General features: G+C 68.0%; 46 protein-coding genes and 16 pseudogenes. 32 read left to right on the top strand and 30 right to left on the bottom strand.

The window, feature by feature from the left end; translation table 11 throughout:
- Positions 1–211: 211 nt before the first annotated feature.
- Positions 212–766, top strand: coding sequence for a precorrin-3B C(17)-methyltransferase (locus ACGFU7_RS38825; protein WP_393702525.1), 555 nt, complete (start codon positions 212–214; stop codon positions 764–766).
- 329 nt (positions 767–1095) lie between these two features.
- Here ACGFU7_RS38825 and ACGFU7_RS38830 read toward each other — a convergent pair whose 3' ends face one another.
- Positions 1096–1710 (bottom strand): RICIN domain-containing protein, encoded by a 615-nt coding sequence (locus tag ACGFU7_RS38830; protein WP_393702527.1) that lies wholly within the window; start codon positions 1708–1710, stop codon positions 1096–1098.
- A gap of 195 nt (positions 1711–1905) precedes the next feature.
- On the opposite strand from ACGFU7_RS38830, the gene ACGFU7_RS38835 reads away from it, so the two are divergent.
- The 3 genes from ACGFU7_RS38835 to ACGFU7_RS38845 all read left to right on the top strand — a co-directional run bounded on the left by ACGFU7_RS38835 (position 1906) and on the right by ACGFU7_RS38845 (position 3743).
- A complete protein-coding gene (locus ACGFU7_RS38835) occupies positions 1906–2400 on the top strand; it encodes a hypothetical protein (protein ID WP_393702529.1) in 495 nt (164 codons plus the stop codon).
- On the top strand, positions 2397–3101 hold the full coding sequence (locus tag ACGFU7_RS38840) for a hypothetical protein (RefSeq protein ID WP_393702531.1): 705 nt from the start codon (positions 2397–2399) through the stop codon (positions 3099–3101). The genes ACGFU7_RS38835 and ACGFU7_RS38840 overlap by 4 nt, the downstream gene beginning before the upstream one ends.
- A 240-nt stretch (positions 3102–3341) precedes the next feature.
- Positions 3342–3743, top strand: coding sequence for a PPOX class F420-dependent oxidoreductase (locus ACGFU7_RS38845; RefSeq protein ID WP_393702532.1), 402 nt, complete (start codon positions 3342–3344; stop codon positions 3741–3743).
- A gap of 89 nt (positions 3744–3832) precedes the next feature.
- Here the strand turns inward: ACGFU7_RS38845 and ACGFU7_RS38850 are convergent, their stop codons facing one another.
- From ACGFU7_RS38850 to ACGFU7_RS38860, 3 genes and pseudogenes are all read right to left on the bottom strand, one after another.
- Positions 3833–4261, bottom strand: coding sequence for a transposase (locus tag ACGFU7_RS38850; protein WP_393702533.1), 429 nt, complete (start codon positions 4259–4261; stop codon positions 3833–3835).
- A 277-nt stretch (positions 4262–4538) separates the two neighbouring features.
- Positions 4539–4895 (bottom strand): transposase, encoded by a 357-nt coding sequence (locus ACGFU7_RS38855; protein WP_393702534.1) that lies wholly within the window; start codon positions 4893–4895, stop codon positions 4539–4541.
- A gap of 367 nt (positions 4896–5262) precedes the next feature.
- A pseudogene (locus tag ACGFU7_RS38860) lies at positions 5263–5481 on the bottom strand (hypothetical protein); the annotation flags it as partial.
- Between the two features lie 479 nt (positions 5482–5960).
- Here ACGFU7_RS38860 and ACGFU7_RS38865 point away from each other — a divergent pair.
- A pseudogene (locus ACGFU7_RS38865) lies at positions 5961–6569 on the top strand (transposase); the annotation flags it as partial.
- Positions 6570–6722: 153 nt separating this feature from the next.
- On the opposite strand, the pseudogene ACGFU7_RS38870 reads toward ACGFU7_RS38865, so the two are convergent.
- The 4 genes and pseudogenes from ACGFU7_RS38870 to ACGFU7_RS38885 form a co-directional block, all read right to left on the bottom strand.
- Positions 6723–7634: pseudogene (locus tag ACGFU7_RS38870) on the bottom strand (transposase family protein); the annotation flags it as partial.
- Positions 7635–7664: 30 nt separating this feature from the next.
- Positions 7665–8132 (bottom strand): GNAT family N-acetyltransferase, encoded by a 468-nt coding sequence (locus tag ACGFU7_RS38875; protein WP_393702535.1) that lies wholly within the window; start codon positions 8130–8132, stop codon positions 7665–7667.
- A gap of 67 nt (positions 8133–8199) precedes the next feature.
- The gene (locus ACGFU7_RS38880) at positions 8200–9153 is read right to left on the bottom strand and encodes a GNAT family N-acetyltransferase (protein WP_393702536.1); all 954 of its coding nucleotides are present in this window, start codon (positions 9151–9153) and stop codon (positions 8200–8202) included.
- 393 nt (positions 9154–9546) lie between these two features.
- Positions 9547–10772: pseudogene (locus ACGFU7_RS38885) on the bottom strand (IS701 family transposase).
- 235 nt (positions 10773–11007) lie between these two features.
- On the opposite strand from ACGFU7_RS38885, the pseudogene ACGFU7_RS38890 reads away from it, so the two are divergent.
- Both ACGFU7_RS38890 and ACGFU7_RS38895 read left to right on the top strand, forming a co-directional pair.
- Positions 11008–11932, top strand: a pseudogene (locus ACGFU7_RS38890) (aminoglycoside phosphotransferase family protein).
- 137 nt (positions 11933–12069) lie between these two features.
- Positions 12070–12671 (top strand): annotated as a pseudogene (locus ACGFU7_RS38895) (IS701 family transposase); the annotation flags it as partial.
- Here ACGFU7_RS38895 and ACGFU7_RS38900 read toward each other — a convergent pair.
- A complete protein-coding gene (locus ACGFU7_RS38900; protein ID WP_393702597.1) occupies positions 12626–12994 on the bottom strand; it encodes a hypothetical protein in 369 nt (122 codons plus the stop codon). The pseudogene ACGFU7_RS38895 and the gene ACGFU7_RS38900 sit on opposite strands and share 46 nt — an antisense overlap.
- Before the next feature lie 133 nt (positions 12995–13127).
- Here ACGFU7_RS38900 and ACGFU7_RS38905 point away from each other — a divergent pair, with 133 nt between their 5' ends.
- From ACGFU7_RS38905 to ACGFU7_RS38915, 3 genes and pseudogenes are all read left to right on the top strand, one after another.
- Positions 13128–13535 carry an ester cyclase gene (locus ACGFU7_RS38905; RefSeq protein ID WP_393702592.1) on the top strand — a complete coding sequence of 136 codons (408 nt, stop codon included), beginning with the start codon at positions 13128–13130 and terminating at the stop codon, positions 13533–13535.
- 18 nt (positions 13536–13553) lie between these two features.
- Positions 13554–13799: pseudogene (locus tag ACGFU7_RS38910) on the top strand (DUF6420 family protein); the annotation flags it as partial.
- Between the two features lie 417 nt (positions 13800–14216).
- Positions 14217–14444, top strand: a pseudogene (locus tag ACGFU7_RS38915) (VOC family protein); the annotation flags it as partial.
- Here ACGFU7_RS38915 and ACGFU7_RS38920 read toward each other — a convergent pair.
- Positions 14420–15582 (bottom strand): IS3 family transposase gene (locus tag ACGFU7_RS38920; protein WP_393702538.1). Its coding sequence is split into 2 segments (ribosomal slippage): positions 14420–15295 and positions 15298–15582, totalling 1161 coding nucleotides; the frame shifts between segments, so codons are not numbered across the junction. The pseudogene ACGFU7_RS38915 and the gene ACGFU7_RS38920 overlap by 25 nt on opposite strands.
- Before the next feature lie 261 nt (positions 15583–15843).
- Here ACGFU7_RS38920 and ACGFU7_RS38925 point away from each other — a divergent pair.
- Complete coding sequence (locus tag ACGFU7_RS38925; RefSeq protein ID WP_393702540.1) at positions 15844–16320, top strand: hypothetical protein; 477 nt, start codon at positions 15844–15846, stop codon at positions 16318–16320.
- A 249-nt stretch (positions 16321–16569) separates the two neighbouring features.
- Here ACGFU7_RS38925 and ACGFU7_RS38930 read toward each other — a convergent pair.
- The 4 genes and pseudogenes from ACGFU7_RS38930 to ACGFU7_RS38945 all read right to left on the bottom strand — a co-directional run.
- Positions 16570–17306: pseudogene (locus ACGFU7_RS38930) on the bottom strand (IS5 family transposase); the annotation flags it as partial.
- A 147-nt stretch (positions 17307–17453) separates the two neighbouring features.
- Complete coding sequence (locus tag ACGFU7_RS38935; RefSeq protein ID WP_393702542.1) at positions 17454–17684, bottom strand: hypothetical protein; 231 nt, start codon at positions 17682–17684, stop codon at positions 17454–17456.
- Between the two features lie 409 nt (positions 17685–18093).
- A pseudogene (locus tag ACGFU7_RS38940) lies at positions 18094–18189 on the bottom strand (VOC family protein); the annotation flags it as partial.
- 703 nt (positions 18190–18892) lie between these two features.
- The gene (locus tag ACGFU7_RS38945) at positions 18893–19825 is read right to left on the bottom strand and encodes a group II intron maturase-specific domain-containing protein (protein ID WP_393702544.1); all 933 of its coding nucleotides are present in this window, start codon (positions 19823–19825) and stop codon (positions 18893–18895) included.
- A 78-nt stretch (positions 19826–19903) separates the two neighbouring features.
- On the opposite strand from ACGFU7_RS38945, the gene ACGFU7_RS38950 reads away from it, so the two are divergent.
- Positions 19904–20914 carry an alpha/beta hydrolase gene (locus ACGFU7_RS38950; protein WP_393702546.1) on the top strand — a complete coding sequence of 337 codons (1011 nt, stop codon included), beginning with the start codon at positions 19904–19906 and terminating at the stop codon, positions 20912–20914.
- Between the two features lie 527 nt (positions 20915–21441).
- Here the strand turns inward: ACGFU7_RS38950 and ACGFU7_RS38955 are convergent.
- From ACGFU7_RS38955 to ACGFU7_RS38965, 3 genes are all read right to left on the bottom strand, one after another.
- On the bottom strand, positions 21442–22059 hold the full coding sequence (locus ACGFU7_RS38955) for a hypothetical protein (protein ID WP_393702547.1): 618 nt from the start codon (positions 22057–22059) through the stop codon (positions 21442–21444).
- Positions 22060–22184: 125 nt separating this feature from the next.
- Positions 22185–22823, bottom strand: coding sequence for a hypothetical protein (locus ACGFU7_RS38960; protein ID WP_393702549.1), 639 nt, complete (start codon positions 22821–22823; stop codon positions 22185–22187).
- Between the two features lie 101 nt (positions 22824–22924).
- Positions 22925–23260 (bottom strand): DUF6000 family protein, encoded by a 336-nt coding sequence (locus tag ACGFU7_RS38965; RefSeq protein ID WP_393702551.1) that lies wholly within the window; start codon positions 23258–23260, stop codon positions 22925–22927.
- 163 nt (positions 23261–23423) lie between these two features.
- On the opposite strand from ACGFU7_RS38965, the gene ACGFU7_RS38970 reads away from it, so the two are divergent.
- From ACGFU7_RS38970 to ACGFU7_RS38980, 3 genes are all read left to right on the top strand, one after another.
- A complete protein-coding gene (locus ACGFU7_RS38970; protein ID WP_393702552.1) occupies positions 23424–23918 on the top strand; it encodes a hypothetical protein in 495 nt (164 codons plus the stop codon).
- A 184-nt stretch (positions 23919–24102) separates the two neighbouring features.
- Positions 24103–24456 carry a hypothetical protein gene (locus ACGFU7_RS38975; RefSeq protein ID WP_393702554.1) on the top strand — a complete coding sequence of 118 codons (354 nt, stop codon included), beginning with the start codon at positions 24103–24105 and terminating at the stop codon, positions 24454–24456.
- A 227-nt stretch (positions 24457–24683) separates the two neighbouring features.
- Positions 24684–24992 carry a Tn3 family transposase gene (locus ACGFU7_RS38980; protein WP_393702556.1) on the top strand — a complete coding sequence of 103 codons (309 nt, stop codon included), beginning with the start codon at positions 24684–24686 and terminating at the stop codon, positions 24990–24992.
- A gap of 165 nt (positions 24993–25157) precedes the next feature.
- On the opposite strand, the gene ACGFU7_RS38985 is transcribed toward ACGFU7_RS38980, so the two are convergent.
- Together ACGFU7_RS38985 and ACGFU7_RS38990 are read right to left on the bottom strand one after the other, a co-directional pair.
- Positions 25158–25562 carry a cupin gene (locus tag ACGFU7_RS38985; RefSeq protein WP_393702558.1) on the bottom strand — a complete coding sequence of 135 codons (405 nt, stop codon included), beginning with the start codon at positions 25560–25562 and terminating at the stop codon, positions 25158–25160.
- A pseudogene (locus ACGFU7_RS38990) lies at positions 25559–26743 on the bottom strand (MFS transporter). The gene ACGFU7_RS38985 and the pseudogene ACGFU7_RS38990 overlap by 4 nt, the downstream one beginning before the upstream one ends.
- A gap of 87 nt (positions 26744–26830) precedes the next feature.
- On the opposite strand from ACGFU7_RS38990, the pseudogene ACGFU7_RS38995 reads away from it, so the two are divergent.
- From ACGFU7_RS38995 to mdlC, 6 genes and pseudogenes are all read left to right on the top strand, one after another.
- Positions 26831–27013, top strand: a pseudogene (locus tag ACGFU7_RS38995) (TetR/AcrR family transcriptional regulator); the annotation flags it as partial.
- Between the two features lie 50 nt (positions 27014–27063).
- Positions 27064–27697 (top strand): annotated as a pseudogene (locus tag ACGFU7_RS39000) (transposase); the annotation flags it as partial.
- A gap of 541 nt (positions 27698–28238) precedes the next feature.
- Entirely contained in the window at positions 28239–29516 is a 1278-nt protein-coding gene (locus tag ACGFU7_RS39005) for an acyl-CoA dehydrogenase family protein (RefSeq protein WP_393702560.1), read from the top strand.
- Between the two features lie 36 nt (positions 29517–29552).
- The gene (locus tag ACGFU7_RS39010) at positions 29553–30770 is read left to right on the top strand and encodes a CaiB/BaiF CoA transferase family protein (RefSeq protein WP_393702562.1); all 1218 of its coding nucleotides are present in this window, start codon (positions 29553–29555) and stop codon (positions 30768–30770) included.
- A gap of 42 nt (positions 30771–30812) precedes the next feature.
- Positions 30813–31592 (top strand): crotonase/enoyl-CoA hydratase family protein, encoded by a 780-nt coding sequence (locus tag ACGFU7_RS39015; RefSeq protein ID WP_393702563.1) that lies wholly within the window; start codon positions 30813–30815, stop codon positions 31590–31592.
- Positions 31593–31716: 124 nt separating this feature from the next.
- Positions 31717–33300: a benzoylformate decarboxylase gene (gene mdlC, locus ACGFU7_RS39020; protein WP_393702565.1), complete on the top strand. Its 1584-nt coding sequence runs from the start codon at positions 31717–31719 to the stop codon at positions 33298–33300.
- Between the two features lie 63 nt (positions 33301–33363).
- Here mdlC and ACGFU7_RS39025 read toward each other — a convergent pair whose 3' ends face one another.
- Positions 33364–34626 carry a PucR family transcriptional regulator gene (locus tag ACGFU7_RS39025; protein ID WP_393702567.1) on the bottom strand — a complete coding sequence of 421 codons (1263 nt, stop codon included), beginning with the start codon at positions 34624–34626 and terminating at the stop codon, positions 33364–33366.
- A gap of 1518 nt (positions 34627–36144) precedes the next feature.
- Between ACGFU7_RS39025 and ACGFU7_RS39030 the strand changes: the two genes are divergently transcribed.
- The 6 genes from ACGFU7_RS39030 (at position 36145) to ACGFU7_RS39055 (ending at position 39880) form a co-directional block, all read left to right on the top strand.
- Positions 36145–36318: a CsbD family protein gene (locus ACGFU7_RS39030; protein WP_393702568.1), complete on the top strand. Its 174-nt coding sequence runs from the start codon at positions 36145–36147 to the stop codon at positions 36316–36318.
- Positions 36319–36632: 314 nt separating this feature from the next.
- Positions 36633–37037: a DUF5133 domain-containing protein gene (locus tag ACGFU7_RS39035; protein ID WP_393702569.1), complete on the top strand. Its 405-nt coding sequence runs from the start codon at positions 36633–36635 to the stop codon at positions 37035–37037.
- Entirely contained in the window at positions 36988–37953 is a 966-nt protein-coding gene (locus tag ACGFU7_RS39040; RefSeq protein WP_393702570.1) for an LLM class F420-dependent oxidoreductase, read from the top strand. The genes ACGFU7_RS39035 and ACGFU7_RS39040 overlap by 50 nt, the downstream gene beginning before the upstream one ends.
- 15 nt (positions 37954–37968) lie before the next feature.
- Entirely contained in the window at positions 37969–38427 is a 459-nt protein-coding gene (locus ACGFU7_RS39045) for a methyltransferase (RefSeq protein WP_393702572.1), read from the top strand.
- Positions 38428–38599: 172 nt separating this feature from the next.
- Complete coding sequence (locus ACGFU7_RS39050) at positions 38600–39004, top strand: SH3 domain-containing protein (RefSeq protein ID WP_393702594.1); 405 nt, start codon at positions 38600–38602, stop codon at positions 39002–39004.
- Between the two features lie 417 nt (positions 39005–39421).
- On the top strand, positions 39422–39880 hold the full coding sequence (locus tag ACGFU7_RS39055) for a hypothetical protein (RefSeq protein ID WP_393702573.1): 459 nt from the start codon (positions 39422–39424) through the stop codon (positions 39878–39880).
- 245 nt (positions 39881–40125) lie between these two features.
- Here the strand turns inward: ACGFU7_RS39055 and ACGFU7_RS39060 are convergent, their stop codons facing one another.
- The 3 genes from ACGFU7_RS39060 to ACGFU7_RS39070 all read right to left on the bottom strand — a co-directional run bounded on the left by ACGFU7_RS39060 (position 40126) and on the right by ACGFU7_RS39070 (position 45824).
- Positions 40126–42141: a SpoIIE family protein phosphatase gene (locus ACGFU7_RS39060; protein ID WP_393702596.1), complete on the bottom strand. Its 2016-nt coding sequence runs from the start codon at positions 42139–42141 to the stop codon at positions 40126–40128.
- A gap of 842 nt (positions 42142–42983) precedes the next feature.
- Positions 42984–45500, bottom strand: coding sequence for a SpoIIE family protein phosphatase (locus ACGFU7_RS39065; RefSeq protein ID WP_393702575.1), 2517 nt, complete (start codon positions 45498–45500; stop codon positions 42984–42986).
- A 141-nt stretch (positions 45501–45641) separates the two neighbouring features.
- Positions 45642–45824 (bottom strand): hypothetical protein, encoded by a 183-nt coding sequence (locus tag ACGFU7_RS39070; RefSeq protein ID WP_393702599.1) that lies wholly within the window; start codon positions 45822–45824, stop codon positions 45642–45644.
- Between ACGFU7_RS39070 and ACGFU7_RS39075 the strand changes: the two are divergent.
- Positions 45738–46007: pseudogene (locus ACGFU7_RS39075) on the top strand (transposase family protein); the annotation flags it as partial. The gene ACGFU7_RS39070 and the pseudogene ACGFU7_RS39075 overlap by 87 nt on opposite strands.
- An 83-nt stretch (positions 46008–46090) precedes the next feature.
- Positions 46091–46295: pseudogene (locus ACGFU7_RS39080) on the top strand (ISAzo13 family transposase); the annotation flags it as partial.
- Between the two features lie 396 nt (positions 46296–46691).
- On the opposite strand, the pseudogene ACGFU7_RS39085 reads toward ACGFU7_RS39080, so the two are convergent.
- From ACGFU7_RS39085 to ACGFU7_RS39095, 3 genes and pseudogenes are all read right to left on the bottom strand, one after another.
- Positions 46692–46991 (bottom strand): annotated as a pseudogene (locus ACGFU7_RS39085) (ATP-binding protein); the annotation flags it as partial.
- A gap of 8 nt (positions 46992–46999) precedes the next feature.
- On the bottom strand, positions 47000–48229 hold the full coding sequence (locus ACGFU7_RS39090) for a PP2C family protein-serine/threonine phosphatase (protein ID WP_393702577.1): 1230 nt from the start codon (positions 48227–48229) through the stop codon (positions 47000–47002).
- A 507-nt stretch (positions 48230–48736) separates the two neighbouring features.
- Positions 48737–49063: a hypothetical protein gene (locus tag ACGFU7_RS39095; protein ID WP_393702579.1), complete on the bottom strand. Its 327-nt coding sequence runs from the start codon at positions 49061–49063 to the stop codon at positions 48737–48739.
- Here ACGFU7_RS39095 and ACGFU7_RS39100 point away from each other — a divergent pair.
- Genes ACGFU7_RS39100 through ACGFU7_RS39110 form a run of 3 tightly spaced genes read left to right on the top strand, consistent with a single transcriptional unit; the run spans position 49049 to position 50285 of the window.
- A complete protein-coding gene (locus ACGFU7_RS39100) occupies positions 49049–49378 on the top strand; it encodes a transposase (RefSeq protein WP_393702581.1) in 330 nt (109 codons plus the stop codon). The two genes, ACGFU7_RS39095 and ACGFU7_RS39100, sit on opposite strands and share 15 nt — an antisense overlap.
- Positions 49375–49551, top strand: coding sequence for a hypothetical protein (locus tag ACGFU7_RS39105; RefSeq protein ID WP_393702582.1), 177 nt, complete (start codon positions 49375–49377; stop codon positions 49549–49551). Before ACGFU7_RS39100 ends, ACGFU7_RS39105 begins: the two co-directional genes overlap by 4 nt.
- Positions 49548–50285, top strand: coding sequence for an IS3 family transposase (locus ACGFU7_RS39110; protein ID WP_393702584.1), 738 nt, complete (start codon positions 49548–49550; stop codon positions 50283–50285). The genes ACGFU7_RS39105 and ACGFU7_RS39110 overlap by 4 nt, the downstream gene beginning before the upstream one ends.
- Here ACGFU7_RS39110 and ACGFU7_RS39115 read toward each other — a convergent pair.
- The 4 genes from ACGFU7_RS39115 to ACGFU7_RS39130 all read right to left on the bottom strand — a co-directional run bounded on the left by ACGFU7_RS39115 (position 50202) and on the right by ACGFU7_RS39130 (position 53078).
- Entirely contained in the window at positions 50202–50762 is a 561-nt protein-coding gene (locus ACGFU7_RS39115; protein WP_393702586.1) for a hypothetical protein, read from the bottom strand. The two genes, ACGFU7_RS39110 and ACGFU7_RS39115, sit on opposite strands and share 84 nt — an antisense overlap.
- On the bottom strand, positions 50759–51052 hold the full coding sequence (locus ACGFU7_RS39120) for a transposase (protein ID WP_393702587.1): 294 nt from the start codon (positions 51050–51052) through the stop codon (positions 50759–50761). The genes ACGFU7_RS39115 and ACGFU7_RS39120 overlap by 4 nt, the downstream gene beginning before the upstream one ends.
- A gap of 338 nt (positions 51053–51390) precedes the next feature.
- The gene (locus ACGFU7_RS39125; protein ID WP_393702589.1) at positions 51391–51531 is read right to left on the bottom strand and encodes a BBE domain-containing protein; all 141 of its coding nucleotides are present in this window, start codon (positions 51529–51531) and stop codon (positions 51391–51393) included.
- Positions 51532–51536: 5 nt separating this feature from the next.
- Positions 51537–53078, bottom strand: a complete 1542-nt coding sequence (locus ACGFU7_RS39130) for an FAD-binding oxidoreductase (protein WP_393702591.1) — start codon at positions 53076–53078, stop codon at positions 51537–51539.
- Positions 53079–53354: the final 276 nt, after the last annotated feature.

Genomic DNA, 53354 nt, shown 5'->3' on the forward strand with positions numbered 1-53354 from the left:
CGTCCGATCCGAGAGCGTCACCCTTCACCCCTACCAAACCTGACCGGACCACCACCAGGTTCTCGGCCTCCCTTGACTACCAATAGGAGCATCAGACGATCCACTTTCGCAACAGGCCCTAGCTGGGGCTGACGAGGGCCGTGCACGTCGGCGCAGCACCCTTGTCCCGAAGCATGAGGTGCAGAGACCATGAACCTGCCATGATCTGGCCATGCCATTGACGCGACCCCGGCTCATCGCCGCCCTGCCCCTGGTTCTGCTCGCCGTCATGGCTGCAGGGTGCGCCGATCCAGCGGCCGATCCCCGTGTGGGCGGTCCGGGCATGGCGAAGTCCTCGGCCGAACCCAAGGGCTACTGCCCGCTTCCCGAGGAGCGGCGGGCGACGCCGTCCCCGTGCATCACGCTCGACTGGAACCAGCGTGTGGCGGAGAACCACGCCTACCGCAGTCCGCTGCCGATCACCACCGAGCAGAAGCAGCAGGCTGCACCGCGGGCGAAGGCGCTGGCCGCAGCCCTGAGGAAGCTCGAGGACACCGGGACCACGGAAGCCGGCCTGCGCGCCGCAGCCGGCGATGCCCTGGGGCTGCGGCCGGAACAGATCGAGATACAGGGACACCGCTTCGCCCCACTGCGCGAGGTGCTGGTTGGCGGGGGCGAAGGCCGGGTGTGTGTCAACGGCACAGTCGACAGCATCGGGCAAGCCGAGGCGGAAGCCGTCGGCCGCACCGCCGACGGCACCTGCCTGCCGGGCCTGGGCGGACACTGACAGCTGAAACCGGCGGGGCGGATACCGAGGGCCGGGGCCGGCCCTCACGAGACTTGTTGGCCCATCTGCGGCGGGAACGGGTGGTCCCACTCCGGGGGCACCCGAGCAAGATTCGCTGTCACAGGACGACATGACACTGCGTGACCGACCGACAAGAATTGGATCAGAGCCGTATCTACTGGCCGCCGTCACTGCCACGGCACTGCCGTCATTTCTCCTCACATTCGCGGGCCAGTTGATCACCAACTGCACGCACGGTTTGAAGCGGCGGGGACTGGAGACGGAGCATCAGCCACCGCGCCGGTCGCGACCCTACTCAGGGGCAAGTGCTAGGGGGTCTCTGCTCGCGGCGGGTGTGCCTGGCCACTCAGGGGCGGCACGGTGTAGCTGAAGAACCGGAACTGCTGGTTGTACAGGCCGTGGCAACGCCATTGCCAGACGTCGGCGCCGTCGTCGACGGAGTACTCGGCGACGTCCACGCACTTCTCGCTGTTCTGGTTCTGCAGGGAGAACCAGCCATCGCCGCGGTCGATGAAGCGCCAGCGCTGGTTGCTTGTCGGACCGCACTGCCACTGCCAGATGTTGCCGCCATCGGCGGTGGAGAACTCGGCGACGTCGAGGCACAGGCGGCTGCCCTCGTTGACGACGATCCACCAGCCGTCGCCGACGTCCTGGAACTGCCAGAGCTGGTTGTCGTTGCCGTCCAGGCGGCAGGCCCACTGGTGGACGTCGGCGCCGTTGGCGTGGGAGCGCCCTTCAACGTCGACGCACTTCTTGGAACGCCTGTTGATCAGCTGGACGTAGCCGTCGGGCGGCACCACCGCACCTGCTGCGGGGGCTGTCCTGGCCGGTGCTGCGGCCGACGCCTGCGGCGCCGCGACGGCGCCCGCCAGGGTCAGGACGGCGGTGGCCGCCAGTGTCGTGAGCTTGCGCGTACGGTACATGTGGTCACTCGCCCGTCGTCCGCAGGACCTCGGTGTCGGTTGCTATGTCAAGATCCATCGGCCTTCGAACGCCCGTTTAAACCGGGCGAATCGGGTGAGTCGCGGCGAGCGGCTCTGACACGTTGGTACGCGCTGCCGCGTTCGGCGGTTGCGGCAGCCGCGGCTACGTCGTCGGCTGGGGGACGCTGTGGGTGGTTGCGCCTGATCACCTGCGGCAACACCGCACCCGACGGAAGCAGCGTCCGCCGCCCGCCCGCCGGCAGCCCGTACGCCACAGAGGAGACGCGCTACCTCCGCGTGCCCTGGATGTGGAAGTCCCACCACCGCATCCCCCGCGAGCTCACCGCCCTCCAGGTCCTCCACCTCGAATCCGACGATCCCGTCCCCCTGCCCGGGTACGCCGCCCCGCTCGTCGTCGCCCACCTCGCCTACCGCCGCAGCCAGGGCGCCACCGACACCGACCCGCTGTTCATCCACGACAAGCCCCCCGGCCACAGAAGCACCGAGCCCCACCTGCGCGAAGCCGTCATCCGGACCTGCCACCGCATCCACTTCAACCCGGCCTGGCTCCACCGCTCCCACTGCCCCCACGGCGACGAGACCGCCCACGACGCCGCGGCCGCCGGGAGGATGCACTACCGCGGCCTCGACCTCATCGCCCTCAGCGATGACGTACGCAGCCGCCTGTGAGTAGGCGGCAGTGGTCCACGCCGTGGCCGCGCGAGTTCAAAAGCGAAGGCCCCCGCCGACGCCGGGACGCAACCCAGACTTCCCACCTGATCAAGCGGCGCCTCCTGGCCGCCGGGATGACCGGCTGGCAGCTCGCCGACCTCCTCGGCGTCCAGGAGCACCAGATCGACCTCGAAGAACTCCCCGACCTGCCCGTCCGCGTCCTGCTCGAACTCGCCCGCCGCCTCGACATCCACCCAGCCGACCTGATGCCCGGCTCCGACGAACTCTTCGAGCGCCCCCGCCGGCGTCAGGTCAGCGACCGCCGCCCGGCCGGCGCCGAACACGACGCCCTCACCGTCATTACCGCACTCGCGTACGCGGACGGGCCCCTCATCACCGACGACCTCGCGCTCGCCCTCTCCTGGTCCCGGCCCCGGCCCGACGCCGCCCTCGCCTACGTCCGTACCCACCCCGGCACCGGCGGTGCGTTCGTCCTGCGGCACGTCCCGCCCGAGGCGTACACCGTCACCCCGAGCCCGGACGTCCTTGCCCCGCATCAGGGCGAGGCCGTCGCCGAGCGGAAGAACCCCTGGGCTGGTGTTGATGAGTTTGGGAGGCACCGGGCCTCTTGCCGGGGCAGCATCGGGCTGCTTTTGGTGAAAGGTGCTGGTCATGCCGCAGATGCCGAAGGTCGGGCTGTACGCGGCGATCGGGCGTGACCATCGAGGCGGCATGTCGATGCGGGAGCTTGAGCGCAAGCACGAAGTGATGTGGCGGACAGTGCGGAAGGCACGGGATTCGGCCTGGCCGGAGCCACGCGAGAAGCTGCCGCCCCGGGCTACCGCTCTGGATCCGTACAAGCTGGTGATCGACGGTTTCAGGGGGCGGGGGAGGGCCGGGTCCCCTGCCGTGGCTACCGTTGCCCCAGCACCCCACCGAACCGACCCCGGAGAATGCCCATGTCCATACCCCTCGGCGAGGACGTGGTGGCGCTGCTGCGCCGCCCCAGCACCTGCTACATCGCTACAACGATGCCCGACGGCTCGCCCCAGCTCACCCAGACATGGGTCGACACCGACGGCGAGCACATCCTGATCAACAGCGTTGAGTCGCATCAAAAGACCCGAAACATCGCGCGCGACCCGCGGGTAGCCATCGCGGTCGCCGACCCCTCGGAACCGGCCTCCTACGTCCAGATCCGCGGCCGTGTGGTGCGTGTGACCACCGAGGGAGCGGTCGACCACATCGAGGCGCTCGCGCAGAAGTATCTCGGCGGGCCCTACCCATGGTTCGGCGGCCGCGACCAAGTCCGGGTGATCTATGTCATCCAACCCGAACGGATCAGCAGTCCCCGCGGCTAATGATCGTGATGTCTAGGTCTTCCATCCCCGCCCCACACCTTTGAACAGGCAACGAAATGTTCGACGGGACAACCTACCGATCGGCAGGTTCAGCGACATCGATCAGCCCTCATTGAGACCGGACACGTGCCTTCTCCTCGTACATTCACGAGCCGGTTGATCACCAACTGCCTCTTGGGCGTTTTGACCCGGTTGACGTGGCCTTCGACGATGCCTGAGCTCCAGTGAAGGGTGAGTCCGGCGGCAACGGCGTCGAGGTCCTGGCGGAGGAAGCCAGCAGACCCGCTCATTGGTCTGGGGGCGTCCTTCTCGGCCTGTCGGATCCAGTCGAGCAGGAAGGGACCGCGACGGTTGCGGACCAGGTCGGTGAAGGCTCGGGCCAGGTCGCAGGCTCGGGTGATGTCCGGGCAGGCGAGACGGACTTCGAGGAGCCGTTCCTGGTGCTGGTCCCTGAGGGTTTCGCCGGGCCTCATGATCCAGCCGGTGATCTTGCGGGGGCTGGGGATGTCAGCTCGCACGGGTTCGGCGTTGCCGGTGCGGAGGGCGGCGAGGTGTCTGCGGACGACCTGGCGGCTGCCACGGTAGCCGCGTTCTCGGATTTCGAGGAAGAGGCGGCTGCCGCTGACTTGGCCGAGGGCCTCGGTGAACCGGGTGTTGAGGTAGGGCTTGAACGGCTCCAGTACGCCTGCCGGGCGGCGTTCGTGGGAGGAGGCGAGACTGGTCGAGGTCGGTGTCGCGGAAGTGCCTCACGGTCTTGCGATCGAGGTTCAGGCGCCGGGCGATGGCACTGATGGTTCAGCCGGCTGCCACGAGGCGGTGGACGTCCGCGTGCCGGTAACGGGTCCGCTCGATGATCTGCGTCCGGGGCAGTTCATACAGGGGAAGCTCCACCAGCGGTGGCGCGGCAGGTATGCGGGCGGTGTCCTCGTCGGCGTGTTTGCGCAGGCAGGCGCGGTGCTGGTGGCAGGTCTTCTCCACCGCTGCGGCCAGGTTTTGGAGCAGGTGCCAGCGGTCCGCGACTTCGAGGGCGTGCGGTGCGGCTTCTTTGACCGCGCGGGTGTAGGCGCTGGCCCGGTCGCGGCAGATGATCTCGGCGCCGGGATGGTCGCGCAGCCAGTCGGCGAAGGTCTCCGAGGTGCGGTCGGGGGACATCGACGACTTGGCCGGCTTCCACGTCGACGAGGAGGGTTCCGTAGGTGCGGCCCTTGCGGAAGGCGAACTCGTCGACGCCGAGGACTCGCGGGGATCGTTCCGGCACCGGTGGAGATTGCAGCAGTTCAAGGAGCCGGCTGCGGCCCGCGGTGAGAGACATCTTGCGGCACAGCCGATCACCGGGGCGGCCGCCGAGCTCGACTGCAACCGCGTGAAGCCACTGCTTCAAGCCGAGGCTGGAGCGGCGATAGCGTTCGCTCAGCCCACCGACCTGCTCGACGAACGTCTTCCTCCGACAGGAGGAGCGGTTGCAGAAGAATCGCCGCACTCGCAGTCTGACCTGCAACTTCTTCCCCGTCAGCGGCCGCCCGGCCAGGCCGCGTTCATGCGAAGAGTGCACGCGGTGGGTGCGAGCTCGGCAGCTGGGACATCCCGGTGCCGGCCCGCATGCCACCGCCACCACGACCAGAGTCTCCGCGGTGAAGTCCACCCGCTCCAACCGCACATCGATTTCCGGGAACAGCACATCTTCCAGCGAACAGACCCCCACAGCTGAGAGATCCCCCGACGAAACGTTCCTGCACACATCTCGCTGACCTGGGGATTCACGGAACTCCGGACAGAACCAATTTCAAAGAGTCTCATCAGGGACCGTGCTGGACGGGCGCTACCCGGCTCGTTGAGCCGATAGGAGCGGGCGGGTTCGGCCAGGTCTGGAAGGCGCACGATCCCAAGGTCGACCGCCTGGCCGCGGTCAAGGTCCTCGCCGTCGACGGCAGCGCGGATACCAGTCGTCAGGTCGCCCGGTTCGCGCGCGAGGCCGCGGTCGCCGTCGGCCTGTCCCACCCCCGTGTTGTCACCGTCCACGACTTCGGCTCCACAACGCACGACGGGCAGCTACTCGCCTACTTGGTGATGGAACTCTTGCCCTGGCAGACCGCTGAGCGCCGCGGTGGAAGAGGGCCGGCTGGCTCTGCCCAGAGCCTTGTACATCGCGGCCTGTGTCACGGACGCCCTGGAGGCTGCGCACGACGCGGGGTTGACGCACCGGGACATCAAGCCGTCCACACGGTCAAGAAGGCCCGCGTCGAGCACCTCTACGCCATCGCCGACGACGAGGTCCTGCCAGAGCCCGGCGAACCCGAGGTCGTGTTCTGCCTCGACGAGTTCGGCCCGCTCAACCTCCAGCCCCACCCCGGCCGTCAGTGGGCCGAATGCGGCGGCAAGGGCAAGGACCCCGACCGCGAACCGCGCCCGCGCCGCCGCGCGACCTACACCCGCCCGCACGGGGTCCGGCACCTGTTCGCCGCCTACGACCTGGGCAAGGACCAGCCCTACGGCCACATCAAGAAGACCAAGAACCGCTCCCAGTTCCTGGAGTTCGGCCGCTACCTGCGCTCCCTCCACCCCGCCGACAAGCGCATCGCGATCGTCTGCGACAACTACTCCCCGTACCTGGCCACCAAGCGCTGCCGCCGGGGCGCGGACTGGGCCGAGGCCAACAACGTCGAGATCGTCTACACCCCGACCAACAGCTCCTGGCTCAACCGGATCAAAGCCCAGTTCACCGCCCTGCGCTACTTCACCCTCGACGGCACCGACCACGCCAGCCACAAGGAGCAGGGCAGCATGATCCGCCGCTACATCATCGGGCGAAACCGCCACGCCGACGACACCCTCCCCCAAGCTCTCGGCTTCGCTCGAGCAGGGGGTGCCCCCTTCGTCGGGTCGTCGCCCGCGCCGGCGTGGCTTGACCAGCGACTGCCCGAACGACCAGCCCTTACGACGTGGTCCGCGATTGAGGCCCCGACGTGTTGGCCGGTGAGCGGAGCGGTCCGATACCAGCGAGGCGATCGCGCGGTGGGTTTCGGCGTAGTCCTCGCGTCGGGTGGTGTAGCGCTGGAGCGGGCGCCACTGCCGCAGTTCGGCGTTGGTGTGCTCGACGCAGATCCGGGCCGAGGACTGCCGGCGGCGCATTTCTTGCCATGCGTAGTGCTCGCCGGGCGGCGCGTCGTCTTTCGGCTTCTTCGGTGGGGCGCTGACCTGATCGGGGAATGCGTTGGCCAGGCCCCGATAGCCCTCGTCGACCTCGGCTTTCACCACCGGGTGGAGCCGGAACTGCTCCGTGATGCCCTCGGTGCGCGCGGCAGTCTGGTCGTGCATGCGACCGGGCCGGTTCGCGCCCGACCACAGCAGACGGCCCTGTCCATCGCTGACGGTGGTGGTCTTGATTGTGTTCTGTTTCCTCTTGCCTGATACGAAGGCTCGTCGTCCTTGCTGACCGGCCTTCGGGCGGCGAACCTGGGTCTCGGCGCCGTCGATTCGTAGACGGATCCCCTCGGCCTCGGCGTAGGCGAATGCATCCGCCAGGGTGCGCAGCCTGACGCCGGGGCGGTCGGGGACGGCGAAGCCACGTGCGGCCAGCAGCGGGCGGATCTCGCTGATGGCCCGGGAGATCGTGGAGCGGGCTGTGCCGTACAGCTCGGCCAGCGCGACGTGCGGGAGCCCGGTGCGCAGATGCACCAGCGTGACCAGCACGCGGTCGGTGAAGACCAGGTCGTGCTTCGGTCCGGCACCAGCGTCCCGCTGCCTCTCGGCACCACGTCGCTCACGTAGTGCAGACTCACACCGGGCGAGCCACGGGCCTGCCAACTCCTCAATCAAATCCCCGAGATGCGCACGGGAGACGCCGCTGAAGGCAGGATGAGACAAGGCCGCACGAACCCATGGAGACGACACATTCGATGAACTCGTACGGTCCGTTTCAGGTCACGGGTGCGTCCGCCCGGTCTTCGGTCGGCAGAGGTAGAACAGCTCGGGATCACCCTCATCGAGGCCGTGGAGAAGGCCGGCCGGGCTCCATCCGGCTCTTTGGAGCAGTCGCTGCATCGGCTGGTTGGAGATGTTGGCCGAGGTGAAGAGCTTCGAGGTCGTGCACGAGGCAGCCACGGCGTCCAACAACCGATGACCAACGCCTCTGCCGCGGGCCGATGGGGCCACCATGAGCATTGTGACGAAGCCCTGCTCGAAGAACGTGTACTCAACCACGCAGTAGCCAAGCAGGCCAGACACGTCCTCTGCTACGACCACCAGGCCCTGCTGGCACCATCTTCGGATGCTCGCCTTTCGCCCGACGTCACCTTCGACCGCGACCGAGTCGATCTCAACCAGCGCGTCCGACTCTGACTCACTCGCGCTGCGCACAACGAACTCGCCGAGGTCTACTGCATCGTCCATGAGCCCATGCTCTCAGTTCGCCCTGTAGGCCCGCCCTGCTCCCGGTCCTCTATCGCGGGCCAGGTCGTTAGCCCGCGGTCTTGGTTTTGATCAGCGGCGCGTCCCGCGAGAGCTCCCGGAACCCGAGGCCGTAGTACAGCCCGCGCGCCTCGGGATGCCCTGGCGCACCCAGGCAGACGACCGTCGCATGAGTGGCCCCGGCCGCCCGCGCCAGATGCATCCCGTGCAGCATCATCGCCCTTGCCAACCCGAGCCGCCGGTAGTCCGGATGCGTTCCGACCGGCTCGAACTCGACGGTCTTGTTCGCCTTGTCGAGCCACATGATCGTCGAGGATGCCATTGTTCCGTCCGGCGCCTCCACCAGGACGTGAAGGTCGCCGCGATAGGCCGCCGTCTGCCGGACATCCTTGTAGCTTTGGGCCCTGTACGCCGAGGGAGTCCAGGCGTCCACATGGGCCCGGACCGCGGCCTCCGGTCCGGCCTCGTCGGCGGTGCGGAACCGGAATCCGGCCGGCAGCACCGGCCGCTCCACATCGGTGAGGTCCCGCTCGTTGAGCTGGGTCCAGTCGCCGGTGTCACCGAGCGCCTCCACGTCGGTCTCATAGCCGTGCGCCGCCCATCGCTTCAGGGCGAACTCCTCGGCGGCCGTCGGCAACACCGTGCGCTCGAGGCCGGCCGCCACACCGTCGTACCACTCGATCACTTCGTCGACCAGTTCGGTGTGGTCGGGATGGACCTGATAACTCAGAGAGGCGCCGGTGACGTCCGTGACCGACCCGTCATTGCGCCTCACCTGGCGCGGAAGAAAGGCCCAGCCCCACGCCACCAATTCGTCACCGAAGAACCACAGCCGACGCGGCCAGGTTGCGCCGTAGGGGGTGTGCCCCTGGCCCCAGATCCAGGCCAGCTCCCCGTACGAAGCGCCGGCGCTGATCAGGTCCGGGCGGGTGGCGGTGACGCGCTGTGTCAGACCCTGCATGAGTGGTATGTCCGCGGCGGTCAAGAGCTCGACGTCCGTCATGGTGCGCCACTGTGCCAGGGCTCTGCAAAGCCGTCGAACCGTTTTCCGGGGCCGCCGACCGCAGCAGCCAACAGTGCAACGCGCGAAGTGCGTCGTCGCGGCGGCCGAGCCGATGGCAGGCCGGGCAGCCGTGTTCCTCAATTAAGCCGACCTACCGCGGACATCAACCGACGCGCGTCACGACCTACAGGGCAAACGTTGCCTGATACGGCATTAGTACTCCAGCCGGATTTCTTCATTAGTACTGGTCAACGGCTTGGGTGTGGGGAGTGTAGCGGGCTGGGACGGGGGTGGGGCGGTCTTTGCGGGGTCGTCCCACGAACGTGTGGCCGCGCTGCTTGTAGTGGCAGTGGCGGGCGCGTGCTTGGTGGCGGCGACGCCAGCGGGACCACGTCATCGCGTGATTGCGGTCCGGAGCGTGGCGGCGGGGTCCAACTGCCAGCAGACGTCGAATCTCAGCCGGTGTGAGGTCCACGAGGTCGGGCGTGTCCCGCTCGGTGCCCCCTTTTCTCGTTCCTGGCCGGCCAGGACTGCGAGGAAGGCATGCGCGAGCATCGCGAGTGTGATGTGCCTGTACCAGCCCACGTAACGGCGGACTTCGTACTGGTCCAGGCCGCATTCGTTCTTCGCGCTCTGGAAGCATTCCTCGACCTTCCAGCGGCAGCCGGCGACGCGTACGAGGTCGGCGACGGTGGCTTCCAGGGGTGCGCTGGCGAGGTAGTAGGCGATCTGGTCGGGCTTGGCGATGCTTCGGCGGGCCAGCATCCAGCGCTGCCGGGTGGGTTCGTCGTCGTCGAACTCCCACACGGCCGGCAGGCGGGCTGCGGCCCAGTCGTAGATACGCTCGCCCTTCGCACCGCTTCCTGCGGACAGCCGCTGCCATGCTTCGGGCGGGGCCTGGCCGATGAGGTGGTCGATGCGTGGGCCGTGGACCTGCTGGGACTTCGGGACGGCCACGACGTAGGAAAGGTGGTGGCCTTCGAGGAAGCGGCGGAAGTGGGAGTCCTGGCCGTAGGCGGAGTCCGCGGTGACCCAGCCGATAGGCAGGGGCGAGGCGAGGGCCCGCAGGATGATGGCCCTCGCCAGTTCGCCCTTGGTGGCGAAGACGCGGTCGTCGGGGACACGGGCGGCCCGACAGCGTTCGCGGTCCTCGGTCCAGGACTTGGGCAGGTAGAGCTCACGGTCGACCAGGGTGTGGCCGCGGCCAGTTGCGTAGGCAGCGAAGACCCCGATCTGGCAATTCTCGGTGCGGCCTGCGGTGCCGGAATACTGGCGCTGGACACCGGCGGAGGTGGCGCCCTTCTTCACGAAGCCTGTGTCGTCGATGATCAGCACGCCGTTGTTCGCGCCGAGGTGCTCGGCGACGTAGGCGTGCAGGTCGTCGCGGACCTCGTCGGCCTCCCAGCGGCTCCGGGACAGGAGGTGCTGCAGCCCGTCGGGGGTGGCGTGGCGGCGTATTCGGCGAGCTGCCAGCCGTTCTTGCGGCCCACCGGGCCAAGAAGCCCACGGACGTAGTCTCGCATCCGTCGCCGGGATTCCACGCGGGCAAAACGTCCTCCGATCCGCAAGAGCAACTCAGCAAGTCCCTCGTCCCACAGGCCCGTTGGTGCATCACTCATGCGAGCGGGCTGCCCGGAACGTTGCCACGGCAAGCAGCACGGCCACACGTTCGTGGGACGACCCCGCAAAGACCGCCCCACCCCCGTCCCAGCCCGCTACACTCCCCACACCCAAGCCGTTGACCAGTACTAATGAAGAAATCCGGCTGGAGTATTAGTACTCCAGCCGTAGATGTGATCTTCATGGTTAGAGGGTTGCCCGGTGGCGGCGTCAGGCTGATCGTAGGGTGCCTGGGTGATCGAGATACCAGAGGCGTTCGTGCGGAGCACCATCGATTGCGAGGGAGAGCGCGGGGCGGTGTGGCTCGCCGAACTGCCCCGGACTGTGGACGACCTGCTGAGGCGCTGGGGGTGTGTGCCAGACGGCGAGGTCATGCACGGGGGTGTCGGGGTCATAATCCTGGTGCGGCGCAGGGCTGAGGGGCCCGCGGTGCTGAAGGTGTCGTTCCCGCATTCGGGTAACGTCCATGAGCCGGATGCGTTCTCGGCATGGGGTGGGCGCGGAGCTGTCCGACTGCTCGATCGCGACGACGAGCGGTTCGCGATGCTGCTGGAGCGGGCCCGAATGTCGACCCTGGCGGAGGTCGAGGACTGCGACGAGGTGGTGACGGTCGCTGGGCGGATCAATCGTCGCCTGGCCATCCCCGCGCCGCCCGGACTGCCCGGGCTACGGGATCAGGCCGATGCCTGGGAAGAGCAGTTGCACAAGGATGCCGGGAAACTGACGCACACAATGTCGCGTGACGTGGTGGAGGCCGCCGTGGCGACCGTCGGTGAGCTGGCTCGCGTCCAACCGGACATCCTCATCCACAGGGATCTCCATCCCAGGAACATCCTGCGTGCGGACCGTGAGCAGTGGCTGGCTGTCGACCCCAAGGGGTACGTGGGAGACCCCGCTTACGATGGCGGCACGCTGCTCAGGTCCCTCGCGTTGAGGCTCCTCGAATCGAACAATCTGCTCAAGGCAGTCCGCCGCACCCTGGACATCTTCGCCGAGGTCGCGGAACTCGATCGAACGCGTCCGGCGTTGGGCCCAGTTCCACGCTGTCCAGGCAGCGTTCTGGGGCTGTCGCCACGGCCGTATGGCCCGCAGCGGATCGCGCTTGGATTGGCGCACCGAATTCGCAGACCGCCTCGCGGAGTTGCTGGCGACGCGCTGATCCGTGATCTTGGTGCGGCATGACATGGGAAGGGGTGCGGCACCGGTGATCATCGGTGTGTGAATACCGAAGATCCCACGGCGGCCGTGGGTGACTGCGTAGTACCCAAGCGCTGGCAGACGATGTTCGAGGGCGTGATGGACCGGATCGCGGGCCGTTTCGCCCGCGTCGAGCCGCGTCTTCGAGCGCGGCAGATGGTGCTCGGGCTGCTGGCGAACCTGCCACGCAAGAACTGCTGGACGATTGCCGAGCGCACCGGGGACGCCACCCCGGACGGGCTGCAGCACCTGCTCGGCCGGGCCAAATGGGACGCCGACCTCGTGCGCGACGACCTGCGCACGTTTGTGCTGAGCACGTGGCTGACGACCAGGCCATCCTGGTGGTCGACGAGACAGGTGACCTGAAGAAGGGCACCCGCACTGTCGGCGTGCAGCGCCAGTACGCGGGTACCGCCGGCAGGGTCGAGAAAGCGCAGGTCGCCGTCTACCTCACCTACACCTCCCGCCACGGCCACGCTGCCATCGACCGTGCGCTGTACCTGCCCAAGTCCTGGACCAGCGATCCGCAGCGCTGCTGACAAGCCGCCATCCCTGACAAGGTCGGCTTCGCGACCAAGCCACAGCTCGTTCTGCAAATGATCGAACGCGCCCTGAACGCGGGAGTCCCGGCCGCATGGACGGCCGGCGACGAGGTCTACGGTGACAACCCCAAGCTCCGCGCCGCTCTGGAGAGCGTGGGAGGCGCCGGGCGCTGGACGGGGTGCTTCGCCTCTTCCAGGTCGGCCGGGGAGCGGAGCATGCCTGCGAGGTGGCGCATCGCTGAGTCGAGCCGGTACCGGTCGTCGGACAGGTTGGCGAGGAACCCCTTGCGCTCGAGTTCGGGCGTGGCGGCGCGGCAGCCCTCGGGTAGATGGGAAGGTATCTGCCCGTGGAGCTTGGAGGAGCTGTGGGTGGCCAGGAACAGGGCGGCGAGCCGGGTGCGGTCTGTGGGGCCAGGGAAGTATTTCCCACGACAAGGCCGCCCGGGATGGATCCGGAGGTGCGGCGTGTGGAGGCAAGCCATGGCCCGTAAGGGGTGGCCGTCGGCATGTCGGCACGCTCTTGTGCGCTGTCGAAGCAGGATCAGTGTCCGCGGACGGCTGTTCCAGCGCCGCCGCCAGGCAGGCCGCACGCGTTCACGAGACCGAGGAGTAGTTGTGTCCCAACAGGGCAACATTGCCGCCCAGACCGCGTTCGGTGAGGCGGTCAGTACCGGAAATCTCGACGCCCTCACCAACCTGGTTGCTCCCGGATCGATCGACCATGACCCCGCCCCTGGGCAGGTGCCCGGCCCGGAGGGGTACCAGACCATGTTCCGCGAACTCAGGGGTGCCTTCCCGGATCTGAGAGTCGAGGTCGAGCACCTGGTGGCCACTGATGATGAACTCGCCTTCGCCTACACCATCAAGGGCACACACCGCGGCCCCCTGCACGACCACGCTCCGACCGGGAAGACGGTCAGCTACCGCGGCATGCAGATCAGCCGCTTCGAGAACGGCAGGCTCGTCGAACGCTGGGGAAGCAGCGACGAACTCCGCATGATGCAGCAACTCGGCCTCGCCTGAAACCGGGCGACACCGGTCAAGGAGGACACCTTCAAGCGCCTTGCTCTCGCCGCCGAGGGCTACTGTCTACTGGCAGGTTGCAAGCACCGCGCAGCGCACGGTGCTCCCCCGGGGTGTATCGGTCTTTCGAGGTCCGGACGACGCACCATCGAACTCTCCGCCTTCGTGCGCGCGCTGCTCACGATCGAGCTTGGCGACTTCGGGCCGGTTACCCGACTTGCAGCGGAGACCGCAGCGACCCTCGGCGACCGGCATCCAACATAGGACGGGCACGGGCGCCTGCGCGGGGAGACTGTCGAGAAGGGCGATTCCTTAAGGGACGTGAGAACGCGCTGCAGGCAGGCTTTGGCGCCCGCTCCACGCTCGTGTCGTTCAGCGTCAGGTCATGCGGGCGACAGGCCGGTGGTGTCCAGGTCCAGGTTGAAAGGGTCCGGCAAGCGCAGCACCGTGCCGAACGGGTGGGGGCCGTCTGCGCGGGTGTAGCCGGAAACCAGCGGGTTCGCGGAATCTGAACGCTGGTGTGTGCCGAACCTGCGGGTGGCGGTGGCTCCGCGAGGGGAAGGGCGCTCGGGTTCAGCCCGATGAGGGAGGCCCGAGTGCCTGTTTTCGAAGCCCTGGCAAGTCTAAGCTCGGCGGATGACCTTGGAATGGGAACAGGTAATTGTTCACTAGGTAGATCCGGTGGCCTTGGGGCAGTGGTGGGCTACGGCTCTTGGTTGGGTTGTGGTCCACTCCTCTGATGAGGAGTTCGAGATCCGCCCGGAGCCGGATCGCCTGCCGGGGTTGGACTTCGTCCGGCTTGATGAGAGCAAGAAGGTTAAGAGCCGACTGCATCTCGACTTCAGGCCTGATGGGTCTGCTGCAGGGTTGGGTGACAGGTTTGGTCACGCGGCCAGGAGGGCCGGTGTGGTCATGACGGTTTCGTATTCGACGGGGGTCAGCCGACCGAGTGAGGCTTGTCTGCGGCGTCGGTGGTAGGTCCGCTCGATCCAGGTCACGATCGCGATCCGTAGTTCCTGGCGGTTGGCCCACTTCCGTCGGTCGAGGACATTCTTCTGCAGCAGACTGAAGAAGGACTCCATGGCCGCGTTGTCGCCTGCCACCCCGACCCTCCCTGTCGAGCTGGCGATCTGGTGCCGGCCGAGCGCTCGGACGAACTTCCGGGACCGAAACTGCGACCCGCGATCGCTGTGCAGAACACAGCCGGCGACGTTCTCACGTCGGGCAACAGCGTTGTCCAGGGCCGCGACGGCCAGAGGGGACTTCATCCGCGAGTCGATGGAGCAGCCCACGATCCGCTTGCTGAAGACGTCCTTGACCGCACAGAGATACAGCTTCCCTTCTCCCGTGACGTGTTCGGTGATGTCGGTGAGCCACAGCCGGTTCGGTCCGTCGGCGGTGAAGTCCCGGCGGACGAGGTCGTCGTGCACCGGCGGGCCGGCCTTCTTGATCCTGCCGCGCTTCTTGCCGAACACGCTCCACCAGCTGTTGTCCCGGCAGATCCGCCACGCGGTCCGGTCGGCCATGCCGGCTCCCACGCTGCGGGCTTCGTCGGCCAGGAAGCGGTAGCCGAACTCCGGGTCCTCGCGGTGGGCGTCGAACAACGCGTTCGCGCGAGCGGCCTGCTCGAACTCGGCATCGGTCACCGGCCGTTCGAGCCGGCGGTAGTAGGGCTGGCGGGCGAGCTTGAGGACCCGGCACGTGACCGTGACGGAGATTCCGTCCGTGGCCAGCTCTTTCACGAGCGGGTAGATCCTTTTCCCGGCAGGTTCGCCCGGGACAGGTAGGCCGCGGCCCGGCGCAGGACCTCGTTCTCCTGCTCCAGCAGCTTGATCCGCCGACGCGCATCCCGTAGCTCCGTGCTCTCCTGACTGGTCGTTGCGGGCTTTGTGCCGTCGTCGATGTCCGCCCGGCGCATCCACTTCCACAGCGTCATCGCGTGGACTCCGAAGTCGGCGGCCACCTGCTCGATCGTCACGCCCGGGCCGCGGTTCCTCGCGACCCGTACGACATCCTCGCGGAACTCTTGCGGATAAGGCTTGGGCACAGCGACATCCTTCCCACCCGCCCCACAGGGCAAGCCAGATCAGATGTCACCCGATCGTGCGGCAGACCCACAAGTCCGGGTAATCGCGGACAGTTTCACCGCATGGGTTGAAGGGCTGCCCAAAACACTGGCGAGCTGAGTGCCAACCCCGACCGCAAAGGGCTCAGAACCTGTTTTCAGTCCGTCCTGCCCGGCCACGTGGGGAGGCCCATCAGCTGGCGAGGGGCGGACTGTCAGACGTGAGCACTAGCGTGTGCCGCTATGGCTGACATCTTTGAGCTCATGCTCACGCTGGACCTGCGCGACGAATTGTCGGAGGAGGAGCTCGCCGAGCTCCGATGGCACCTCGGACTGGGCCCCCAGCCGGAGGTCCTCTGTATCGTGACCGAGTTTCCGTTCGTGGTGGAGGATGATCGCGGGGAACTCATCATCGAGGATCGTCCCGAGTCTCTTCTGGGCCGCCACGGCGAGGCGTTCACGGTGGAAGGGGCACTTGTGTCGGTCCTGCTGCGCAGGCAGGACACCCGGCATGATGCCTGGGCTCTGACCAGCCGGCAGGAGATTCACCCCGACGACTTCGAGCGCACTGGCGAACTCCTCAGCTGGCTCGCTGCCAAGGCTGGCGATTTTCACCGACGCCCCGATGGCAGCGTCAACCTGGGATGGACCCGGTTCTATGAAGGGCGCCAGTGCGAGCCGCTGGTGGTGCGTGACGGTGTGGTCATCTGGCCGTCGTAGCTGGGTACGCTCTGCTGAGGTGCCGGTCCCGACGTAGCGTGGAGGCATGAGCGACGGTGGTGGGGGCGCGGTGGCCCATGCGTCGCTCCACAAGGGCTGTAGGTGCCGGTGCCTGAACCGACTCGGCTCAGCGCCGGGCCGTTACGCCGACAACTCGTCGGGTTCGGCGGTCGAGAGGACTGATCAGGCGGCTTCTGGCACCACGTAGCCGTGGGCGACGTCAAGGCGTTCGGCTGGACAGGTCTTGCGGCGGGTGAGCCGTCGGGTCATGAGCGTGATCGCGGCCCATGTGATGAGTGATTCGCTCATCTCTGGCAGGCGTTCATGGTCGCGGCAATGACGGCGGGCCGCATGATCCACGACCATGAACGCTCGACTACCCAGCGCCGCGGGAGCACGACGAAGCCCTTGACGTCCGGCGGGCGCCGCACCGTCTTGATGGTGATGTCGAGGTACTTCTTCGCCCAGGTCACCAGCTTCCCGCCGTAGGCGGAATCCGCCCAGACGATGGTGATCTCGGGGTGCATGAGGGCGAGCCGGAACAGCAGCTCCTTGGCGGGGGCGCTGTCGTGAAGACCCGCGGGGGTGACCATGACCAGCAGCACGAGCCCGCGGTGGTCGCAGACCATGTGCCGTTTCATGCCGTTGATCTGCTTCCCGCCGTCGTACCCTCTCGTGTCCTTGCTGACGGTCTCGGATGCTATGACGCTCTGCGAGTCGATGATGACCGACGCCGCGCGGGGCGTTTTGCCAGCGGCGAGGCGGATCTGCCGGCGGAGCTGGTCGCGGATGTGGCCGACGATCCCGGCTGCTGCCCAGCGCCGGGCGTATCCGTAGTTCGTCCGCCAGGGAGGGTAGCCCGCCGGCATCGCGCGCCACTTGATGCTGTTATCGACCAGGTAGCGGATGCCATCGACGATCTCCCGGCGGGGCCACTTCTCCGGAGCCCCGCCGCGCGGGGTGGTGCAGGCCGCAGGCGGCAGCAGGGGTTCGAGTAGGGCCTATTCGGCGTCGGTCATGTCGGAGGGATAGCGGGGCTGACGCATCAGATGGGTGGGGCCCGGCCCGGGCGGGTGGGGGCTCGGGGCAGGGCCCCCGGCCTCCTCCACCGGTGGCCGAGCCCCCGGCGGGTATCAGCGCGGTGGCCGGGCGGCCATCGCGAGGTTCGACTCGATCGCCTTCATCTGGTCGCCGAGGTAGGCGGCCCAGGCGCTCTTGGGGAACAGGGCAAGGTGCGGGCCGATCGTGCCCGTGATCATCCGGCGGAACTGGGTCAGCTTCTCGCTGATCCAGGCCCGCCCCCATTCCTCCAGCTCGTCCTCGCTCGCGCAGAAGTGATAGTCGAGGTCCCTGGTCCAGATCACCGGCGGGCCAGCCGCACTCCGCGCACAGATCACGCAGCGCGCCCAGCCCCGCCGCGTCTGCCAGCGGCTCAGCTCGCACGAGCCCATATCCGCACACCATCGAGGACAAGCCCTCCTCCATCATGTCGATCCCCGCCAGGGCCTGACCGACGCTGACCACGTCGCTCTCAACGAGTGGTTGCGCAGGACTCACGGGACGCCCCCGTCGCTTGGCGCAGCTTGAAAAAGCCCAAGAAGCAGGCCGTCCGCGACACGCCGATCACCCGAGCATCAGCAAAATCTTCGCGGTCACCTTCAGTCAACTGACCGGCGCTCGATGCCGGAGAACTGCTTCAAGATCAGTTCGGTCAAGCTTGCATCCGATGCTCACTCCTGCGACCCGATCCGTCCCAGCGAGACCGGCTGATCAAGCCCAGGCTGCGACGGATTTCGGGTGGGGCTCGAGGGCGGTGGCCTGTTGATGGAACGCCGCCAGAGCCAGCGGATCCCGGCAGTCGAGCGTTATCGCGCGACTTCATCTGCAGGGGCATAGCACCTCCGGGGGCCGATCGGTGGATCTTCACGATGCACACCCTGGAGGCGGCCACGCGCTCGCCGACCCGCAGGCCGTGGACGACGGCAACGGTCCACGTCCAGGACCCAGCACGCTCTCTCGGGCACATGCACTTCATGCCGGGCCAGTAGTTCGGAGAAGGCCTGCTGTGCACCCTGTGCAACGACGCCGAGGGGACTGAGCCACCGAGACATCCTGGGTGGTTCCGGTACTGGACCCTCCCGCCTGCGGTGATCCTCGGCTTGCACCTCCAGTACGGGAAACCGGTGCGCAAGCGCCTCGACCAGGTACTTGCCGACGCCCGGAACCCGGCAGCCCAGGGATAGGCGCGCCGGCGCTTGCGCGTGCGCAACCCTCCCCGACGGCCCTCAGCCGTCACTCATGCGCGGGCGCCCCACAGCAGTTGAGCCAGAGTCAGTCAGGCTCTGGCTCAGGTTCTGTGGAGTGGGCTAGGAGCGCCCGTACACGGCTGCTGGTCGCCCGCGTGACCTGCGATGTTTTGGTCCGTCTCCAGTTCGTTCCGCACCATCACCGCCGATTCCGCTGAGTAGGCCCGGAGCGCGGTGCCGGGATTGCTCCCGGTCCGTTTCTCCGGGCCTCTCGCCGAACCCGCCGTGCGCCTCTCAACGCAACGGGCTCTCCACGGTCTCTGTCGTCAGACGGGGTTCGCAGGGTGCCATGGGTTGGGGATCGTGCTGGCCCGGTATCGGTAACGGCTGACCGTGACCGATGCGATCTGGAACAGCTCGATCCCGTCCGCCGCGATCGGTAGCCACCGCCCGGTGGGGGTGGTGAATCGGCGGCGGAAGTCGCCCCAACTCCAGTGGTGACGTTCCCGCAGCATGCGGATGAGACGCCACCACACGAAGGCGTCAAGCTTGGTGAAGACATGCTTGGCGACAGCGTGCTTGAAGTAGTTGGCCCAACCGCGCATGATCTGTGTGAGTCTGATCAGCACGGTGGCAAGATCCTGCTGCGATGTCCTGCCTGTCAGAGCACGGACCTTCGCCTTCAGGGACCGGATGGGCCGGTCTGCGATGAAGGTGTAGACGTGCCATTTGTTCGTGCCTCCTTTGCGTTTCCACTGGATGCGGAAGCCCAGGAAGTCGAACCCATCACTCATGTGCGCGATCCGGGTCTTCGCCTGTGACAGGCGCAATCCCAGAGGTTCGAGCACGTCAGCGATTTCTTCGCGCAGTGCCGCGGTGTCGGCCTCGGTGCCGTGCACCAGGACGACGAAGTCGTCCGCGTAGCGGACGACCCGCCACGTCGGCCGACCCTTGCGGCTCCGGTAGGCGCGTTTACCTTCGGTGGCCATCGTCCCACCCGGCTCCCACGACTCGTGCAGGTGCTCATCGAGCGCCGACAGAGCAATGTTCGCCAGCAGCGGGGAGAGGATGCCGCCTTGCGGGGTGGCGGTCAACGTCTCCTTCTTCTCACCGAGTTCAGTAAGAATCCCGGCCTTGAGGAAGGCTTTGACCAGCATCAGGACACGCTTGTCCACCGCTGGGGAGCCGTGCCTCCGCCTGGCAGGTGATTGACTACGCCGCATGGACCTCGCGCGAGCGTTCCCTATACGTACGGACATGCTGAAGGGCTGTTCCGGTCGGGATACCGGCCGGTATTCCCTCGCCCGACGGGATGGCCTTTCATGAGTGTCGGTGGCATGCCGTCGGAACCCGGCCCTGTCTCGATGGCTTGGGATGCGCCCCCTTTCGACCCCGAACTGAGTGTGGCGCTGGCAGCTGTGGGGGACGAGGCGAGGGAGCCGTTCACCCCGGAGAACCTTGCGGCCCGGCAGGAGCGGGATGCTGCGGCCCGGCCCAGGCCGACGGTCCGGGACCTCCAGGCCGACGGCCGCTTCGAGGTGGAGGAGCTGCGTGTGCCGGTAGCGTCGGGCGGGCAGAACGTCACGCTCGTGAGCGCACGGCCCGCCGGGATCACCGGGCCGCTGCCGCTGCTGTACTACATGCACGGCGGCGGAATGATCATGGGCAATGCGTGGTCCGTACTTCCGCAGCTGCTTCGCGAATGGGCTCTCACGATGGAGTTGGCCGTCGTCTCTGTCGAGTACCGGTTGGCACCACAGGCGCAGTACCCCGGACCGGTGGAGGACTGTTATGCCGGATTCGTCTGGGTGGCTGTGCACGCGGCCGGACTGGGCATCGACGCGGACCGCATCATTATCGGAGGAAAGAGTGCCGGCGGCGGACTCGCCGCGGCGCTCGCCCTGCTCGCCCGTGACCGAGGCGGGCCCACACCGATCGGGCAACTGCTCCTGTGCCCGATGCTCGACGACCGCAACAACACCTTCTCCAGCCACCAGATGGCCGACCTCGACACCTGGGACCGAACCTCCAACGCAACCGCGTGGCAGGCGCTGCTGGGTGACCAGTACGGCGCTGCGGACCTGCCACCCTATGCGGCTCCCGCCCGCGCTACGGATCTGTCCAAGCTACCCCCGGCCTACATCGAGGTCGGGTCGGCCGAGACCTTCAGGGACGAGGATGTGGCCTATGCCAATGCGATCTGGCAGGCCGGTGGCCAAGCCGAACTGCACGTATGGCCCGGAGCCTTCCACGGCTTCGACACCTTCGCGCCACGGGCAGCTCTCAGCCAGGACGCCCGCAACGCCCGTTCCCGCTGGCTTCGGCGCATCCTCACACCACCACACTGAGAATCTGCCAGCACGAACGAGACCGAGTGGGAATTAGCCCCAACGACGAGATGCGATTCGTGAATGAACTTGCGGAACACCTTAAGGAGCGGGATCCCTATGCCTTTCGTGAACCCAATGCTTGGTGGTCCATGGTGATTTCGGCGATCGTTCAATATTCTAGGGCTGAATAAAATTCATTCTCTCGATATGGATAATGAGCGCAGGCTTGCGTGAAGCCGGGGGTCTGGATTTCGTGGATGACGGCTCGACGTTCCTCGGGGGTGAGGGTGTAGTAGGCGCGTCGGCGTCCGGGGCCTCGTCCGGCTGGGGCGCGGCTGCGCCAGGAGGCGTCGTCTTCGGGGCGGCGGGTCAGCCACCCGGCTTGCTGGAGACGCCTGAGCTGGTCGGAGACGGTTCCTTGCGGAGGCCGGTTCGAGCGTGGATCTGTGCTCCGTAGCTTTCCTCGTCGGCGTGGGCGAGGAGGTCGTTCAGGAGCGTGAGGGTTTCCTGGCGGATGCGTTGGGCGGAGATGTCGTCGAAGGGCTTCAGCGGGCCGGGCTTGCGCCGGTGGCGGGCGGCGACCGCGGCTTCGGGAATGGTGGTGGCGTCGGGCAGGGGAGTATCTGGTCGGGGGCGAGGGCATCGCGCATCAGCTCCTGGGCGTGGGCTTGTCGGAGCTGGCGCAGTAGTGACTGGCCGCGGGTGGTGGGGCGTTGAGGTGTTGTCTGGACGGACCGGTGGAAGAGCTGGTGGCCGATGTCGGCTTCCAGCCGATTGAACTGCGTGGTGAGGGCGTTCTGCTCGGTGCCGCGGTAGGTGCCGGGGGTGGTCATATTCGGGAATGCAATGGCGATCTGGAAGCGGTGCAGCCGGAGCCAGCCGTGCAGAGTGCCTTTGACGGCTGCGCGAACGTCGCGCGAGACGGAATTGTCGAGCTTCGCGGTCATGACGGTCCGGCTGTGAACACCCTGCGGGCGTAGGGGGATGCTCAGTTGCTGGAGCCGGCGGCGAATGGTCTCGTCCTCGGTACCGATCTGTTGGGCGATGGTGTAGGTGAAGTGCTTGCGGGTGAGGTATTGCTCGCGCAGCCAGTCCTTGTCGATCGGTAGGGCACGGCGGGAGCGGTAGATGGTCAGTCCGACCGCGTTGGCGTGTTCGACCACGATGTGCCGGGGCAGGTCGTTTTCCTGTGCGATCTGGGTGAGGGTCTTCTCTTGCCGGGTGTATTTGCGGTCGAGGAACTCGGGCGTGAGGATGGTGCGGGCTCGTTCGCGCAGTCGCCAGGCGGCTAGCGGCGAGTGCCGACTCGTCCATTCCTGGGGTTCGGGGGCGATCCGCTCGAGCGCGAAGCGGACGTGGGTGACGGTGGTGCCCAGTTCCCGGGCGGCTTCGCTGGGGGGCGTCGTTCGGTGAGGACGACGCGCTCGAGAGCGTCCAGGTCGATGTCGCTGAGCGGTCGGCCGGGCAGTGACAGGTCGGCTGCGCAGTCCTCTGGCGGTTCCCAGGTGAGGAGTTCGGCGATGTCCAGCTTTGCGAGGAGGGCGCGGGCGTGGTCGTGCAGGGCATGGCGTTGGTCGAGGGTGAGGGTGGGCAGGAAGGCTAGGTAGCGGCTGCGGTCGGCGGCTGACTGCCAGGCCGGTGGGTGAGCGGCGTCGGCGAGATAGGAGCCGGTCAGCAGCTGGTGCAGGTAGCGCTGTGCCTGGACGAAGCGCGGGGACTGGGAGGAGCTGCGGCGGGATTCGCCGGGCTGCGTGCCGGTAGCGAAGCGCAGCTGCTTCCATGCGTCGTAGCTGATCGGTTTATTGGGGATGAGGTTGCGGCGTCGTTGGTACTCGACGGGACCAATCTGGCCTCGTGCCACGAGTTCGTCCAGTTCCTCCGGCTCAAGGAAATCGGCAAGGTCCGGGCCCAGGCCGTGATACGTCATGCAGGTCGCCCTTCGGCCACCTGCCCCGGCTCGCTGTCACCGGCACAACTCTGGCGACAGCCAGAATCCGCTGAGAGCCGGGACAGGTATCACCGCCCGCATCAGAGCTCACGCTCCAGCAAGGCGAAGACCTCAGCGCTCTCGTCGGCGAAGGCGCAAAGCTGGTGCACGAACTGCCGATAGTTTTGCGGGTCTCGGTCCCTCCTGGGCGGGCCTTCGACCCATCGGTGCCAGGGACCGCTCGGGGCAACGAACCGGGATGCGGACTCGGAGCCGAGAGCGTCATCGAGGTGCAGAAGCGCCCCAAGCGCGAATCCCTGGTCGTAGCCGAGGTCAGGGCGTGACAAGTAGTGATCAAGGTATCCGCAAAGGGGTTGGTTGAGGTCGCGGCGGGCCCGGTCGAGGGTTCCGGGATGGTCATGGCGCAAGCCTCCCAACGGGCCTGGAACGGATGGACAGATGTGAACAGCGGGTTCGCTTTACCGGCCCGGACCTGACCGTCTGCTGCTCTCGGAGTCGGTCTCCCCCGGCTACCTCTGCGCAGGACAGGACGGTCCACCCCGCACCGGTGCCTGCGGTACCGTCTGGGACACTCCCATCATGGACACCACACCCGAGCAAGCAGGCTTGCGGATAGAGGCCGGATGGACCGTCGCACTCGCGGGCCTCGGAGCCGTCACCGGTTTCGTCTGGGACGGGCCGTTTCTCGCCGTCGCCTGCGCCCTCTCCCTGGGAGGCGGCGCTGCCCTGGGCACGGTCCTGTCCCACCGTCGCGTGATCGCAACCATTCGGGAAGGCAGCGGGAAGGCCGCCGCGCTCGGGTATGCCGACGGAATCGGGGACATGGTGGTGCTGGGGATATCCGCGTACAGGGTCTCCGTCTTTCCTCTGTCCGGCCCCGACGCAGTGGCCCCCGACGAGCGCACGGCGCGCCGTAAGGCCGCCTACCAGCTCACGGCCGCCGACGGGCTTCCCCACCACATTCGTGAGGCCGCGGCCGCCGCTCTCGAAGCGATCGATGACGTGCGTGACCGCGACACCCAGTCCGCCATCGAGGACCTCATGAAGGCCGTCCACGAGCAGCGCCGCACGTGACCGCTGCCGCTCCCCGGCGGCCCCGGCGGTCTGGCGTTCGAGGCGAAGTCCGACGGTTCTCCAGACACTTGGGATGTGTCTCATACGAGTGAGTCTCGCGGGCTGCCCGTGGCCGGTTGAGCGATGATCCGGTTGGCCGAGTGGAAGGTTCCCCGGAACGTCGCTGTCAGCCCCCGGAGACGCGGTGCGCCTGTTCTTCACGGACACGCGGAGGGTCCGGAAGGTCGGGGAGGTCGCTGGCCTGGGTTATGCCGAACTCGCCGAACTCTTTGAGCGACGTCCCCTCCCGCGAAGTACGCCGATCCTCCTGGATGAAGCGATGCGCCCGGTGGAGCCGGTGTCGTCGTGGTTCCGGTCGCTGGCCTTGGACCGTAAGGACGCGAAGACGATGCGATCGTACGCCTGCAGTGTGCTGATGCTGCTGCATTTCCTTCTGGCCCGTGGTGCGGATCTTCGGTCGGCGACGGAGTCGGACATCCGTGAGTTCCGTCTGTGGCGGCAGGGCCATGCCGAGGAGGTGGTCGATGACGTCTCGTAGGACCGGGACCGGGCGGCCATCGAGTCCCTCTACCGGCATCTGATCCGGGCCGGTGAGGTTGCTGACAAGCCGTGGCGGTCAGTGCCCCGGGGTTCCTCGCTCGCCAGCGGGACTCGCCCTGATCTGCGGGTCCGTCACATGGAGCTTGATCAGTATCTCTACCTGCGGGATGTGGGGTTCGGGGGGCTGGCTTCGGATGCCGGGCTGGACGTGTCGTTCTGCGGTTGGTGTCCTCACTTTTGCGGCACTGCACGGACCCCGAGATCGAGTCGAACTACGTCGACACGCATGGCGCATCGGTCGTGGGGTTCGCCTTTGCCGAGCTGCCCAACTTCCGCCTGCTGCCCCGGCTGAAGAACATCGGCAGCATCCGCCCGTACCGCCCGGACGACGACCCGCCGGGCTGGCCCGCGCTCGGCGGCTCACTGACCCGCGCGATCCGGCTCGACATGGACAAGCGCCTCGACCTGGGGCTTGCGGTCCATCCTCCCCGGCCGGCGCGCTCCACCAAGTCCGCTGCGGCAGCACCCATCTGAGCGCGTCGGTGCACTCGACGAGGGGGGCCCAAGCCACCATCTGGGAAACATCCGGCGGCGCAGCCGCTTGGCGCACGGCCGTCAACGGCGCACCGTTGGAACTCCATGACGACTGGGGCGAGGCTTGTGGTGGCCCGGCAGTGCATCTGCCGGGCCACATTCCGGTCAGCGAGTGTCGGTGCGCTTTTCGAGGCGGGTGCCGTGGCGAAGGGTTATCGACATCAGGTCGCTGGGGGCGTTCAGCTCGAGGCGGTGCCAGCGGCCGCGGGGGACGACCACGGCGGTGCCTGCCTGCAACTGCACCATGTCCTCGGCGCCGCCGGGCGTGGTGGGACGGAAGTAGAGGCGGACGCCGCCGGTGAGGCAGCACACCGCCTCTTCGGCCTCCGGGTGCATCTCCCAATGGTCGGCGTGGACGTCGGCGTCGGTCTCCACGTGGAAGGTCGCGATCTGCCAGGCGCCGGAGTCGCTGCTCGTCATCCGCCGTTCGGCGACTCGGACATCGCCGTCGGGGTGGATGCGCAGCGCCGAGGCGAACAGGTCGATGGATGAGATGGGTGTCGTCGTCATGACGGTTTTCCTTCCAATCGGTTCTCTGCAGGGGCGGAGGGTCGCAGGTCAGGTGTTTCGGCCCGGCGGTGGGGCAACACACCGATCGCCACGACCGCCGCGAGAACGAAGAGAGCGGCGGCGACGGCCAGACCCAGGGCGTAGCCGTCGTTGAGCGCGGCGGGTTCGGTGGCCGTGCCGGTGCGGTGTGCTGCGATGGCGGCCAGGGCGGCCAGGCCGATGCAGCCGCCGAGTTGACGGGAGCTGTTCATGAGGCCGGAGGCCATGCCGGCCTCGCGGGGGGCGACGCCGGTGGTCGCGGCGGCGACGATCGGGGCTATGACCGGTCCGACGCCGACGCCGACGCCGTCTGCATGTACAGGGACACGAAGTAGAACGCCGCGAACTGCCCGGCCGTGAAAATGAACACCAGCACGTTGGCGCCGGCGACCCAGCGAATGCGCAGCAGGCCGAGGCGCAACAGCGGTGCGGGAGCCCTGGATTCGGCGAAGACCAAGGCGGCCAGGAACGTGGCCGCGGCGACAAGCATCGCCAACGTGGCCGGTGATCCCCACCCTTGGGCGTCGGTGCGCACGACACCGAGCACCAGCAGCCCGACTGCGCCGGTCACCAGGACTGCGCCGAGCACGTCCAGCCTCTCGCGCCGGGCGGGGCGTGCTTCGGCAGGCATGCCTACGGGAACCAGCGCGAGAGCCACCGCCACGATGGGCAGATTGATCAGCATCACCCAGCGCCAACCCGCGTACTCGGTCAGCAGCCCACCCGCCAGCAGGCCCAGCGCTCCTCCCGCGGCGTTCACCCCGCTCCACACCCCGAGCGCGCGCACGCGCTGCGGGCCCTCGGTGAACGTAGTGGTGAGCATCGCCAGCGCGGCCGGGGTGGCCGCGGCGGCACCCAGGCCCTGACCGGCGCGGGCGGCCATCAGTTGCCAGGGTGCCTGGGCCAGCCCGCCCGCCAGCGAGCACAGCCCGAAGACGGCCAAGCCCAGCACGAACAGCCGATGCCGACCGTACAGGTCGCATGCGCGGCCCCCCAGCAGCAGAAATCCGCCGAGTGTGAGCGCGTATACGTGCACGACCCACGACAGTCCGAGCGGTGCGGATCGCGGGCAGTGCGACGTTGACCACCGACAAGTCCAGGGCGACGGCGAACTGAGCGACGGCCGCCGCCGCCAGCACCACTCCGGGGCGCCCTCGTAAGTTTTTATACACGTAAGAAAAATACTCTTAGGGGATCGCCACTGTCGACACCTGGGGGATGGTGAGGGCATGCCGCAACCGTCCGCGCCGCGCAAGACCCTCGGCCGACCTCCCCGCATCTCCCGCGAGGAGGTCGTAGAGACGGCCCACCGGATCGTGGCCGCGGAAGGCATGGACCGGCTGACGATGCGGCGGCTGGCCACAGAGATGGGCAGTACGCCGATGGCGCTCTACCGCCACGTCCGCAACAAGTAAGAACTGCTCGTCCTGCTGCTGGACGACTACGCCGCGCGGACGCTGAACCGACGGGTGTATGCCCGTCAGTTCTACATCGTCGACCCGGACCTCGGTACCGACCGCCCCGGCGGCATCGGTATCCCGGGCGGTTGCCGGTGCACGACCGTGCCGCCATGCGAGGCATCGTTTACGTTCTGCGCAAGAGCGTGAGCTGGCGGGACGTTCCCGCAGAGCGGGTCGGCTGCAGCGGGGTGACGGCCCGGCGGCGCCTGCGGGACTGGACCGAGGCCGGGGTATGGCCCCGCCTGCACGAGGTCCTTCTGGCAGAACTATGCAGAGAGGGCCTGCTGAGGATGGATGACGCCGCGATCGACGGCTCGCACGTCAGGGCGCTCAAGGGGGGCTCACACCGGACCTTCGCCGGTCGACCGGGGCCGGCCGGGCAGCAAGCGCCACTTCATCATCGACCGGCACGGCACTCCGCTCGCCGTCTCCTCGCACGGCCGACTCTGCGAGATCGACAACGGCACCATGTCCCAGGCCCGGCTCGCCAAAGAGGTCTGGGACTACGAGCGTTACGCCGGACACCGGGTCTGGGAGGGAGTGCGCGGCACCAACGGCAGCACGTTCCCCTTCTGGTCGCACCGCTGCACCCGCAGCGAGCGCTTCCCGACGCTGCACGTCGTCCTGGGCGGGCAAGGCGCGGCGTAGAGGTCCGGCGTGGTTGCCGAGGCGTAGATCTTCTTGCGTTCGTTGTCCGGTCCGCCGGTCGCGGCCCTGGATGAAGACTGTGGTGCCCTTCTTGGGGTCGGGCGCCCATCCGTCGTAGAGCATGCCCCAGAAGTGTGGCGGGGCCGCGTTCTCCTTGCTCAGGGCTAGATCGATCATGAGGAGTTTCGGCCGTTCCCCCCACGTACTCGCCGCTCGAGAGGTACTGCACCACGGCACGCTCGATGTGGTCCGGCTCGAAGGTCGGCAGCAGCAGCCCGACCCATTCCTTCGGCGTGATCATGTTGATTCCCTCCGATCGCCGTGACGGCGTTGGGCAGCCAAGTGGCGCTGTGGTGCGCCCGAAGCCCTGTTGCAAGGCCGGGCTTGACAGCGCTATCGGTGGAATTGGTTCGAGGCCACCAAGACCTACCCAAAGGTGGTGTTCCGGGGCCAATGGCTCTCGCGTGGTCTGCGTCTAACGTCGGAGTCACCGACACGATCCGGTCTTCCGGAACGGAAGGAGCGGGAGATGAACGCGATAGGCCAGGACACGCTGACGCCCGTCGACCTCACCACTGTGGGCCCCGGGAACGGGCACCCGGTCGTCCAGCCCCCCGTGCTGGGCGGATCCGAGCACACGGACTACTACCTGCTGAGCGACCTGCTCACCGATGAGCAGAAGGCGCTCCGCCAGAAGGTCCGGGACTTCATGGACCAGGAGGTCACCCCGATCATCAACCCCTACTGGGAGCGGGCGGAATTCCCCTTCGAGCTGGTCCCCAAGCTCGCGGAACTCGGTATCACGGGCTTCCAGATCTCCGGCTACGGCTGTCCGGGGATGAGCAATGTGACGGCCGGCCTGGTGATCCTCGAACTGGCCCGCGGCGATCTGAGCATCTCCACCTTCGCCGGCGTCCACTCGGCGCTGGCCATGACGTCGATCGCGCTGCTGGGCTCGGAGGAGCAGAAGCAGCGCTTCCTGCCGCCGATGGCGCGCCTGGAGAAGATCGGCGCCTTCGGCCTGACCGAGCCGGCCCACGGCACGGACGTGGTCAAGCTGGAGACGACCGCGCGCCGGGACGGGGACTTCTACGTCCTCAACGGTCACAAGCGGTGGATCGGCAACACGACCATCGCCGACTACGTGATCATCTGGGCGCGCGGTGAGGACGGGCACGTGGGCGGCTACGTGGTCGAGAAGGGCACGCCCGGGTTCGACGCCCAGGTCATCACGGGCAAGACGGCGCTGCGCTGCGTACAGAACGCGCAGATCTCCCTCACCGACGTCCGGGTGCCCGCCGAGAACCGGCTGGCGAACGTCAACACCTTCCGCGACACCGAGAAGGTGCTGCTGGCCTCGCGGTTCTGCGTGGCCTGGGAGGCGATCGGCGCCGCCGTGGCGGGCTACGAGACGGCCCTGGCCTACGCCAAGCAGCGCAAGCAGTTCGGGATGCCGCTGGCGGCCTTCCAGCTCGTCCAGTACCGGCTGTCGCGGATGCTGGCGGACATCACCGACATGCTGTGTATGCAGTTCCGGCTCAGCCAGCTCCTGGACGAGGGCAAGTACTCGATGCCGCGGGTGGCTCTGGCCAAGATGCACTACACCGAGCGCGCCCGGGCCATCCTCGCCGACGCCCGCGACATGCTCGGCGGCAACGGCATCCTCCTCGACTACCACGTGGCCCGGCATCTGTGCGACATCGAGGCCATCGACACCTACGAGGGGACGGACACGGTGCAGGCACTGATCGTGGGCCGCGACATCACCGGCTACAACGCCTTCGTGCCCACGGCCCCGGCCCACTGACCTGGTACGCGACACGTCCGAAGAAGAGGACCAGCCATGGAGAACACGCCCCTCCTGCAGGGACTGCATGTCGTCGATCTCGCGAGCTTCATCGCCGGACCGGCCGCGGCCACCGTGCTCGGAGACTTCGGCGCCGACGTCATCAAGGTGGAACCACCGCACATCGGGGACGCGTACCGGTCGCTCGACCGGCTTCCGCCCAACCCTCATGTCGAAGGCATCAACTACCCCTGGCAGCTGGACAACCGGAACAAGCGCAGCATTGCGCTCAACCTGAAGTCGCCCGCGTCCCGGCCGGTGCTCGACCGGCTGGTGCGGTGGGCCGACGTACTGATCACCAACTTCCCGCCGCCGACGCGCGAGAGGCTGGGCCTGGAGTACGACACTCTGGCCCCCCTCAATCCGCGGCTGATCTACGCCGATGTCACCGGCTTCGGCGAGGACGGCCCGGATGCGCATCTGCCAGGCTTCGACGTGACGGCGTACTGGGCGCGCAGCGGCCTGATGGACGTGACACGCCAGCACGGCGTGCCGCCGGCGATGAACGTGTTCGGATCGGGCGATCACTCCACGGCGATCACCCTGTTCGCCGGGATCATGACCGCGCTGTACCGGCGGGAGAAGACAGGACAGGGTGCACGGGTCACGGCGTCGCTGCTCGCCGAGGGTGCCTGGGCGGCGGGCATGTGGCTGCAGGCCGTACTGGTCGGGGCGAAGACCCCTCGCCCGGTCGACCGGTCCGATCCGCCGAATGCGCTGGCGAACATGTACCGCACGGCCGACGACCGCTGGCTGATACTCGTCTTCGCCAACGAGGACAAGCAGGTTCCCCTCTTCCTCAAGGCCATCGGCCATCCTGAGGCGGCGGAGGACCCGCGCTACGCCGACACCCGCAGCCGCCGCGCGCATGCGCCGGAGATCGCCGCCCTGCTGGACAAGACCTTCGCGACCCGGCCGCTGGCCGAGTGGCGCGAGCTGCTGGACACGGCGGGCCTCACCTACGGAGTCGTCCAGACGCTCGAGGAATGCGCCCACGACCCCCAGCTCACCGCCAACAAGGTCCTCGTGCCGATCGACGACGGCAGCGACGAGCCGCACCTGACCGTCGACAGCCCCGTGCGAGTGGACCAGGAGCACAAGGTCCGCCCGGGCCCGGCCCCCGACCTGGGCGAACACACCGTGGACGTGCTCCGCGACCTCGGCTTCGACGTCGACGGGATCGAGGACCTGCGCAAGGCGGAAGCGATCACCTGAAAGCCCTGCCGGGCAGGGCCGGGGGAGAGGGGAAACACCACCATGACCATCGCCAGGAACGCTCCGACCGTGCGGACCGAGGAACATGACGGCACGTTGGTGATCACCATCGACCGGCCGGAGGCCCGCAACGCCATCGACGGCGCCACCGCCCGGGCACTGGCCGACGCCATCGACCACCTCGACGCCCGTGACGACCTCACGGTCGGCATCCTCACCGGGGCCGGCGGCGTCTTCAGCGCGGGCATGGACCTCAAGGCATTCGCGGCCGGAGACACCCCTATCGTCCCCGGCCGCGGCTTCGCGGGCGTCACCCGCGCCGAGATCAAGACGCCTCTCATCGCGGCCGTCGAGGGCTACGCGCTGGGCGGCGGAACCGAGATGGCACTCGCCTGCGACATCATCGTGGCCGCCCGGGACGCCACCTTCGGCCAGACCGAGGTCCACTACGGCATCGTGCCCCCCGAAGGGGGCATCGTGCGCCTTCCCGAACGCATCCCCCGCAACATCGCCCTGGAACTCCTGCTCACCGGCGATCCCCTGCCCGCCGAACGCGCTGAGCGGTTCGGCCTCGTCAACCACCTCACCGAACCGGGTGAGGCACTGACGAGGGCCCTGGAGCTCGCGGCCCGCATCGCGCACAACGCCCCCCTGGCCGTGGCAGCCGTCCATCGCGTCGTCAACGAACGCACCGCCTTCGGCGACCAGGAGGCCTTCCACGAGCAGGACCGGATCGTCGCACCGGTCCTTGCATCCGAGGACGCCAAGGAGGGCGCCCGCGCCTTCGCCGAGAAGCGCCCGCCTCGCTGGCAGGGCCGCTGACACGCGTCCCCGCCCCGCAGTCCGCTTACGGCCCGCGCCACGAGCCCACGGCCTACAGGCGCAGCCTTGTCTCACCGTACGAAGTCGGTGGCCCATGATGACTGAGCAATCCACCGTGCGCAGCGTGACCTACGATCTGCTGCGGACCCTCCAACTCACCACGGTTTTCGGCAATCCCGGCTCCACCGAGCAGCCGTTCCTGCAAGATTTCCCCGAGGACTTCACCTACATCCTGGCGCTGCAGGAGGCCTCCGTCATAGCGATGGCCGACGCCTTCGCCCAGGTCACCCGCCGCCCAGCCCTGGTCAACGTCCATTCCTCGGCAGGGCTGGGCAACGCCGTGGGGAACCTGGTGGCGGCCTACCACGGAGACACCCCCCTGATCGTCACCTCGGGCCAGCAGCACCGGGAACTCGTGATCGGCGACCCCTACCTGGGCAACCGCGAGGCCACCACGCTGCCGAAGCCGTGGGTGAAGTGGTCCTACGAACCCGCGCGCGCCGAGGACGTACCCGAGGCGTTCATGCGGGCCTACGCGATGGCCCTGCAGCCCCCGGCAGGGCCGGTCTACCTGTCGATTCCCATGGACGACTGGAAGCAGCCGCTGTCCGGCCCCGCCCGTGTGCGGACGGTGAGCGACCGGGTTGCCCCCGACGCGGAGCGTCTGCGGGGCTTCGCTGACCGTATTTCCGCCAGCCGTCGTCCTGCGCTGGTCTTCGGACCGGAGGTGGACCGCGGCGGCGGATGGGATGCGGCCGTAGCCCTGGCGGAGAGGCTGCGTGCGGCCGTCTACGGGGCGCCGCTGCTGGACCGTGCCTCCTTCCCGGAGGACCATTCCCTCTTCCGCGGGCCACTCGGGATGTCCGTGAAGACCATCAGCGACCGGCTGGCCGGGCACGATCTGGTCGTCGTGATCGGCGCGGAGGTATTCCGGTACTACCCCTACGTTCCCGGCGACTACCTCCCGGCGGGCACGGAACTGCTGCAGATCACCGCCGACCCCGCGGTCGCCGCGGCGGCACGGGTGGGCGACAGCCTCCTGGGCGATCCCACGACGGCGATCGAGCTGCTGCAGAACATGGTCGCGGTGGGATCCGCACGGACCGCGCCGGAACCGATGCCCCGGCCCCGTCACCTTCCACAGGTGCCCAACAGTCCCCTGACCCCGCCGGAGGTCTATGCGGCCCTCAGCCGGGTCAGGCCTCCCGACGCGGTCATCGTCAACGAATCGACATCCACCATGGCCCAGCAGGTCGAGTGGCTCCCCACCGTCAGGACCGGATCGTTCTTCGCCACGGCCAGCGGGGGCATCGGCTGGGGCACGCCGGCAGCGGTGGGGGTCGCGCTGGGTGACCGGGACAGGGGCGTCGACCGGCCGGTGGTCGGCATGATCGGCGACGGCTCCTTCCAGTACTCCGTGCAGGCCATCTGGACAGCGGCCCAGCACAAGCTGCCGATCGTCTACGTGGTCATGCGCAACCAGGAATACTCCATCCTCAAGTCGTTCGCCGTGCTGGAGGAGACGCCGGGCGTTCCGGGACTCGACCTGCCGGGGCTCGGCATCACCTCCGTGGCCCGCGGGTTCGGTTGCCGCGCGGTCGACGTGGAGACCACCGAGGACCTGGAACGGGAATTCAAGGCGGCCCTGTCCGCCGACGCCACCACGGTCATCGTGGTGCCCACACAACCCCAGAAGGCGATGCTCTGACCCCCCGGCTCGCACCATCCTGTCACCCGCCGCGTCGCACTTCATGGGCACCGAGCGAGCGTCTCATGCGGGGCTGGTGCGAAGGAGTGTCGAGCCGAGGTACTGAACCGCAAGCAACGCGACTTCCAGGTCGGTGTGCCCTTGCTGGACAGGGTGTCCCAGCGTTTCCTCGACTTTCCGGATGCGGTATTGGACGGTGTTCTTGTGCAGAATTTGGGCGCTGCCAGTTGCGGTGTAACTGCAACCGGTGTCCAGGAAAATCTGCACGGTCTCCCGCAGCCGTGCGCAGTTCTCGTCGTCGACGGCCAAGGGGCCCAGGACGCTCCACACCCAAGCGCGCATGTCCTGGATGTTCGAGGACATCAGGGCGATCGGAGCCACACTGGAGTACTCGGTGAACCGGGGTGCCAGACTCGCCACCGCCGCGAGTTCCTGCGTACGCAGTGCCTGCCGGTGCGTGCTGCGGAATCCCTCGATTCCGATCTCCACGCGCCCAAAGGATGTGTGCACGGAAGGGTCACTGCTTTCGATCACATCCGACAACCGTTCCCAGGGAACGTCGCTGTGCGAGCCGAACGGCAGCCAGGCCCAGGACAGAATTTCGTCGCGGGGGACGAACAGCGGCCTGGCGGGGCATTGGAGTTCCTTGGCGATCACGCGGGTCATCCGGTCGAGTCGGGCCAGTCCGGAGTCCCCACTGGTCAGCGGGGGCAGCCAGGCCACCATTCCGAGGTGATGCTGCCGGAGTCGGTAACCGAGGGCTGATTCTGCCCAGTTGAGGTCGACCTCCTGCTCGGCGAGGATGTCCCGTACGCGCGCGGCGCGCACGGCGGTCCGGCTGAGCAGCCAGTGATCGCGTTCGAATTGGTAGACGTCGATGACGTGCTCGGTCACCCGGTCGATGTAGCCGAAGCTCACCTGCTGCATGTGCCGGTTGGTGGCGGCCCAGAGGTCCTTGTCGGTACCCTGCCGGTCGAGTTCGTCGAGACACCATTGCAGGAAACGCCAATGGCCGATCCTGTAGGCCCTGACCAACGCGCTGACGGAAACATTCCTCTGGGCGAGCCTTCTGGCGTACTCCGAGGCGGCCACGGGCCCCTCGATATTGTCCAGGGGTATGTCGTTCTCGAAAATGTGCAGCAAGGTGGCGACATTTTCCGTGACACTCGCCTGCAGCATTTTGACGACAGTCTCGTCGCCCCTGAGATCCGGGATCTCCGCAATCAGGTACTCGCCTATGTCGCGGCTTACCTCCGAGAGGTGTGACCCTACGTTATCCGCGACCACGGAAAGTTGTTTTGCGGCACCGGGATACTCCGCAGCCATGCTCCTGATTCTACAGCGGGCGTCGTGATCTCCTTGCTTCTCCGTAGGTGTGAGGGGCCTGCACCGGAAACGCGGGCGCGGGGCGAGCCCTCGGGTGGATTGGTTCAGCGGCACCAATTTCTGCACGAAGGTCGTATTGCGCGCCCAGTGGCTGTCGTGCCGCCCACCCCTAGCGTCGTGCCTGGGCGGGATCGCCCCGCGCTGAGCAGGCATAAGAGACTTCGAAGGGAACGCTGTCCGCACTCCGTACCGAGGCCGGACACGGCCGACACTCCCACTCCGACGCCGTCTCCCGCCTTGAGCTTCGAGAGTAACCGGGGAGACGGATCGCCCCGCAGGACGGCACTGTCAGCACCAGTCGGGGAGACACCATTCAGGTCGACCGCGCGCTGCTACGGTCGCCGCTGTCCTGTACGACGCGGTGGTGCTGCCCGGCGGGGGCGTTTCACCGACGATCCGGTCCGGAGATTCGTCCGCGACGCGTGTGGCACGGCGAGCCCATCGTCGGATACCGGTGGAGGCGTCGGCCCCCCTGGGCGATCTCCTGCCCGCTGGGGTCACCGACCGGGCTGCGGCGGGAGGCGAACCCGCCGCTCGGGACGGACTGATGAGCGCGGCCGGCGGTGACGACGCTTCCAGTGATGCGTTCGCCGTAGCGGTTGCCGAACGCCGTCACTGGGGCAGGCCGGACCTGACCTGACGATGCGAGGAGCCGGGAGTTCGTGCGGCCTCGTCGGAGGCGTGCTCGGAACGTGCGCCGTACGGCAGCTCGGGTGGACACAGCCACGCGCACCGGGCGAACTTCGGGGCACGGTGGAAGCATGGTGGGGGAGGGCGCTTTCGACGCCTGTGACGAAGACCGACGCATGCAGTCGTTGATGGGCAGCTCTTTCAAAGTGACGCAATTCCGCGGCGCCCTGCTTTCGCTGCCGCGCCGGGACATTCCCGCCACCGCGCAGAACGAAGGGGCGAGCAGCGAGGATCATCACCGGTGTTCCTTGCCACGGTGCATCCCTCGGCCGCGCTGCGGGCGAGGGACCGGACCGCCGCCGTGCGCGGGCTGACGGTCTCTATACCCGTGTGAGATGCCGACTGCGGCGCCAGGACCCTGCCCCCGTTGCCGCGGACCACTTCCGAGGAGACCTCGCTCACTTGCGGTTGGTCCGCTGGGATGGTGCGAAGCAGCGACGTGAGAAGGGACGAGAGTGATGACCACTGAACCTTCCCCTGAGGGCCCGGGGCCAGTCCCCAGTGGGCCGGATCCGGTGCCACGCGACCCGCAGCCGCCGTCCGAGCCAGGTCCCAGTGAACCCGAGCCCCAGCCAGACGCGGAGCCGCCCCCGGCGCCGGGTCCCGGTTCCCGCCCGGTCCCCGAGCCGCCCGACTGACCGGAGAGTGCCGCTCCCGCGGCCCTTTCTCCCGGTTGCCCGTGAGCGCGACACCTCACCGATTGCGGCCTCAGAGTGATCGACGCAAGGTGGGTACGTCAGCTCCCCCACAGTGAAGGACAGAATCGTCATGGGTAAGGCAAAGGCGAAGGCCAAGCAGGTCAAGGGCAAGCTGAAGGAAACCGCCGGCGGTGCCATGGACAACAAGGGCATGCAGGCAGAGGGCCGCGGCGAGCAAATGACGGGCAAGGCCCAGGAGACCGCGGCAAAGGCGGCTGAGCGGCTGAAGAAGTCCGGACGGTAGGACCTGCATTGTGGGCCGCGCACCCGGGGCGACCGCATCCGGGTTTCACGGCCGCCGGGGCGCGGCCTGGTGGCGGCCGCGCGGCCGGCACCAGGCGTCAAGTTTCGTCGTTCGGTGAAAGTTCGCTGACGTTCGGCGAATGCGAGTCCCGGGCGATTACAACGCTGGGTCGCCGAGGCTGATTGCCCCACCCGGTTTTCATCCTGCCTCCCGTTGAGGAAAGCGCCGCCGTATCGACTCGGGGTTACCTACTTGAGCTGAGTGGCGTCGTCGACCTCACGAGCGTGGGCCGCCACCCGACCTAAGGAGCCGCGATGTTGCTCCCGGACAAGTCCCTGGTCGTTTCGCTGCTGCGGTGCTATCGCGCGTGGGAGGTCGTCGTCCTGGCAGAGCCGCACGATCTGGCTAGCCGCCGACACCTCGAGGATGTCGCGTACACCTTGTGTGTGCTCATGGGGCAGCGCACCACCCGCGATGCGATTACCGAAGCCGAGTTCTACCTCGGGTGGGCCCGATCGGTGATGCCGGCTGTCGATGTGATGTCGCGGGACGGCGGAAATCAGTCTCGTGAGTCCTCGGGCCCGAGGCGAGCGGCCTCGTCACATGACCCGGGTGCCCCGGATTCGGACAGCTCGTGTTCGGAGCCGAAGGCTCGGCAAGGAGTGTTCCATGGTGCTGGTCGGATACACGATGATGACCGAGCAGGCCGGTCCGCGTGAGCTCGTCGAGCATGTGGTGGGCGCCGAGCGCGCCGGCTTCGACTTCTCTGTCACTTCGGACCACTTCTTTCCGTGGCTGGACTCCCAGGGGCACGCTCCCTACGCATGGAGCGTGCTCGGCGCGGCCGCACAAGCCACGTCGCGGATCCCGTTGATGACGTACGTGACGTGCCCCACCGTGCGATACCACCCTGCGGTGGTCGCTCAGAAGGCCGCGACGATGCAGCTGCTCTGCCAGGGGCGGTTCCGACTCGGTCTCGGCTCCGGCGAGAACCTCAACGAGCATGTGGTGGGCGGCAGGCCAGCCTGCGCCCACGTTCGCTTGGAGATGTTGGAAGAGGCTGTAGAAGTCATTCGCGCACTCTTCGGCGGCCGTGAGGTGAGTCATCACGGCACACATTTCGACGTGGAGAACGCCAAGCTCTGGGATCTGCCGGAGGGGCTGCCTGCGATCGGGATCGCGGTATCGGGAGAACGGTCGTGCGAGATCGCCGGCCGGCTGGGCGATCTCGTCATTGCCACCGAGCCCAGAAGCGACCTGCTGGACGCTTTCGACCGGCACGGCGGTACGGGCAAGCCGCGGGTCGGCCAGCTACCCGTCTGCTACGACACCGACCGGGACGCGGCGGTCGCACGGGCGCACGACCAGTTCCGCTGGGCGGTCGGCAGCTGGAAGGTCAACGCAGAGCTGCCCGGGCCGGCCGGATTCGCCGGGGCCTCCCAGTTCGTACGCCCGGACCACATCGCGGAATCCATCCCGTGCGGTGACGACGTCGACACCTTCGTCGAGGTGGTGCGTCCCTACGCCGAGGCGGGCTTCACAGAGATCGCCCTCGTCCAGGTCGGCGGTGACCATCAGCCGACCTTCCTCGACTGGGCGGAGAAGACCTTGCTGCCCGCCCTGCGTGATCTCTGAGAGCCGGACGCGACATTGAAGCTTCTCAAGCCTCCGGGTGTCTACGCGCCGCAGGAAGACACAGCCATGCTGATATCTGCCCTGCGGCGCGAACATCTGTCACCCCAAGCCGAGGTGCTCGACGTGGGTACCGGTACCGGCGCAGTGGCGACCGCCGCCGCCCGCTACGGCGCTGCCCGCGTAATCGCCGTCGATACGTCGGCCGCAGCAGTGCTCACGACACGGCTGAACGCACTGCTGTCCGGGCACGCACGGGCCATCCGGGCCAGCCGCGGCGACTCGACGGAGCCTGTGACCGGCCTGAGGTTCGACCTGGTGCTGGCGAACCCGCCGTACGTCCCGTCCGTGAACGTCCGCATGCCGCGGCGCGGTACTGCTCGCGCCTGGGAGGCGGGGATCGACGGCCGGGCGGTGATCGATCGGCTCTGTGCCCAGGTCCCCGCTCTGCTGCGCCCTTCCCCAGCCTTCCGATGACGAAAACGGTACGGCTCAGAGCCCGACCACGATCGCGAAGCGGGGGCCCGCTCGTTCGCGATCGTCTTTTCGGGGGATCAATGCCCTGCGACAGCACGGGGTGCAGGGCGCATGGCCCGAGGCGTGGTCGACTGTGATCCAGAGTCAGGAATGAACGAGAGGCATGGTCATGATGAGGATCTTGGAGAGGCGCGCTCGGCGTATCGCCGCGGGTTCGGGCGCTGCCGCAGTCATTGTGCTCGGCGCTCCGCTGCTTGCCGTAGCGGCTCCAGCTCAGGCCGCGACTCCCGTGGAGCCCTACGCCACAGTGATCGGTCAGAGTGGGGTGAACGAGCGTCAGTACCCCAGCACCGACTCGTCGATGCTGGGCACTCTTGAGTACCTCGATCAAGTGGGCCTGCGATGCAAGGTCCGTGCGCAGAACATCGCCGACAACAACGTCTGGTTCCTGCTGCGTGACGAGCAGGCATGGATCTCGGCCAGGTACGTAGTCCAGACCGGGACCGTCCCCTACTGCAAGGACGCCCAGCCGAACGGGCTCACTGACAGCCCGCGGGCGGCCGACGCCATGGGCTGATCGCACCTGTTCCTTAGAACATGCGAACCGTTCCCGGATGAGCGGGCTGTCTGATGGGCCGGCTCCCGGGAAATTTCGGTCCCTCTCGCTGGGCAGCTAGCCTCGCCGATTCAGCCGGGGTGTGGCTAATGAAGGGGTAGAAACGCGAAGGTACCTTCCTGAACTGGGACGATGAACTTTGTCGAGCGGTTCTGTCGTCGCTGGAGGAAGTCACTTCCTACGTGCAGAGGGGTCGGGGGTGGTGGGGCGTGTGGGACCGGCTGTGCTCGGCCCGCGCGCGCCCTGGCCCCCGATCCGGCGCCTGGGGGGACGATGAACTTTGTCGAGCGGGTTCTGTCGTCGCCGGAGGAAGGCACTTTCTGCGTGCGGGCTTTTGGTTTGCGTCCCAGGCTCGTCATATCCGCCGATGGGACGGGGGTGGTCGGACATGCTGGGGCGCGGTTGCTGGCGGACCTCGCCGATGCCACCGGGCTGACCACCGTGTACTCTGCCGCGTTGCGGCCACTTCGGCCGCGCGGTACCGGACACGACTTTGGCCGCGTCGTTACTGATCTTGCGGTGATGCTCGCCGACGGCGATGAGGCCATCGCGGACCTGGCCGTGCTACGAGATCAGGGCGAGGTGTTCGGCCCGGTGGCCTTCACGCCCACGGCCCGGCGGCTGTTGGCCGCAGTCGACGAGACTGTGCTCGACCGGCTGCGCCCGGCCCGTGCTTCGGCGCGGGAGACCGCCCGGCTGCAGGCTGCCGAGTACGGCGGGGGCATCCCTGCTGTGAGAGCCGGCGGACGTGAACTGCCCGGCCTGGTCCCGCTGCTGTGCTTCTTGGCCAACACCGCCGAAGCCCTGACGGGGCAGCTGCGGCCCGGCAACGCCTGAGCCCGACGAGGGTCTTCGGCGTCAGGCGTTCCTCACCGACACCCTGTTCGCCGACGGCTCCTGTTTTCCAAGCTGAGGGCACTTGCTGCAGGCGGCGATGACTGCGCCACCTCCGCCCGACGACGCATCGCCGGTCACCCGCCAGGGAGGGACGTGTGGCGTTTGCGGCCGAGATGTCCGCCCTCAAGCAACTACTCCGACGCTTCGAGGCTTCCAGCAGTTCCGATGACCAGTAAGCGGGAGTTTCACGCTGTGGGCGTGAAGGGCTGCGTCCGGGCGATGAGCAGGGCGACGTCATCGGGGTCGCCGGGACGCCGCAGCTCTTGAAGGAGCCGGTCGCAGGTTTCCTCCAGGGAGCGGTCGGGCGCGTCCAGCACGCGGAGGAGAGTCTCGAGGCGTTCGTCGATGGGGTCGTGGCGGGTTTCGACCAGTCCGTCGGTATACAGGACCAGCTGGTCGCCGGGGCCGAGGTCGAAGGTGGTGGTCTCGAAGGAGACGCCGCCCACTCCCAACGGGATGCCGGTGGGCAGGTCGAGCAGTTCCGGATGCTCGCCGCTGCGCACGAGGACGGGGGGCAGGTGGCCGGCGGTGGCGATGTGGCACTCGGCGCGGTGTGGGTCGTAGACGGCGTACACGCAGGTGGCGATGGGGTGCTCCAGTCCCGAGGTGATCTTGTCCAGGTGCTGGAGGACCTCGGCGGGGTCGAGGTCGAGGTCGGCGAAGGCGCTGGTGGCGGCACGCAGGCGGCCCATGGTGGCGGCGGCGGCAATGCCGCTGCCCATGACGTCGCCCACGACGAGTGCGGTCCTGTCGCCGTCGAGCGGCAGGACGTCGTACCAGTCGCCGCCGACCTCGTAGGCGGCCTGTGCGGGCCGGTACCGGGAGGCAACCTCCAGGCCGGGAAGGCGGGGCGGGTGTTCCGGAAGGAGGCTGCGCTGCAAGGTCTCGGCGGCGTTGCGCATCCTCTGGTGCGAGCAGGCGTTGTCGATGCAGATGGCGGCGCGGGAGGCCAGCTCACCGGCGAGGGCGAGGTCGTCCTCGTCGAAGGGCAGCGGGTTGCCCGCACGGGTGAGACCCAGGATGCCGAGGATCTGGCCGCGCGCGGTGAGCGGGACTGCCATGTAGGAGTGCACGCCGGCGCGGGCCAGCATGGCAGCGGCATCGTCGTCGCGCGCGATGCGCGCCAGGTCGTTGTCATCCGCTTGGGTGATCAGGATCGGGCGGCCGGTGCGTACGCATTGGGTGGCCAGCCGGTCGGTGCCGTAAGCGGCGAGGTGGCCGGGTGGGTCGGCGGCCTCAGCGGCTTCGGTTGGGTACGCGGCCTTGACCGCGAGGGCGCGAAAGAGCGCGGGGCCGTCGCGGGCTGCTGGGTGGCAGTCTTTCAGGACCGAGTCGAGGACGTCGACCGCGACCACGTCGGCGAGCTCGGGAACGGTGACCTCGGCCAGTTCCCGGGCGGTCTTTTCCACCTCCAAGGTGGTGCCGATGCGAACGGAGCTGTCGGCGATCAGGGCCAGGCGTCGCCGGGCCTTGGCAGTCTCCATGGCCGCCTGATGGCGGTCGGTGACATCCACCACCAGTTCGGTCACCCCGAGGACACGCCCCTGGGGGTCCTCCAGCCGGTACAACGAGATCGACCAGGCATGCTCGTGCCCCGGGTCGGCGGGGGTGCGGCCGACGATGGTGGACTGGTCGACCATGGGGATCCCGGTCTTCAGGACCTGCCGCATCGCGGCCTCGACCACCTCGAACTTCGCGGCGGTCATGATCTCGCGGTAATGCCGGCCGAGGTGGTCATCCGCGGGTATGCCGTGCATCCGCTCCAAGGCGGGGTTGACGGACACGTACCGCAGGTCGGTGTGGAGGATCGCCAGCCCCATGGGGGACTGGGAGATCAGCCGGGTCGACAATGCGACGTCCCGCTCCACCTCACGCAACGTCGACTCGTCGGTAGCGAGCCCGAGGGCGTAGAAGTCGCCGCGGTCGTCCAGCAGCCGCGTGTTGCGGAATTCCACCAGGCGGGTGCTGCCGTCCTTGTGCCGGATGGGGAACGCTCCGGCCCAGCTCTCACCGGTCCCCATGACCTGGGCGAACAGCTTGATCATCAGCTCCCAGCGCGGTTTGTGAACGAGCATCGGCGCGGCGTACTGCCCGAGCGCCTCATCAGCGGTATAGCCGAACAGTGTCTCGGCCTGAGGGCTCCACAGGACGATCCGCCCATCGGCGTCCAGCAACAGCGTGGCGACACCGAGGAGGTCCATCAGCCCGCTCGGCTGCGATGACCTTGCCTTCGGCTGACCGGCGTCAGCCAAGCCCCCTTCGACCGCGCTCACTCGGGCACTCCTTCCATCTGCCGGGCCGTGTGGGCCGTCCCGCGCCCCGGTCCGTGGCCTGTCCACTTACCTGCGGCTTTCCTCTATCCAGTGGATGCTGCAGCTTCCATGGTCTCCCGGATCGGCCGACCACACATCCGTCCGCACGGGGGCGTCGAGCCAGGCCCCGCCAATGCCCGCACTGGGAACCGGCGCGTATATCCCACTCATCGCCATCCTCTGGACTGCGCCCCCAAGGCTGCGGCGGCTCGGCGTGAAGCCCAGGGGTTAAAGACGGTGTTCCGATTGGTGAGCGCAGACCGGGATTTCACTTCTCGGCGGCTGGCTCCAACCACGGTTGGTTACGTCCTCGGAGACATGGGATGACGGGCCGGGTTGTTGGGGCCCCTCGTTCCATGCTGTTCCCATGGCAGAGGAGCACTTCAAGGACGGAGCCCTGTCGGGTCCGGTAGCGCGAGGGCGGCGGCGGCCTCTTACAACAGGGCGCCTTCGTGGACGGTCAGCAGCATGGCCCGTGGCGCCGGTGGCATGACAACGGCAACCTGCTGGACGAGGGGACATACAACCTCGGCAAGAAGACCAGGGCATCATCCGCTCCACGACCCCTCGGTGCCGGCCCAGCCGTCCGGAACTCTCGATGCCGCGACGGGGTGATCCGCGGCACGATGTTCCGGCTCCGCAGCCAACGCCGCAGGTGGCGCCTGTCAGGCACCGGGAATGACACCAGACGTTGAAACAACACATTGAGCTTTTCAGGGCAATGGCTCCGGTCAGGCGGTGGCGAGGTTGGGCGTGGCGATGGTGGTGGGGGCGTCGTCGAGGTCCTGGTCCGGCTCGAGCGTGTCCCACGGTGCGTTGAGGAGTTGTTCGGTCCAGATGGTCTTGCCGGTGGCGGTGTAGCGCGTGCCCCAGCGGTGGGAGCACTGGGCGACGAGGAACAGCCCTCGCCCGCCTTCGTCGGTGCTGGCGGCCCGGCGGATGTGCGGGGACGTGCTGCTGGCGTCGCTGACCTCGCAGATCAGCGCCCGGTCGTGGATCAGGCGGAGCTGGAGGGGCGCGGAGCCGTAGCGGATCGCGTTGGTGATGAGTTCGCTGACGATCAGTTCGGTGGTGAAGGCCAGGTGGCCGAGGTCCCACCGGTCGAGTTGCCGCAGGACGAGCGAGCGGGTGTCGGCCACTACGGCAGGGTCCTGCGGCAGGTCCCAGGTGGCGACCTGATCGGCGCCGAGCGAGCATGTTCGGGCGAGCAGCACCGCCAGGTCGTCCTCGGCAGCCAGGTGCGGCAGGACACAGTCGGCAATGGCCTGGCATCTCTCGTCGAGCAGGTGGCCGCCCTGTGCCATGACCGCGCGGAGACGGACGGGCACGGCTGTATCCGAATGGCAGGCGCGCGCCAGGCCCTCGGTGTAGAAGAACAAGGTTTTACCTTCGGCGAGTTCGATGTCCAGCGGCTCGAAGACGCCGTCGCCGAGGCCGAGGGCTTTGTTGGACGGCAGCTCGGGGATGCGGACCTGCCCGGTCGGATCGGCGATGGCGGGTGGGGGGTGTCCGGCGCCGGCCATGACGCAGCGACGCGAGACGGGGTCGTAGATCGCGAACAGGCAAGTCGCGCCGACCAGCCGGTCCACCACGGGTGCGGAGCCGGTGGAGTGTTCGCGTTCGACCAGTCGCGGCACCATGTCGTCGAGCCGGGCCAGCAGCTCGTCGGGGGAGAGGTCCAGCTGTGCGAGGGTTCGTACGGCGGAGCAGATCCGTCCCATGTCTGCGGCGGCCTGGACACCGGTGCCGGGGGTGTCGCCGACGGCGAGGGCGACGCGGGCGCCGGAGAGTGGGATCACGTCGAACCAGGCGCCGCTCACCCCGGCGTGGGCACGGGCGGCGATGAAGCGGTGTGCGACGTCGACGGCGCTCTGGTCTGGAACATTGCGTGGGAGCAGGCTCTCGTGGAGGGTGACGGCTGCGGTGTGTTCGCGGGTGTAGCGCCTGGCGTTGTCCACGCAGACCGCGGCGCGGGCGACGAGTTCCTGGGTGAGGACGAGGTCGTCAGGCTCGAAGGCGTCCGCGTGAGCCGAGCGGTACATGTGGACGAAGCCCAAGGTGACCTCTCGGGCCCGCAGCGGCACGAGCATCAGGGAGTGAGTTCCCCGCTTCAGCATGACCTGGACCCGGGGGTCGGGGGAGTTCCGGATCCAGTCGGCGTTCGGGTCGATGACCGGCAGCAGTCTGGGCTGCCCGTCGGCGAGGCTCTGGGCGTGCGGCGAGTCGGCGGGGAAGCCCTGGAGATCTCCGACCCGTCTGAGGCCCTCGGTCATCGCCGGGTTCGACGCCTTGCGCGCTGCGAGGCGAAGAATGCCGCCGCTCGCTGCGGGGGGTCCGGGCTCCTCACCGGCGGCCACCCCTTCCAGGAGGCCCACCACGGCGAAGTCGGCGAGGCGCGGGACGAGAATGTCGAGGAGTTCCTCGGCGGTGCGTGTCACGTCGAGTGTGGTCCCGATGCGGGCGGCGGCCTCGTCCAGGAAGGCAAGGCGCTCACGGGCCCGGTAACGGTCGGTGATGTCGATGATGGCATCGGTGACCCCGAGGGTGCGGCCGTCCGGGCCGGTCAGGGCGAAGGAGGACACGTTCCAGACATGGTCCTTGCCCGGGTCGGCAGGGGTACGGCCTCGGTGCTCGGCGCTCATGATGGGCCGACCCGTGTCCAGGACGCTCTGGAGCCGGTTCTCCATCGCCGCGGTGTCGAGTTCGGGCAGGAACTCGGTGATCCTTCGGCCCAGCACTGCTTGCGGGGGCAGTCCCTGGATGCGTTCCAGGGCGGCGTTCATCCGGACGAGGCGCAGCTGGGTGTCGTACACGGCCACGCCGATCGGTGACTGGGTGAACAGCCCGTCCAGGATGGCCTGGTCCTCCCGGTGCCGCGGAAGTGGCCTGGCCGTGGCCAGAATCACGGTCCCTTCGCCACCTGGCTTGCCCGACGCCAGGGAGGATGCCATGAGCGCGACGTCCAGGTGGTGGCCCCGCCGGTGGGTGAGGGCCACACTGCGACCCAGGCTGCGGTCGGCCTCCTCGCCTCCGGACGACTCCTGGAGGAGGTCGGGGAACGCCTCGGGCCACAGCTCGGCCGCCGAACGGCCTACGACTTCGGTCGTCCTGTAGCCGAAGAGCTGTTCTGCGGCAGGGCTCCACGCGATCACCACACCGTGGCGATCCAGCAGAATCGTGGCCGCCTGACCGGCGTCGGTAGATTCTACGCAAGATCGTGTTGCGGATGCGTTGAGCGGCATGCCCATCCAACTGATCCCGTCATAGCGTGACAGATCGACGCATAACGTCACGATACAGGACGCCTGGATCCCGGTGCCCTTCAAGTGCGGGACTGTAAATCGTTCGGCTCTGTTCCGTAATCGGTGGTAGCTGTACGTCACCTCGTGTCAGGCTGAGGCGTGCCTGAGGTCAACGCCCTTGTGGGTGTGGTGTTTTCGGGGCTGTCCGCGCTGGTCGTCGAGAGTGTGGTGGCTGAGGGTGATCTGGTCCGGGTGGTGGCGCGTACCCGGGGTGATCCGGTGCAGTGTCCGGTGTGCGGGATGCCGACCGGGCGGGTGCACGGCTTCCATCGCCGGACGGTGGCGGACGTGCCGATGGACGGCAGGCGGGTGGTGGTGTCGGTGAGGCGCGGCGCCTGGTGCTGGGCTGCCTGCGGCAGACGTTCCGTGAGCAGGTGCACGGCCTGCTGGGGCGCTACCGGCGCCCGGACGAACCGGCTTACCGACCAACTCCGCTCCGTGGTCAAGGAGTTAGGGCATGCAGATCTCTGACCCGTGGCTTTCCGCTCGGTGGTTCGTTGGTCTGGCACGGTGGGTTGGAAGAGCAACGGGCCGTGTTGTCAGCCAAGTTCGGGGCGATTCTGCCGCATCTCGACGAGCGGCAGTGTCGTCCGTTGATAGGGGCGGAGGACCGGTCGCTCGGCCACGGCGGGATCAGGGCGGTCGCCCGTGCCGTCGGTGTCCGTGAGGCCACTGTGTCGCTCGGGGCGCGGGAACTCGACTCCGGAGAGTCGCCGTTGGGGCGGGTCCGCCGGCCCGGCGCCTCCGGCCACGGCACCTGGCCCTGGCGGTCGGGGATGAAGGTGGCCCGGTGCGGCTGTCTGCCCGGCTGGAGCCGGTCCTCGCCGTACACATCGGGGCCGCCCTGGCTGATGCCGAGGTGGTAGGTGACCGGCGGGTGCAGGGGAGACGTATACGCGTATCGAGACCGACTGGAGGTGGAGGTGCTTGCCGGGTCTGGCAGGCAAGGGAGGCTGAGCGTGATCCGGACGCGGTGAGGCCCCGCGCTACCCCTTGTCCCCTCGCCAGTCCCACTTGTCCAAGGTCCCAGGCCTGGGTTGGTCCTCGGCGCGCCCGCCCGGCCCGTAGGCCCCACCCTCTGTTATCAGCAGGGCCCCGGCCGCGCTCTTCGGCGGTCGTCCAGTGGGTGGCCCAGGGGGCGATCGTTTTGGTCAGCTGCTTCTCGTCGGCGGCCTCGACGAGTTCGTTGACCAGCTTCGTCGCCAGCACGTACTTGACCCGGTAGCCGGCCATCGCCGCCTCAGTTCCCAGCGCGATCAGCATGCGGGGCTTGCCGGTCCCGGAGTCGCCGATCAGGCAGAGCGGCTGGCCCTTCTTGACCCACTCGCAGCTGGCGAGGGTATGGATGGTGGCCGCGTCGATGTTCGGGTTTGCGTCGAAGTCGAAGGTCCGCAGGGACTTGTCCCGGGGGAAGCCGGCCGCCTTGATCCGCCGTTTCTCGCCTGTCACAGGCGCAGGATGACCAGGGCGGTGTCATCAGTGATGCCTGCGGGCGGGAGGAGGTCGCCCAACAGGGCGGCGGCGAGGGTTTCCGGGTCGGCGGTGTGGTGACGGGCGAGGGAGTCGGCGAGGCGGTGGAGGCCAGCATCGATGTCCTCACCACGGCGTTCGATGAGTCCGTCGGTGTAGAGGACGAGCGCGGAGCCGTCGGTGAAGGCGGTTTGGGCCTGGGGGCGGGAAACGTGAACGGGACGGGCGCCGAGCGGGGGGTCGGTGGCCTGATCGAGGAAGGTGACGGTGCCGTCGGAGGCCAGGACGGCGGGCGGGGGATGGCCGGCGCTGCTGTAGGTGAGGGTGCGGTTGTTCCAGTCGATGAAGACCGACACCGCGGTGGTGGATTCCGCGCCGTCGACAGAACGCGCGTACAGCCCGAGGACTTCGAGGGCTTGGGCAGGGCCATCAGCGACGCGGGAGGCGGCGGACAGGGCGCTGCGGAGCTGACCCATGACGCCGGCCGCGCGCAGTCCGTGGCCGACGACGTCGCCGACCGCGACGGCGGTGCGGCCGGTCTCGGGCAGGTCGACGAGGTCGTACCAGTCACCGCACACGTTCAGAGCCCCGGTGGCTGGTCGGTAGCGCACGGCAGACCTGTGGTGACCGACCGGGCGGGGCGCGGGCAGCATCGCCTCCTGAAGGTGGAGGGCAACCTCGCGTTCGCGGGCGTGGGCCTGGCGGAGGCGTTCGTTGACCTCCTGCAGTTCCCGGGCACGGGTGTAGAGCTCGGCCTCCAGGACCTGGGCACGGTCGCCGCCGCGGGCACCACGGGCGCGGATGAGTTCGGTCACCTCCTCCACCCGGTGCAGAAGCAGGGCCACAGATCCGTCCGGGGCGAGGACAGGTACGTTTACCGGGCTCCAGTACCGCTCCTCCCACGCCCCGGGCTGCTCGGGATCCTCCACGTCGTAACGCTGAAGCGCCATGCTGTCGCGCTCTCCGGTCGCGGCAACCCTCTCCAGCGAATCACGGAGATTACGCATACCCGTGGCACGCGGTTCATTGGGGTTGTCTGGAAAAACATCAAACAAATACCGGCCGATCACCTGATCACGGGTGCGGTGGGCCATGGACAGGAACGCCTTGTTCGCGTCCGTGTACACCAGATCGGTGGTCAGCAGAGCCACCGCGCCCGGCAGCGCCTGGAAGACCGCCTCGTAGTCGATACCGCCACCGCTCACGATCCACCTGCCCGCCGACCTTGACCTGCCCCCGGATCTCTCACTTTAGGCAGGGGAGCGGCAACTATCCCGCAACCGCGGGCTGGCCAGCCCGGCGAACCCGTGCCCGCTCAGCATCAGCCGCTCGAACGAGCGAGTAATGGTTCGTGGCTGACGGGAAGACACCCATGGCGGCCATCGGCGATCCGCTTTCGTCTCCCGTTCAGCGCGCCATCGACACAGCCGCTCCGCCGAGCACGGCGCGTCAGCGCGAAGCCAGGGTGATACATCGACGGCCAGGACGAACTGATCGTTTCAGAATGAGGTTCGGAGTCGTCTCAAGCAGATGATGCTGCAGGCGAGCTGGAGCAGGGCGCTCTGGGACCATCCCCGCGGGTACGGGGAGCAGCGCGGCCTTGTCCACCAGGCCAAGTGGGAACACGGGATCATTCTCGCGGGTACGGGGAGCGGAGGTGTACATGATGTCCTCGTACGTCTGCTCGCGCGGAGAAGACGGAGCGACGCTGGTCACTCCTCCTTGAGGACGCCCCGGTCGGCAATGGTCTTGCGGAGGCGTGCGGCCATCTCGGCAGCTTCGTTTGGCGGCAGAGACAGAACGCCGTTCTCCGTCATCAGGGCGTGGAACTGCTGCTGCGGGTAGGGGACTCCGGTCGGCAGACCTGCGATGTGCCAGTGGAGATGTGTATTGCCCTGCTGGCTGCCGAGTGAGTACAGGTACGTCCGCTCCGGCTTGCAAACGGCCTCGACGGCGAGGGCGATCTCTCGGATGTCCCTCCCCTCGTAGCGTGGAGTCCGTGATTGCAGGGGAAGTTGGGATTCATGGGGTCCAAGCAACGGACGTACACGCCTGAGTTTCGTGAGGGTGCTGTACGCATCGTGATCGAGACGGGCAGGTCGGTCCCGGAGGTCGCTGAGGAGCTCGGTGTGCACTCCGGCACGCTACACAGCTGGGTATCGCGGTGGCGGCGCAACGGGTCGGCGTCGTCCGACCGGCTGGCCGAACCGGCACCGGGTGGCCGGATGGGCGAGATGGAACGCACTGAACTGGAGCGGCTGCGCCGGGAGATGAGGGAGAAGAACAAGCGGATCCGCGAGCTGGAGATGGAGCGTGATGTCCTCAAGCGATGCATGGTCCTCTGGGTGAAGTGACCGAGACGGACCCGGCCGCCCTGGCCGCGTTCATCGGTAACCAGAGGACCGAACACCACGTCCCACACCGTCTGACCTGCCAAGTTCTGGAAGTGTCGGAGTCCTGGTTCTACAAGTGGCGCGACAAGCCCACCACGGCCCGCGAGGTCCGGCGCGGACAGCTGCCGAGGTGATCCGGCAGATCTTCGAGGGCTCCGGCGGCACCTACGGCTCGCCGAAGATCTGGCTCCTCCTGGTCCGAGCGGGCTGGCGCATCTCGGTGAACACCGTCGCCCGCTTGATGGCCGAACTCGGCCTGGCCGGACGCAAGCTCCGCCGACGGCACGGACTGACCAGGCCCGGCAAACGGCCCGCGGCCCCGGACTTCGTCCGCCGTGACTTCACCGCCGATGCTCCGGACCAGGTGTGGTGCGGCAACATGACCGAGATCCCCACCGGTGAGGGCAAGCTCTACCTGGCCACCGTCATCGACCTGTTCTCGCGTCGGCTGCTCGGCTACGCCATGGGCGCACGTCATGACGCCGAACTGGTCGTGGCGTCCTTGAACATGGCCGCGGCCACCCGAGGTGGTGACGTGAAGGGCGTGATCTTTCACAGCGACCGCGGCAGCGAGTACGCGTCCCGGCGCTTTCGCCGGGCCTGTCGCCGCTTGGGCGTGACGCAGTCCATGGGCCGCGTCGGGTCGTGTTTCGACAATGCCGTCAGCGAAGCGTTCAACAGCGTGCTCAAGGTCGAGTACGTCCACCGGCACACGTTCGCCACCCGCACCGAGGCCCGGCTGCGGATCGCGACCTGGATCACCGGCTTCTACAACACACACCGACTACACAGCGTGTGTGGGTACCGGAGTCCGATCGACTACGAGCACGACCACCGGGCCAACCCCGCCTTGGAGCTGGCCGCTTAGAAGATCTCCACGGTTCGAGGGGATTGACAGATACAACTTGCCCTCGCCGGTGGCGTGCTCGGTGATGTCCGTCAGCCACAGCCGGTTCGGCTCGTCTGCGGTGAAGTCGCGCCGCACCCGGTCATCGTGGACCGGAGGGCCGGCCTTGGCGTTCTTGCCCCGGCCTCTGCGCTTGCCGAACGCGCTCCACCAGCCGTTGTCCCGGCAGATCCGCCAGGCGGTCCGCTCGGCCATCGGCTCACCGGCGGCATGGGCCTCGTCGAGGAGGAAGCGGTGGCCGAACTCGGGGTCGTCGCGGTGGGCGTCGAACAGGGCGTTGGCCCGGTATGCCTCGGCGAGCTCGGTGTCGGTGACCGGCCGGGCCAGCCACCGGTAGTAGGGCTGGCGGGCCAGCCCTAGCACCCGGCACGTCACCGCCACCGGCACCCGGAAAGGGGCAGCGGCGGCGGCCAGCTCGCGGACGAGCGGGTACATCATTTTGACGGGAGGTTCGCCTGCGACAGATACGCCGCAGCCCTTCTGAGCACCTCGTTCTCCTGCTCCAGCAGCCGGATCCGCTTCCGGGCCTCGCGCAGCTCGGCCGACTCACCCGACGCCGGTGCGGGCCTGGCGCCCTCGTCGGTTTCGGCGCGGCGCAGCCACTTCGACAGCGTGATCGGGTGGACGCCGAAGCCGGCGGCGATCTGTTCCAGCGTGACGCCGGGCTCGCGGTTGCGCGCGACCCGCACGACGTCCTCGCGGAACTCCTTGGGATACGGCTTGGGCACTGCGACATCCTTCCAGGCCGCCTCTCGGCAAGCCAGGTCAGGTGTCACCCAACCCTGCAGCAGTCCCAGCAGTCCCTCCGAACGCACTATCCCGCGGTTGGCTCGCCGGGCCGAGTCGTCGTGGGGCGCCGAGCGGCCAATCGTTTCTAGCTACGAACAGCAGATCAGTTAGAGCCACACTCGGCGCCCCTGGGTGGGTGAACCATACGAAGGGTTCACCACGTCCCGCAGAACAACGTAGGGATCAGTTAGCGGCGCAGGGGTTGCGCCTTTCGGCGAAACCAGTGCCCCCGAAGCCGAGAACGCGGCGAGAGTGTGCTGTTGCGGCCCGCGCAGCGTCACAGGGGCCGGATGTTGTGGTTCATCCGGAACATGTTGGAGGGATCGTAGGTGCGCTTCACCCGCGCCAGGCGGTCGTAGCGGTCGGCGCCGTAGGCCTGGCGCACCCCTTCGGGCGTTGTCGCCTCGTCACCGGACATGAAGTTCACCATGTTCCGGTCGGCCGCCCAGGGCGCCAGTGCGTCCAGGACACGGCCGAGGTGGCCCCGCATCGTTTCGCGCTGCTCGGGACCGCCCACGCCGAAGCCGAACGCGACGAAGGGGATGCCTCGGGTCGACACGGCGTTGGGCACGGCAGGCTCACGGTCGAATGCTCCGCCGAGGGCGCGGACCTCCACGTTGGCGAGCGGGCACTGCGAGTCCGGTCCGGCGAGCTCCACCAGCATGTCCACGGCCTTCTCGGGCAGCTCGCGCAGGCAGGTGGTCCGGTCGTAGTAGGGCAGCGGGTCGGTGGGTCCAGGTGCATCTCGGCCATCGTCGAGTACGGCCTGTCCCGGATCGTGTCGAAGAGCGGCGTCGCCAGGTTCCGGAACGGAGCCATCAGCCGCTCGGCGTCCTCGGCCTCGCCGAGGGAGCCGATCCGCAGATGCACCACGAAGGCTCCGCGCAGCGGCTCCGGAAGCTCGGGCCGGCCGGGAAGCCGTTGGACGGCGACCGAGGAGGACATCTCCTCCGGCAGATCGTCGACCCACTGGCGCCATGTGTGCAGCACGTCGGCCATCTGCTCGCCCCGGTACCACAACCCCCCGCCGTAGAACCGTGCCACCGGGAACGCCTCAAGGTCGACAGAGGTGACCACGCCGAAATTGCCCTTGCCGCCTCGCAGCGCCCAGAACAGGTCGGGCTCGCTGTCGGCGGTCACGGTCCGCGACACACCCTCGGCTGAGACGACCCTCAGCTCCCGCACATGGTCGGCCGCGTATCCGAAGGAGCGGCCCAGCAAGGGACTCTGTCCGCCCCCCAGTGTGTAACCGACCACGCCCACCGTCGCCGCGGACCCGCTCGCCGGCGCGAGACCATGAGCGGCCGTCGCGCGGACCACGTCGCGCGCGCGTGCGCCAGCCTCGATCCGTACGATTCGGCGGTCGGGATCCACGGTGACGCCGTTCATCCGCCCGGTGCTGACCAGCAGCGCGCCGTGGCCAGGCAGGACCACCTGGTGTCCGGTCGCCTTCACCGCCACGGGCAGGGAGTGCGCCGCTGCGAAGCGAACGGCGGCGCACACATCGGCCTCGCAGGTCGCACCCACCGCGAGCGCGGGCTCCAGAACACGGTTCAGGTTGTAGGTGGCGCATTCTCCGGCGTAGCCGCCATCGGCGGGCAGAAGCACCGGGCCGTCGACGTGCCGTGCCAGGTCCGCGGCATGGCCGGGGATCACGACAGGGGCGACTGGCTCCGCCCCCGTTTCCAGCTCGCCGTCCTCGTCGCTGATGACGTCGCCGACCGTTGCGTAGAAGGCGGCGACGCCGGGCAGGTCCGGCCCCTTGGCACGGGAGGCGGCGAGGTCTTCGGGCGTGTCCCAGGTGAGGACATCCAGCCACTCGTCGTCCGACAGGCGCACGAGGCGGGCGTCGAGGAAGCCGTCCAGGTCGGCGGCGAAGTCCGCCAGCATCTTGGAGTGGGCGGCGAGAAGATCGGCGACCTGGTCGGGGTTCATCCGGAAGCGGGTCAGTTCCACTGTGGTCATGGATGGTCCTCATGTCGATTCGTACCTTTTTCATAGTATTGGGCACTTACCGGGCGCCCAAATCCCGACAGCCCCCCGCCCCGCGCATCGACGCGGGCAGGGGGCCGTTGTGGGCGTCGGCCCCGGATCAGCCCACGGCCTGCTCGCGCCCCGGAGCGGAAACAGAGCACATGGCCACGAGGGCGGCCTCCTCCGACGGCATTAGCCTCGGCGTTTCAGTTGGGGCTGCTGGGTGGCTGAGAGGGGTTGTTTGAGGCCGCGTCGGCCGGTGGGCAT

Origin of the sequence: Streptomyces sp. NPDC048473, from assembly GCF_043200155.1 — a bacterium.
GTDB lineage: Bacteria > Actinomycetota > Actinomycetes > Streptomycetales > Streptomycetaceae > Streptomyces.

Bases quoted from the DNA above. Each gene is read 5' to 3' on its own strand.
- ACGFU7_RS39035 (WP_393702569.1), top strand. From the start codon at position 36,633: ATGTTGCTCCCGGACAAGTCCCTGGTCGTTTCGCTGCTGCGGTGCTAT.
- ACGFU7_RS39065 (WP_393702575.1), bottom strand. From the start codon at position 45,500: ATGGGCATGCCGCTCAACGCATCCGCAACACGATCTTGCGTAGAATCT.
- ACGFU7_RS38950 (WP_393702546.1), top strand. From the start codon at position 19,904: ATGCCGTCGGAACCCGGCCCTGTCTCGATGGCTTGGGATGCGCCCCCT.
- ACGFU7_RS39125 (WP_393702589.1), bottom strand. From the start codon at position 51,531: ATGTCCGGTGACGAGGCGACAACGCCCGAAGGGGTGCGCCAGGCCTAC.
- ACGFU7_RS38960 (WP_393702549.1), bottom strand. From the start codon at position 22,823: ATGACGTATCACGGCCTGGGCCCGGACCTTGCCGATTTCCTTGAGCCG.
- ACGFU7_RS39010 (WP_393702562.1), top strand. From the start codon at position 29,553: ATGGAGAACACGCCCCTCCTGCAGGGACTGCATGTCGTCGATCTCGCG.
- ACGFU7_RS38900 (WP_393702597.1), bottom strand. From the start codon at position 12,994: ATGGCTTGCCTCCACACGCCGCACCTCCGGATCCATCCCGGGCGGCCT.
- ACGFU7_RS39060 (WP_393702596.1), bottom strand. From the start codon at position 42,141: ATGGACCTCCTCGGTGTCGCCACGCTGTTGCTGGACGCCGATGGGCGG.
- ACGFU7_RS38855 (WP_393702534.1), bottom strand. From the start codon at position 4,895: ATGTCCCCCGACCGCACCTCGGAGACCTTCGCCGACTGGCTGCGCGAC.
- ACGFU7_RS38875 (WP_393702535.1), bottom strand. From the start codon at position 8,132: ATGGACGATGCAGTAGACCTCGGCGAGTTCGTTGTGCGCAGCGCGAGT.
- ACGFU7_RS38830 (WP_393702527.1), bottom strand. From the start codon at position 1,710: ATGTACCGTACGCGCAAGCTCACGACACTGGCGGCCACCGCCGTCCTG.
- ACGFU7_RS38945 (WP_393702544.1), bottom strand. From the start codon at position 19,825: ATGTCCGTACGTATAGGGAACGCTCGCGCGAGGTCCATGCGGCGTAGT.
- ACGFU7_RS38970 (WP_393702552.1), top strand. From the start codon at position 23,424: ATGGACACCACACCCGAGCAAGCAGGCTTGCGGATAGAGGCCGGATGG.
- ACGFU7_RS38880 (WP_393702536.1), bottom strand. From the start codon at position 9,153: ATGACGGACGTCGAGCTCTTGACCGCCGCGGACATACCACTCATGCAG.
- ACGFU7_RS39115 (WP_393702586.1), bottom strand. From the start codon at position 50,762: ATGATGTACCCGCTCGTCCGCGAGCTGGCCGCCGCCGCTGCCCCTTTC.
- ACGFU7_RS39030 (WP_393702568.1), top strand. From the start codon at position 36,145: ATGGGTAAGGCAAAGGCGAAGGCCAAGCAGGTCAAGGGCAAGCTGAAG.
- ACGFU7_RS39025 (WP_393702567.1), bottom strand. From the start codon at position 34,626: ATGGCTGCGGAGTATCCCGGTGCCGCAAAACAACTTTCCGTGGTCGCG.
- ACGFU7_RS38925 (WP_393702540.1), top strand. From the start codon at position 15,844: ATGGCTGACATCTTTGAGCTCATGCTCACGCTGGACCTGCGCGACGAA.
- ACGFU7_RS38985 (WP_393702558.1), bottom strand. From the start codon at position 25,562: ATGACGACGACACCCATCTCATCCATCGACCTGTTCGCCTCGGCGCTG.
- ACGFU7_RS39005 (WP_393702560.1), top strand. From the start codon at position 28,239: ATGAACGCGATAGGCCAGGACACGCTGACGCCCGTCGACCTCACCACT.
- ACGFU7_RS39050 (WP_393702594.1), top strand. From the start codon at position 38,600: ATGAGGATCTTGGAGAGGCGCGCTCGGCGTATCGCCGCGGGTTCGGGC.
- ACGFU7_RS38845 (WP_393702532.1), top strand. From the start codon at position 3,342: ATGTCCATACCCCTCGGCGAGGACGTGGTGGCGCTGCTGCGCCGCCCC.
- ACGFU7_RS39040 (WP_393702570.1), top strand. From the start codon at position 36,988: ATGGTGCTGGTCGGATACACGATGATGACCGAGCAGGCCGGTCCGCGT.
- ACGFU7_RS39130 (WP_393702591.1), bottom strand. From the start codon at position 53,078: ATGACCACAGTGGAACTGACCCGCTTCCGGATGAACCCCGACCAGGTC.
- ACGFU7_RS39100 (WP_393702581.1), top strand. From the start codon at position 49,049: ATGGGGTCCAAGCAACGGACGTACACGCCTGAGTTTCGTGAGGGTGCT.
- ACGFU7_RS38825 (WP_393702525.1), top strand. From the start codon at position 212: ATGCCATTGACGCGACCCCGGCTCATCGCCGCCCTGCCCCTGGTTCTG.
- ACGFU7_RS39070 (WP_393702599.1), bottom strand. From the start codon at position 45,824: ATGGAAGCCGTGCACCCGCCCGGTCGGCATCCCGCACACCGGACACTG.
- ACGFU7_RS39015 (WP_393702563.1), top strand. From the start codon at position 30,813: ATGACCATCGCCAGGAACGCTCCGACCGTGCGGACCGAGGAACATGAC.